General features: G+C 74.2%; 40 protein-coding genes. 12 read left to right on the top strand and 28 right to left on the bottom strand.

What is annotated here, in order from left to right; translation table 11 throughout:
• Positions 1-417: 417 nt before the first annotated feature.
• From UO65_RS18305 to UO65_RS18295, 3 genes are read right to left on the bottom strand one after another with little or no spacing between them, the layout of a single operon-like run.
• Positions 418-2,799: a [protein-PII] uridylyltransferase gene (locus tag UO65_RS18305; RefSeq protein WP_052021323.1), complete on the bottom strand. Its 2,382-nt coding sequence runs from the start codon at positions 2,797-2,799 to the stop codon at positions 418-420.
• A 3-nt stretch (positions 2,800-2,802) separates the two neighbouring features.
• A complete protein-coding gene (locus tag UO65_RS18300) occupies positions 2,803-3,141 on the bottom strand; it encodes a P-II family nitrogen regulator (protein WP_035284183.1) in 339 nt (112 codons plus the stop codon).
• A 5-nt stretch (positions 3,142-3,146) separates the two neighbouring features.
• On the bottom strand, positions 3,147-4,484 hold the full coding sequence (locus UO65_RS18295; RefSeq protein ID WP_219994687.1) for an ammonium transporter: 1,338 nt from the start codon (positions 4,482-4,484) through the stop codon (positions 3,147-3,149).
• A gap of 172 nt (positions 4,485-4,656) precedes the next feature.
• Between UO65_RS18295 and UO65_RS18290 the strand changes: the two genes are divergently transcribed.
• On the top strand, positions 4,657-5,331 hold the full coding sequence (locus UO65_RS18290; RefSeq protein ID WP_084175811.1) for a (2Fe-2S)-binding protein: 675 nt from the start codon (positions 4,657-4,659) through the stop codon (positions 5,329-5,331).
• Positions 5,332-5,338: 7 nt separating this feature from the next.
• Here the strand turns inward: UO65_RS18290 and alc are convergent, their stop codons facing one another.
• From alc to ftsY, 10 genes are all read right to left on the bottom strand, one after another.
• Entirely contained in the window at positions 5,339-6,367 is a 1,029-nt protein-coding gene (gene alc, locus UO65_RS18285) for an allantoicase (protein WP_035284180.1), read from the bottom strand.
• Positions 6,364-7,683: an allantoinase AllB gene (gene allB, locus UO65_RS18280; RefSeq protein WP_035284177.1), complete on the bottom strand. Its 1,320-nt coding sequence runs from the start codon at positions 7,681-7,683 to the stop codon at positions 6,364-6,366. The genes alc and allB overlap by 4 nt, the downstream gene beginning before the upstream one ends.
• A complete protein-coding gene (locus tag UO65_RS18275; protein ID WP_052021321.1) occupies positions 7,680-8,915 on the bottom strand; it encodes a DUF6986 family protein in 1,236 nt (411 codons plus the stop codon). The genes allB and UO65_RS18275 overlap by 4 nt, the downstream gene beginning before the upstream one ends.
• 1 nt (position 8,916) lies before the next feature.
• Positions 8,917-10,494, bottom strand: a complete 1,578-nt coding sequence (gene aceB / locus UO65_RS18270) for a malate synthase A (RefSeq protein WP_035284175.1) — start codon at positions 10,492-10,494, stop codon at positions 8,917-8,919.
• A gap of 28 nt (positions 10,495-10,522) precedes the next feature.
• Entirely contained in the window at positions 10,523-11,206 is a 684-nt protein-coding gene (locus UO65_RS18265; protein ID WP_035284173.1) for a response regulator, read from the bottom strand.
• 157 nt (positions 11,207-11,363) lie between these two features.
• Entirely contained in the window at positions 11,364-12,218 is an 855-nt protein-coding gene (locus tag UO65_RS18260; RefSeq protein ID WP_152552144.1) for a class F sortase, read from the bottom strand.
• Entirely contained in the window at positions 12,215-13,081 is an 867-nt protein-coding gene (locus UO65_RS18255) for a DUF4397 domain-containing protein (RefSeq protein ID WP_052021320.1), read from the bottom strand. The genes UO65_RS18260 and UO65_RS18255 overlap by 4 nt, the downstream gene beginning before the upstream one ends.
• Positions 13,082-13,197: 116 nt before the next feature.
• Entirely contained in the window at positions 13,198-16,047 is a 2,850-nt protein-coding gene (locus UO65_RS33425; RefSeq protein ID WP_052021319.1) for a glycosyltransferase family 2 protein, read from the bottom strand.
• A 103-nt stretch (positions 16,048-16,150) separates the two neighbouring features.
• Positions 16,151-16,834 carry a LuxR C-terminal-related transcriptional regulator gene (locus UO65_RS18235; RefSeq protein WP_035284165.1) on the bottom strand — a complete coding sequence of 228 codons (684 nt, stop codon included), beginning with the start codon at positions 16,832-16,834 and terminating at the stop codon, positions 16,151-16,153.
• A 92-nt stretch (positions 16,835-16,926) separates the two neighbouring features.
• Positions 16,927-18,345 (bottom strand): signal recognition particle-docking protein FtsY, encoded by a 1,419-nt coding sequence (ftsY, locus tag UO65_RS18230; protein ID WP_035284162.1) that lies wholly within the window; start codon positions 18,343-18,345, stop codon positions 16,927-16,929.
• Positions 18,346-18,506: 161 nt separating this feature from the next.
• Here ftsY and UO65_RS18225 point away from each other — a divergent pair, with 161 nt between their 5' ends.
• Both UO65_RS18225 and UO65_RS18220 read left to right on the top strand, forming a co-directional pair.
• Positions 18,507-19,679 carry an anhydro-N-acetylmuramic acid kinase gene (locus tag UO65_RS18225; protein ID WP_233427724.1) on the top strand — a complete coding sequence of 391 codons (1,173 nt, stop codon included), beginning with the start codon at positions 18,507-18,509 and terminating at the stop codon, positions 19,677-19,679.
• The gene (locus UO65_RS18220; RefSeq protein ID WP_035284156.1) at positions 19,666-21,204 is read left to right on the top strand and encodes a sodium:solute symporter; all 1,539 of its coding nucleotides are present in this window, start codon (positions 19,666-19,668) and stop codon (positions 21,202-21,204) included. The genes UO65_RS18225 and UO65_RS18220 overlap by 14 nt, the downstream gene beginning before the upstream one ends.
• 9 nt (positions 21,205-21,213) lie before the next feature.
• On the opposite strand, the gene UO65_RS18215 is transcribed toward UO65_RS18220, so the two are convergent.
• Complete coding sequence (locus UO65_RS18215) at positions 21,214-22,131, bottom strand: GNAT family N-acetyltransferase (protein WP_152552143.1); 918 nt, start codon at positions 22,129-22,131, stop codon at positions 21,214-21,216.
• A gap of 65 nt (positions 22,132-22,196) precedes the next feature.
• Between UO65_RS18215 and UO65_RS18210 the strand changes: the two genes are divergently transcribed.
• The 3 genes from UO65_RS18210 (at position 22,197) to UO65_RS18200 (ending at position 23,763) form a co-directional block, all read left to right on the top strand.
• The gene (locus UO65_RS18210) at positions 22,197-22,493 is read left to right on the top strand and encodes a GNAT family N-acetyltransferase (protein WP_035284151.1); all 297 of its coding nucleotides are present in this window, start codon (positions 22,197-22,199) and stop codon (positions 22,491-22,493) included.
• Positions 22,494-22,713: 220 nt separating this feature from the next.
• On the top strand, positions 22,714-23,130 hold the full coding sequence (locus UO65_RS18205) for a hypothetical protein (protein WP_035284148.1): 417 nt from the start codon (positions 22,714-22,716) through the stop codon (positions 23,128-23,130).
• 39 nt (positions 23,131-23,169) lie between these two features.
• Entirely contained in the window at positions 23,170-23,763 is a 594-nt protein-coding gene (locus UO65_RS18200; protein ID WP_035284145.1) for a DinB family protein, read from the top strand.
• Between the two features lie 16 nt (positions 23,764-23,779).
• On the opposite strand, the gene UO65_RS18195 is transcribed toward UO65_RS18200, so the two are convergent.
• Positions 23,780-24,475, bottom strand: a complete 696-nt coding sequence (locus UO65_RS18195) for a CAP domain-containing protein (RefSeq protein ID WP_052021318.1) — start codon at positions 24,473-24,475, stop codon at positions 23,780-23,782.
• Positions 24,476-24,580: 105 nt separating this feature from the next.
• The gene (locus UO65_RS37465; RefSeq protein WP_084175806.1) at positions 24,581-25,135 is read right to left on the bottom strand and encodes a hypothetical protein; all 555 of its coding nucleotides are present in this window, start codon (positions 25,133-25,135) and stop codon (positions 24,581-24,583) included.
• Positions 25,136-25,311: 176 nt separating this feature from the next.
• On the opposite strand from UO65_RS37465, the gene UO65_RS18185 reads away from it, so the two are divergent.
• The 4 genes from UO65_RS18185 to smc all read left to right on the top strand — a co-directional run bounded on the left by UO65_RS18185 (position 25,312) and on the right by smc (position 30,698).
• Positions 25,312-25,605, top strand: a complete 294-nt coding sequence (locus UO65_RS18185; protein ID WP_035284136.1) for an acylphosphatase — start codon at positions 25,312-25,314, stop codon at positions 25,603-25,605.
• Between the two features lie 23 nt (positions 25,606-25,628).
• Positions 25,629-26,153, top strand: a complete 525-nt coding sequence (locus UO65_RS18180; protein ID WP_035284133.1) for a sigma-70 family RNA polymerase sigma factor — start codon at positions 25,629-25,631, stop codon at positions 26,151-26,153.
• On the top strand, positions 26,150-26,797 hold the full coding sequence (locus UO65_RS18175) for an anti-sigma factor family protein (RefSeq protein ID WP_035284131.1): 648 nt from the start codon (positions 26,150-26,152) through the stop codon (positions 26,795-26,797). The genes UO65_RS18180 and UO65_RS18175 overlap by 4 nt, the downstream gene beginning before the upstream one ends.
• Positions 26,798-26,891: 94 nt before the next feature.
• Positions 26,892-30,698 (top strand): chromosome segregation protein SMC, encoded by a 3,807-nt coding sequence (smc, locus tag UO65_RS18170; RefSeq protein WP_084175803.1) that lies wholly within the window; start codon positions 26,892-26,894, stop codon positions 30,696-30,698.
• 189 nt (positions 30,699-30,887) lie between these two features.
• Here the strand turns inward: smc and UO65_RS18165 are convergent, their stop codons facing one another.
• The 9 genes from UO65_RS18165 to UO65_RS18125 form a co-directional block, all read right to left on the bottom strand.
• Positions 30,888-31,562 (bottom strand): response regulator, encoded by a 675-nt coding sequence (locus UO65_RS18165; RefSeq protein ID WP_035284129.1) that lies wholly within the window; start codon positions 31,560-31,562, stop codon positions 30,888-30,890.
• Between the two features lie 80 nt (positions 31,563-31,642).
• A complete protein-coding gene (locus UO65_RS18160; RefSeq protein WP_035284126.1) occupies positions 31,643-32,875 on the bottom strand; it encodes a DUF1700 domain-containing protein in 1,233 nt (410 codons plus the stop codon).
• Complete coding sequence (locus UO65_RS18155) at positions 32,872-33,201, bottom strand: PadR family transcriptional regulator (protein WP_035284123.1); 330 nt, start codon at positions 33,199-33,201, stop codon at positions 32,872-32,874. The genes UO65_RS18160 and UO65_RS18155 overlap by 4 nt, the downstream gene beginning before the upstream one ends.
• Before the next feature lie 114 nt (positions 33,202-33,315).
• Positions 33,316-34,182 carry a bifunctional DNA-formamidopyrimidine glycosylase/DNA-(apurinic or apyrimidinic site) lyase gene (mutM, locus tag UO65_RS18150; RefSeq protein ID WP_035284121.1) on the bottom strand — a complete coding sequence of 289 codons (867 nt, stop codon included), beginning with the start codon at positions 34,180-34,182 and terminating at the stop codon, positions 33,316-33,318.
• On the bottom strand, positions 34,175-34,915 hold the full coding sequence (gene rnc, locus UO65_RS18145; RefSeq protein ID WP_035284118.1) for a ribonuclease III: 741 nt from the start codon (positions 34,913-34,915) through the stop codon (positions 34,175-34,177). Before rnc ends, mutM begins: the two co-directional genes overlap by 8 nt.
• 25 nt (positions 34,916-34,940) lie before the next feature.
• Positions 34,941-35,123 carry a 50S ribosomal protein L32 gene (gene rpmF, locus UO65_RS18140; RefSeq protein ID WP_035284117.1) on the bottom strand — a complete coding sequence of 61 codons (183 nt, stop codon included), beginning with the start codon at positions 35,121-35,123 and terminating at the stop codon, positions 34,941-34,943.
• A gap of 58 nt (positions 35,124-35,181) precedes the next feature.
• Positions 35,182-35,763, bottom strand: coding sequence for a YceD family protein (locus UO65_RS18135; protein ID WP_035284115.1), 582 nt, complete (start codon positions 35,761-35,763; stop codon positions 35,182-35,184).
• 99 nt (positions 35,764-35,862) lie between these two features.
• Complete coding sequence (locus UO65_RS18130) at positions 35,863-36,615, bottom strand: DivIVA domain-containing protein (RefSeq protein ID WP_035284113.1); 753 nt, start codon at positions 36,613-36,615, stop codon at positions 35,863-35,865.
• A 115-nt stretch (positions 36,616-36,730) separates the two neighbouring features.
• The gene (locus UO65_RS18125; RefSeq protein WP_035284111.1) at positions 36,731-37,165 is read right to left on the bottom strand and encodes a guanyl-specific ribonuclease; all 435 of its coding nucleotides are present in this window, start codon (positions 37,163-37,165) and stop codon (positions 36,731-36,733) included.
• Positions 37,166-37,236: 71 nt separating this feature from the next.
• Between UO65_RS18125 and UO65_RS18120 the strand changes: the two genes are divergently transcribed.
• Complete coding sequence (locus UO65_RS18120; RefSeq protein ID WP_200873395.1) at positions 37,237-37,677, top strand: GNAT family N-acetyltransferase; 441 nt, start codon at positions 37,237-37,239, stop codon at positions 37,675-37,677.
• A 25-nt stretch (positions 37,678-37,702) separates the two neighbouring features.
• Here UO65_RS18120 and coaD read toward each other — a convergent pair whose 3' ends face one another.
• Both coaD and rsmD read right to left on the bottom strand, forming a co-directional pair.
• Positions 37,703-38,194, bottom strand: coding sequence for a pantetheine-phosphate adenylyltransferase (coaD, locus tag UO65_RS18115; protein WP_035284110.1), 492 nt, complete (start codon positions 38,192-38,194; stop codon positions 37,703-37,705).
• 60 nt (positions 38,195-38,254) lie between these two features.
• Positions 38,255-38,812 (bottom strand): 16S rRNA (guanine(966)-N(2))-methyltransferase RsmD, encoded by a 558-nt coding sequence (rsmD, locus tag UO65_RS18110; RefSeq protein WP_035284185.1) that lies wholly within the window; start codon positions 38,810-38,812, stop codon positions 38,255-38,257.
• Positions 38,813-38,974: 162 nt separating this feature from the next.
• Here rsmD and UO65_RS18105 point away from each other — a divergent pair, with 162 nt between their 5' ends.
• Positions 38,975-41,062, top strand: coding sequence for a HelD family protein (locus UO65_RS18105; RefSeq protein WP_035284108.1), 2,088 nt, complete (start codon positions 38,975-38,977; stop codon positions 41,060-41,062).
• Between the two features lie 99 nt (positions 41,063-41,161).
• On the opposite strand, the gene UO65_RS37460 is transcribed toward UO65_RS18105, so the two are convergent.
• Positions 41,162-41,335, bottom strand: a complete 174-nt coding sequence (locus UO65_RS37460) for a hypothetical protein (RefSeq protein WP_181400193.1) — start codon at positions 41,333-41,335, stop codon at positions 41,162-41,164.
• Positions 41,336-41,585 lie beyond the last annotated feature (250 nt).

The following is a 41,585-nucleotide window of genomic DNA, read 5'->3' as shown; positions in this document are numbered from 1 at the left end:
GGCGGCCGGTGCGGCGGTCCTGGGGCTGGTGGCGGTGACCGTGCTGGTCCGGTTCGCCCGGGAGGACGGGGTGGCGGTGTTCTGGCCGCTCGAGGGCGGGGCGGCGGTGGCCGCGGCGGCCCTGCTGGTGGTGGCCAGGTCCCGGCTCGCCGGGAAGGCGGCGGTGTGATCGTTCCCGGGTCCCCCGCTGGGCGGGGGACCCGGGTCGACCCACGACCGAACCGGCGCGGACCGGGCCGTCCGGGTGGGGCCCGACCCCTCGACGGGCCCCTCCCGGCATCCCGGTCGAGTGGGTTCCCCCGGCCCTCCCCGGCCGGGGTCCGCCACTCGGTGGGGACGGGAAAAGTCTGTCGTGGACGGTGGGGGCGGCCCAGCGTGAAGCCACCCGGGTGGCGCTGAGTAGGACTACCCAACCGGTCAGCGGGCGGCTTGGAGCACGGCCACCTCGACGGCGCTGCGCCAGCCCGGGGTGGTGCCCGCGGCGAAGCTGAACGAGTCGACCGCGGAGCCGCCGAGGGTGGCGACGCGGGCCCACAGGACGTCGACGCCGCAGCGCTCGAGGGCGTCGGCGACCGAGTGCAGCAGGCCGATGCGGTCGGCGCAGCGGAGTTCGACGACGACCGCCGCCGAGTCGAGGCCGCCCGCCTCGTGGTCGAACCAGAGGACCTTGGGGGCCGGGGCGTCCTCGGCGCGACCGCCGTAGTCGCGTTCCTTGGCGGCCAGCTTCTCCGCCAGGGGCAGGGAGCCGGAGACGGCCCTGGTGAACTGCTCGCGCAGGAGGGCCGGGTCGGGCATGGAGCCGAAGCGGGGGGTGACCGAGAACGCCCCGACCGCCACGCCCGCGTGCGAGCCGACCGTGGCGGCGTGCACCTCCAGGGAGTTCAGCGCCAGCACGCCCGCCGCGCGGGAGAGCACGCCGGGGAAGTCCTTGGCGACGAACGTGACCGTGGCCAGGCGGTCGACCGTGTCGACGTGGATGTCGGGTCTGCCGGACTCGGCGGCCGTCTGCGCGAGTGCCCGTTGGGCGTCGTCGAGGGGGTCCGCGGCCGGGAGGGGGGTGCCCGCCATGGCCATCCGGCAGTGGGAGACCAGTTCGGCGGTGAGGCGGGCCTTCCAGTCGGTCCACACGCCGGGGCCGGTGGCGAGGGAATCGGCCTCGGCCAGGGCGTGCAGGAGTTCGAGCAGGACCGGGTCGCCGCCGAGGGTGTCGACCACGCGGTGGACGGTGGCCTCGTCGGTGACGTCGCGGCGGGTGGCGGTGTGCGGGAGCAGGAGGTGGTGGCGGACCACCGCCGAGAGGGTGGCGACGTCCGCGGCGGGCAGGCCGAGCCGGGCGCCGACCTGGGTGGCCAGCGCGGCGCCGACGACCGAGTGGTCCTGGCCGCGGCCCTTGCCCAGGTCGTGCAGCAGCGCGCCGATGAGCAGCAGGTCGGGGCGCGAGACCGAGGTGACCAGGCGGGCGGCGTTCACCGTCGCCTGGACCAGGTGGCGGTCGACGGTCCAGACGTGCGCGGCGTCGCGCGGGGGCAGGTCGCGGACCGCGCCCCACTCCGGGAACAGCCTGGCCCACAGGCCGGTGCGGTCCAGCGCCTCGACCACGTCGGTCAGGCCCTCGCCCGCGCCGAGCAGCGCCACCAGGTCCTGGCGGACCTCCTCGGGCCACGGGGCGCGCAGTTCCGGGGCGGACTCCCCCAGCCTGCTCAGCGCGACCGGGGCGATCGGGTGCCCGGTGCGGCCCGCGGCGGCGGCGACGCGCAGCAGCAGGCCGGGGTCCTTGCCGGGGTCGGCGTCGCGGGCGAGCGCGACCTCGTTGCCGTGCAGGACGACGCCCTCGTCGAGCGGGCGGCGCTCGGGTTGGCGGCGCAGCACGCCCAGCACCTTGCGGGTGGGGGTGGTGGCGCCGGTGGAGCGCAGCGCCACGTCGAGGGCGTAGGCGATGGTGCGCCCCGCCCCGGACAGCGCCCTGGCGAGGGCGAACCGGTCGCCGAGGCCCAGGATCGCGGCGATCTCGTCGCCGTCCTGCGGGCGCAGCACGTCGCGCGGGCGGCCCGCGATGCGGCGCAGTTCGGTGCGGGTGTCGAGCAGCAGCGTGTGCGCCGCGACCACCTCGGGGCCGGGGCGGTCGATCAACTGCGCCAGCGCCAGCGCGTCCAGGATCGCCAGGTCGCGCAGGCCGCCGCGGCCGTGCTTGAGGTCCGGTTCCACCCAGTGCGCGACCTCGCCCGCGCGGGCCCAGCGCTGCCGGACGGACTCGATCAGCTCGCCGAGCCGCTTGCGCACCCCGCCGCGCCACTGGGCGCGGGCGGCGGTGGCCAGCCGGGCGGTGATCTCGGCGTCGCCCGCCATGTGCCGGGCGTCGAGCAGGCCGAGCTGGGTGCGCAGGTCGTGCGAGGCCACGTCCAGGGCCTCGCCGACGGTGCGCACCGAGTGGTCCAGGCCGACCCCGGAGTTCCACAGCGGGTACCACAGCCGCTCGGCCACCGCGTCGACCGGTTTGCGGCCGTCGTGCGCCAGGACCAGGTCGAGGTCGGAGAACGGGACCAGTTCCCGCCTGCCCAGGCCGCCGACGGCCAGCAGCGCGACGCCCCCGCCGCGCCCGCCGACCCCGGCCTGCGCGGCGTGCGCGGTCAGCCAGAACTCGTGCAGGTCGGCGAGGGCCTCGCGCAGGGCGCCGGGGTTCAGCCGGGAGCCCGACGGGCCCGCGGACCTGGTCGTCGCGCCCGCGCCGAGGAGCCGGTCGCGGGCGCGGACCAGGTCCGCCGCCGTCGGGGTCGAACTCGCGTGCTCCCCCTGTGCCATGTGCTAGATCGCGTCCGTGCCGCGCTCTCCGGTGCGGACCCGGACCACGGTCTCGACCGGCGTGACCCAGACCTTGCCGTCGCCGATCTTGCCGGTGCGGGCCGCCTCGACGACCGCCTCGACGACCTTCTCGCCCATGGTGTCGTCGACGAGGACCTCGACGCGCACCTTGGGGACGAAGTCCACCGAGTACTCCGCGCCGCGGTAGACCTCGGTGTGGCCCTTCTGCCGCCCGAAGCCCTGGACCTCGCTGACGGTCATGCCGAGCACGCCGATCTGCTCCAACGCCGCCTTCACGTCGTCGAGGGTGAACGGCTTGATGATCGCGGTGATCAGCTTCATGCCCGTCAGCCTTCCTTACCGGAGTTCGCGGCGACCCTCTTGGTCAGCACGTCGGCCGCCTTGCCCACACCCGCGCCACCGCTGCGGAGGCTGGAGAACTCGTAGGCGCTCTCCGCGTGCTCCGACTCGTCGATGCCGGTGACCTCGGCCTCCTCCGACGCCCGGAAGCCGATGGTCTTGTTGATGATGAACCCGAGGACGTAGGTCAGCACGAACGAGTAGGCCATGACCACGACCGCGGCCAGCGCCTGCTTGCCCAGCAGACCCAGGCCACCACCGTAGAACAGCCCGTTGGAGCCCGCGGAGTTCACCGAGTCGGTGGCCAGCAGGCCGATCATCAGGGTGCCGACGAGGCCGCCGACGAGGTGCACGCCGACCACGTCGAGGGAGTCGTCGAAGCCCAGCTTGTACTTGATGCTGACTGCCAGGGCGCAGAGGGCACCGGCGACGACGCCGATGACCAGCGCGCCGATCGGGTTGACGAAGCCCGCCGCCGGGGTGATGGCGACCAGGCCGGCGATCGCGCCGGAGGCGGCGCCGAGGGTGGTGGGCTTGCCGTCGCGGAACTGCTCGACGACCAGCCAGCCCAGGACCGCCGCGCCGGTGGCCACCGTGGTGGTCAGGAACGCGACCCCGGCCAGCTCGCCCGCGGTGACGGCGGACCCGGCGTTGAAGCCGTACCAGCCGAACCAGAGCAGGCCCGCGCCGAGGAGGACGAACGGCAGGTTGTGCGGGCGCATCGACTCGCGCGGCCAGCCCTTGCGCTTGCCCAGCACCAGGGCCAGCGCCAGGCCCGCGGCACCGGCGTTGATGTGGACCGCGGTGCCACCGGCGAAGTCCAGCGCGCCGAGCTTGTTGGCGATCCAGCCGCCGACGAAGTCGGTGCCGGTGGTGCCGTCGAAGTTGAACACCCAGTGCGCGACCGGGAAGTAGACGATGGTCACCCAGACCGCGATGAACAGCGTCCACGCCCAGAACTTGGCGCGGTCGGCGATGGCACCGGAGATCAGGGCGGCCGTGATGATGGCGAACATCATCTGGAACACCATGAAGACCGTCATCGGCAGGGTGCCGACGAGGGCGGTCTCACCGAGCAGGTTGGCCCCGCCCAGGAAGTCCCCGCCACCGAGCAGGCCACCGCCGACGTCGTTGCCGAAGGCCAGGCTGTAGCCGTAGAGCACCCACAGCACGCTGACCACAGCCAGGGCGATGAAGCTCATCATGAGCATGTTGAGCACGCTCTTGGCGCGCACCATGCCCCCGTAGAAGAAGGCGAGTCCCGGCGTCATCAACATGACCAGCGCCGCGCTCACCAGCACCCAGGCTGTATCTCCTGCGTTCACATCGTCCTCCCGTGAACTAATGATTGCGGGAAGCATCGGGGGGTGCTGTTTCGCCGACGGGCGCGTGAGGTTTCGCAGCGGTGAACTACCGACCGGTCCGTGTTACGGACGCGTTTCCCCATCCGGCCGCCCGACGACCGCCGCGGACCCGTGCCGGTAACGTGACCTCGCCATGCTTGACGCCCCCGCGGTCCACCGCCTACTGGCCGAGCGCCTGCCCGCGCACGCCGGTTCGTCGACATCCGGCCTGCTGGCGACCCCCGTGGCCGGGTTGCTCGACCCCGGCGCGCTGCCCGGGCGGCTGCGCGGTCTGTCCCGGTTGTACCGGACCGACGACCCGCACACGCTGGGCACGCTGTGGTGGTACTCGGCGAGTTCGGTCGTCTTGGCACCGACGGTGGAGTCACTGCTGGTGACCGGGACCGCGCTCGACCCGGGGCGGGTCACGGTGTACGCCCACCCGGATGGCCGAATGCTCGCGGCCCGCTCGGACGCGGTGTGTGCCGAGCCCGGTCCGGCGCTGGCCGGGGTGATCGGCGCGTTCGCCGACCTGCTGGGCGACGCCCTGGGCACCTCGACGCGGCCTTTCTGGGCCATCGCCGCCGATTCGCTGGCGAATCGGGTGCTGTGGGCGGGTGGCACCGGAGAAACGGCGGTGGCCCTGGCCGCCGGTGTCGGAGCGTCACTGCCGGTGCCCCGCTTTGTTTCAGTGGGGGGACAACAGGTCGTGCGCCGCGCGTCCTGCTGCCTGGTCTACCGGGCGGGGGGCGCGGCGAAATGCGTGAGCTGCCCGCGGCAATCGCCGGAGGAACGGGCCGCGCGGTTGCGCGCGGTATTCGGCGGTTGAGCGGAATTCAGTTCCCGGAGACTTCCGCGAAGCGGCGGAGGAAATCGTCGCGGCCCGCGTCGGTCATCGCCCCGTGCAGCCGCAGCCGGGCCATGCCGCCGTCGGGGTGGATGTCCATCCGCACGTGCGTGGTCTGCCGCCGCTGCGCGATCGGGAACCGGTGCACGGTGTCGGGTTGCAGGCGGGTGCGCTCCAGCAGCGGGAACCACGCGGTCGGGTCGTCCGGGTCCGCGGTCGTGCTGTCGCAACCGGACAGCGTCGCCCAGCCGGGCGCGTTGCCCTTGAAGTGCGTGGTGTCCAACTCGGCCAGGCGCAGCACACCGGCGGCGGCCAAGGCGACCACGACCCAGTCGTTGGCGCCGTCGCGGCGGCGGGCGGTCTCCCAGCCCTCCCCCATCACCTGCGCGTTCCCGGGGGCCAGCAGGTTCGCCGGGGTCGAGTAGAACATGTTGCTGCACGCCACGACCGAGCCGCCGTGCGCCAGCGCGGCCAGGTCGAGCGAGCCCAGGTCGAGCAGCGCCGGGTCGGCCACCGGGGTGCCGTGCACGCGCAGCCTGGCCACCCCGCCGTCGGGGTGGATGGTCAGCCGGACGTGGGTGAACCGGCGCGGGGAGACGACGTCGAACGGGTTGCGGGTGTCGCCGCCGAGCGGGGAGCGCGGCACGACCACCTCCCAGTCGGCGGCCAGCAGCTCCGCCGGGCTCGGGTAGCCCTCGGCGGCGAGCGCGGAGACGGTGCACTCGGGCGGGTAGTTGCCGGTGAAGAACGCGGTGTCGACGACCACGCCGCTGATCACCCCGGGCAGGCCGAGGCGCACGACCACCTCGTCGTCGCCCGGTTCCCGGCGCCTGCGGGTCTCCCAGCCGTCGTAGACCTGTCCCTTGTGGCCGAAGGTGGCGGGCCGGAACCCGGCCGGGGCGGGGGTGATCAGGTTCTCCCGCTCGGCGAAGGTCTCATCGTTGGCCCACAGCACCGAGCCGCCGACCCGGCGCGAGGCCAGGTCCGGCCGGGTCACCCAGGCGCGTTCGCCGTTCACGCGTGTCCCCTCCTCAGCAGTCGTCCGCGCGGTTCCCCGGCCACCGGGGCCCCGCGCAGCCAGGTCGAGCGGACGACACCGCGCAGGGTGGCGCCGTGGTACGGGGTCACCGGGTTGCGGTGGCGCAGCGCGGCGGCGTCGACGGTGAAGGTGTCGTCGGGGGCGAAGACCACCAGGTCGGCGTCGCAGCCGACGGCGATGCGGCCCTTGCGCGCCAGGCCGACCAGGTCGGCGGGCCCCTCGGCCATCCAGCCGACGACCTCCGACAGCTCAACCCCGCGCTCGCGCGCCCCGGTCCACACCGCGGGCAGGCCCAGTTGCAGGCTCGACACACCGCCCCAGGCCTCGCCGAAGTCGCCGGAGTCCAGCCGCTTGAGGTCCGGGGTGCACGGGGAGTGGTCGCTGACCACCACGTCGATCACGCCGTCGCGCAGGCCCTCCCAGAGCAGTTCCCGGTTGGCGGCCTCGCGGATGGGCGGGCAGCACTTGAACTCGGTGGCGCCGTCGGGCACGTCCTCGGCGGTGAGGGTGAGGTAGTGCGGGCAGGTTTCCACCGTCAGCGCCACCCCCTCGTCCTTGGCGGCGGCGATCATCGGCAACGCGTCCGAAGAGGACAGGTGCACCACGTGCGCGCGGCCCCCGGTGGCCCTGGCCGCGGCGATGATCCCGGCGATGGCGGAGTCCTCGGCGGCGCGCGGGCGGGAGGCGAGGAAGTCGGCGTAGTCGCGGCTGTTCGGCGGCGCTTCGACGATCCCGCCGTCCTCGGCGTGCGCGATGAGCAGCGCGCCCAGACCCGCGGTGACCCCGAGGTGTTCGGCGAGCTGGTCCGGGTCGAGGTGGCCGAATTCGGCGACACCGGAGTCCAGCAGGAAGCACTTGAAGCCGAACACGCCCGCCTCGTGCAGCGCGGCCAGCTCACCGGCGTTGCCCGGCACGGCCCCGCCCCAGAAGCCGACGTCGACGTGCACCCGGCCGGTCGCGGCCTCCTGCTTGACCCGCAGCGCCCGCACGTCGGTGGTGGGCGGCAGGCTGTTGAGCGGCATGTCGACGACGGTGGTGACCCCGCCCGCGGCGGCGGCCAGGGTGGCCGACGGGAAGCCCTCCCAGTCGGCCCGGCCGGGGTCGTTGACGTGCACGTGCGTGTCGACCAGACCGGGCAGCAGCACCTCGTCCCCGGCCAGCTCGACCACCTCGGCGCCGTCGGCGTCGGCGGTCAGCAGCTCGATCGCGGTGATCCGGCCGTCGACCACGCGCACCGCGGCGGGCCGCTCGGTGCCGTCGACGATCGCCCGGGGGGCGCGGAACAGGAGGGTCACGCGGTTCTCCGCTCGATGAGGGCGTTCAGGTCGTCGGTGCCCAGGCCGGAGTACGCGGTGACCTCGTCGGCGGTGAGGGCGCCGCAGTCCACGGCCCGGCGCAGGGACAGGGCGAGCGCGGCGGCGGTGGCGGGCTCGTCGAGCACGGCCGAGCCGGTGGTCCTGGCGACGTAGGCGGCCAGGCGCCCGCCGTCGGCCTCGGCGGAGGCCAGGTGGTGGGCGTACACCGCGGCGTAGCGGGTGACCAGTTGCGCCGGGTGCAGGTCCCAGCCCTGGAAGAAGCCGTGCCGCAGCGAGCGGCGGACCAGCGTGTAGTGGGTCGACCAGTTGCGGTGCACGGTCTCGCGGTCGCCGACCGGCAGCAGGTTCGACGAGCCGTCGGACAGCCGCACCCCGGTGCCCGCCGCGCCGACCTGCATGGCGTGCCGGGCGAAGTCGCAGGCCGCGTGCGCCAGGTGCTGCTCGGCGGCGCCGAGGCCGCAGGCGGCGGTGTAGTCGTAGGTGCCGAAGTGCAGGCCGCTGACCCGGCCCGCCCCGGCGGAGATGAGCCGGGGCACGGTGAAGCGGCCCTCGGCGTCGATCACCGCCTGGGTGGTCTCGATCTGGACCTCGAAGCGCAGCGCGCCCCCGGCCAGCCCGAGGTCGCGCTCCAGCAGCCCGAGGACGTCCACCAGGACCTCGACCTGCTCGGGGACGGTGACCTTGGGGAAGGTGAGGGCGAAGCCCGGCGGTGGGCCGCCCGCGGTGGTGAGCACCAGGTCGAGGGTGCGCAGGCCGCGGTCGAGCAAAGCCCTGGTGTCGAAGGACTTCATGCGGATGCCCGCGCTCGCCAGGCCCCACCGCGCCAGCAGGCCCGCGGCGCGCACGGCGTCGGCGTCCTCGTCCGCGTCGGCGCGGGTGCCGTAGCCGTCCTCGAAGTCGACCCGCAGGTCCTCGATCGGCTCGGTGGCGAGCTTGGCGCGCACCCGCTCGTGCACGGCCCCGGCCAGGGCCTGGTCGAGCCCGAGGACTTCGGCCAGCGCCGCCGCGTCGGGGGCGTGCTCGTCGAGGGCGGCCAGGGCGGCGGCGCCCCAGGCGGTGGGGGTGTCGTCGGTGACCTTGTCGGCGGGGACGTAGCAGGTGTGCACCGGCTGGCGGGTGCCCGGGTCACCGGGGTAGCGGGCGGCTCGGGCGGCGTCGGGGGCGGTCAGCCTGCTCGTGGCGGCGGCCAGCAGTCCGGGGTCGAGGGGCACGTCAGATCCGCTCGTAGGCGGGGACGGTGAGGAAGTCCGGGTAGTCCTCGGCGAGCGCGACTTCCTCGAACAGCCCGGCGGCCTCCGCGAGCCGCGGCAGGTCGGCCAGGTCCGCCCGCACCTCGGCCAGCACCGCGCGCACCAGTTCGGGGGTGACGGTGTCGCCGGTGTCGAGGACGACGCCGTTGCGCACCCACTGCCACACCTGGGACCGGGAGATCTCCGCGGTGGCCGCGTCCTCCATCAGGTTGTGGATCGCCGCCGCGCCGTTGCCGCCCAACCAGGACGACAGGTACCGAAGGCCCACGTCGACGGCCGCGCGCAGGCCCGCCGCGGTGGCCGACCCGGGCGCCGAGGCCAGGTCGAGCAGGTCCGCCGGGGTCACCGCCACCTCCGGGCGCTGCCGGTCGAGCTGGTTGGGCCGCTCGCCAAGGATGCCGTCGAAGACCTCCCGGCAGACCGGCACCAGGTCCGGGTGCGCCACCCAGGACCCGTCGAACCCGTCGCCCGCCTCCCTGCCCTTGTCCTCGCGCACCTTGGCCAGCGCGCGGGCGGTGACCCCGGGGTCGCGCCGGTCGGGGATGAACGCGGCCATGCCGCCCATGGCGAACGCGCCGCGCCGGTGGCAGGTCTTGACCAGCAGCTCGGTGTAGGCGCGCATGAACGGCGCGGTCATGGTCACGCTGTCGCGGTCGGGCAGCACGAACCCCGGCCCGGCGTCGCGGAAGTACTTGATCAGGCTGAACAGGTAGTCCCAGCGGCCCGCGTTGAGGCCCGACGCGTGCTCGCGCAGCTCGTGCAGGATCTCCTCCATCTCGAACGCGGCCGGGATGGTCTCGATCAGGACGGTGGCGCGGATCGTGCCGTGCTCGATGCCCAGCTCCGCCTGGGCGTGGGTGAACACGTCGTTCCACAGCCGCGCTTCGAGGTGGCCCTCCAGCTTCGGCAGGTAGTAGTACGGCCCGGCGCCGCGGTCGAGGGCGGCCCGCGCATTGTGGAAGAAGTGCAGCCCGAAGTCGACCAGCGCGCCGACCGCGCGCCTGCCGTCGACCAGCAGGTGCTTCTCGTCGAGGTGCCAGCCGCGCGGGCGGACCACGATCGTGGCGGGCCGCACGGCCGGGTCGAGGGCGTAGGACTTGCCCTCCGGCGAGGTGAAGGTGATCTGGCCGCGCACGGCGTCGTACAGGTTCACCTGGCCGGACACCACGTTCGCCCAGTGCGGGGTGTTCGCGTCCTCCAGGTCGGCCAGCCAGACCCGGGCGCCGGAGTTGAGCGCGTTGATAGCCATCTTGCGCTCGGTCGGGCCGGTGATCTCCACCCGCCGGTCGCGCAGCGCCTCGGGCGCCGGGGCCACCGACCACTCCGCTTCGCGCACCTCCCGCGTCTGCGGCGGGAAGTCCAGGGTGCCGGTGCGGGCCGCGTGCTCGCGGCGGACCGCGCGGGCGGCCAGCAGCTCGTCGCGCCGGGCGGCGAAGGCGGTGTGCAGACCGGCGACGAACTCCAGCGCGGCGGGGGTGAGGACCACCCCGCCGCGTTCGACGTCGCCGCCGGTGATCTCGACCGTTCCGCTGTGCGCCATGGGGACATAGTGACCCGAGAAGCCGCGTTCAGGTACCCGCCGCGCGATCGGGCTGCGGCAGCAGCAGCCGGTGGCGGACGGCGAGCGAGGCCGCTTCGAGCCGCGAGTGCACGCCCAGCTTGGTCAGCAGCGCCTGCACGTGGGTGCGCACCGTGGTGCCCGAGACGCCCAGCCGCCGCTCCATCGCGGCGGTGCTCGCACCCTCCACGAGCAGGGCCAGGCACTCGCGCTCGCGCGGGGTGAGGTGCGCGGCCAGCCGGTGCGCCGCGGCGGCGTCCGGGGAATGCCGGGGCGAGCGCCCGGCGGGCACGTCGACGACCGTCTCGCCGTCGAGAACCCGGCGCAGGGCGTGGGCGAGATCACGGACGCCCGCGGTCTTGTGCAGGTAGCCCGCGGCGCCGCCGTCGACCGCGCGGCGGACCGCGGCGGGGTCGCCGTCGGCGCTGAGCAGGACGATCCGGGTGCGCGGGGAGGCTGCGGCCAGGGTGGGCAGGGCGGCCACGCCGTCGCCGTCGGGCAGGTGCCGGTCGAGCAGCAGGATCGCCGGGGTGGCCGCGCGGACCGCGGCGAGCGCCCCGGCCAGGGTGGCGGCGGTGTCGCGGACCCGGAAGCCGTGCGCCTCCAGCACCGCGGCCAGCGCCTCGGTGAACACGGTGTGGTCGTCGCACACCACCACGTCCGCCCGGCGCGGCTCCCCGTCGGGGGCGGTCACCGGCGCGCCGGGGCGGGCGGTCCGGCGGCGGCGCGGTCGGGTGGCACTGGGCGCTCCCCCCGGTGGTCGGCTCCGATGGAGTGTTCGTCGACCGAGGGTGCCACGCCGCGGTGGGCGGCGCGGGCGGATGCCCCCGATCCGGTGGCGGGCGCCGGGATCACGGCCCGGCGAGCGTCGCCTCGACGATGATGTTGTCGCGGTAGCTGCGGGCCGAGTGGTCGAACGCGCCGCCGCAGGTGACCAGGCGCAGTTCCGGACCCGGGGTGGGCGCGTAGACCTCGGCGGTGGGGAAGTCGGCCTTGGGCGAGCGGCGCGTCCCCGTCACCGAGAACACCACCGTCGAGCCGTCCGCGCGCCCCACCTCGACCCGGTCGCCCGGCTTGAGGTCCACCAGTCGGTAGAACACACCCGGTCCGGCGTGGGAGTCGACGTGCCCGGCCAGCAGCGCCGGGCCGACCGAACCCGGGGCGGCCCCGGCGGCGAACCACCCGGCGACCGCAGCGGACTCCGGCGGGACCAGCACCCCGGTGCCGTCGACGGCCAGGTCGACCAGGTCGGTGTCCACCCCGATGGCCGGGACGCGCAGGTGCGTCGGCCGCTTCGGCGCGGGGTCCGCGGTGGACCCGCCGTCCCAGGTGGGCGGTGGGCCGTCCGCCGCGTCCTGGCCCGCGACCGGCGCCCAGGACACCGGCCCGCCCGGCGGCGGCGCGGGCTCGGCGGTGCCCCCTGCCTGGCACCCGGCGACCGCGAAGACCGTGGCCACCGCGACCAGCCGCAGCGCGGTGCCGAGCCCGCCCACGGCGCCGGGTCTGCGCGCGGTGCCGGGTCTGCGCGCGGTGCCGGGCCTGCGCGCGGTGCCGGGCCTGCGCGCGGCGCCGGGCCTGCGCGCGGCGCCGGGCCTGCGCGCAGCGCCGGAACTGCGCGCGGCGCCGGAACTGCCTGCGATGCCAGCCCCGGACTCGGCACCGGGCCTGCACGCGGCGACGGGCCTGCCCGCCGCTGGTGCGCTCATGCCCGGCGGCGCCGCGGCAGCGCGGCGGCGAACAGCCCGCCTGCGGCGCAGGCCGCGAGCAGCAGGCCCAGCGCCACCACCTCGACACCCGAGCCCTCGGTGTCAGCGCTGCCGGTGCCGGTGGCGTCCGCCGTGCCGCCGAAGCCGGTCTCCACGCCGCCCGCGGGCACCACCTCGGCGCCCTTGGCGTCCGCCTTGACCTCGGCGACGAGCCTGCCCTCGCGTTCGAGCACCAGCACCGTGTAGACGCCGCCCGGGTCGAGGGTGACCGACAGCTCGGTGGGGCCCGCGCCGATCGGGGCGACCTGGAACGCGGACGCGCCCGAGGGCACCAGCGCGTAGTCGGTGGCGGCGCCGAACACGGCCTGGCCGGTCACCGGTTGCCCGGCCCGGTCGATGGTCAGGTTGCCCGCGTTGGGCGCGGCGTTGACCACCCGCATCCGGGCCTGGCCGTTGGGCGGCAGGCTGATGTCGTCGTTGAGCACGCGCAGCGCCAGGCCGTCGAACTTGCCCAGGCCCGCGACGGTGTAGGCGTTGCCCTCGCCCGCGTCCAGGGTCGCGGAGATGACCGGGGCGCTCGCCGGGTCGGCCCCGGCGGGGCGCATGGCGATGGTGTAGGTGCCCGGCTCGATGCGCTGGTAGCCGGAGACGTCGCCGTAGCCGACGCCGCCCAGCCGCACCGACCAGTCCGGGCGGCCGAAGCTGGTGACGGTCACGTCGACGTTCGGGGTGTCCGGGGAGAGATGGGCCAGGCGCAGGTAGGTGCCGGTGGCCGCGCTCGCGGGCAGGAGGCCCGCGGTCAGTGCCATGAGGACACCGGCGACGAGCAGCGGGACCAGGGAACGCCGGAGGGTTGTGCTCATCGCGGTGGTCCTTCATCGGGTGGAACCAAAGGAAGCGGTAAGGGAAGACTGTGAAGGGAGTCGTCCTGGGGCGGAAAGTGTTATCACGCGACGGGAATCGTTGTTCCCGGAAAGTGTCACCGGGGGGCGGGGTCACCGGGGTTGGGGATGCGCCAGTCGAGCGCGGCGCGGCCGTCCCCGGTGGGGCGGACGTCGCTGGGGGCGTAGGGGCCGCGCTGGGCCTGGACCCAGGCGCGCAGGGTGTCGACGACGGCCGGGTCACCCGCGGGCCGCCCGTCCACACTCGACAGGACGACGGTCCGGTCGGGCAGGTCCGAACCGTTCTCCGCCACCGGTTTCGAGGTGTCGGCGACGACCAGGTCGTGCTGGGCGCCGATCTCGGCGAGCACGGCCATGGCGCGGAAGTCCAGGGCGCCCGCGCGCAGGACCGCCTTGACCTCCTCCGGGCTCTGGATGCGGGGGTTGTCGGCGAGCTGGGCGCCCGCCGCAGTCCGGTCGGGTCCGCCGCTGTGCACGGCGGTGCCGTCGGCGAGGCGGGCGGTGAGGCCGTCGAACCGGGCGACCACCAGGCCCGCGCCGTCGGCGGGGGACACGGTGTAGTGGGCGTAGCCGCCCTCCGGGCGCACCTGCTGCGGTGCCCGGCCGCGCAGGTCGCGGCGCAGGTCGGAGACCAGCAGCGGCGGCGCGGCGAGGGTGGCGCCGGGGGCGGCGGCGACAGTGAACCAGTCGGCGGCGCCCCGGTGGTCGACGGCGGGCGCGACCGGCAGCACGGCCGCCGCCCCCGCGCCGACGACGGCGAGCCCGGCCAGCGCGGCCACCCCGACCGCGACCCGGCGGACCGCGGACCGCTCGGTGGCGGTCCCGTCGAGCAGGGCGGCCAGCCCGAGCGCGGCCCCGGCCACCGCGGTGGCGAGCAGCACGTCCGAGTCGAGCACCGCCGAACCGGCGGCGACGGCCAGCAGCCCGGCCGACCCGGCGCGGGCCCGGCCGCGGACCAGACCGCCGACCGCGACCACGGCGACCGCCACCAGCAGCCACACCCGCTGCGCGGCGGCGATCGGCGCGGCGTCCGACACCCCCACCAGGCCCAACCCGGCCAGCAGCGCGGCGAGCGCGCCACCGGCCACCAGCACGGCGACGGCCACCACGACCCGGCGGACCTCGCGCGCCCGCTCCCGGTCGCCCACCCACCAGGCCGCGGCGGCGACGGCGACCGGGACGACCAGCGCGGGCACGGTGACGACGGCCCCGGCGACCGGGATGACCGCCGCGGGCACCGCCTTCCAGCCGACCCTGGCGGCCAGCGCCAGCGGCACGGCGGCCACGGCGAGCCAGGCGGCGGCGATCGGCCCCGGCCCGGCACCGGCGAGCACGCCGATCGCGGGCGGGCACACCGCGACCGCGGCGAGGGCGACCGCGACGGCCACCGGCCGCAGCCGCAGGACCGCCGCGGCCACCAGCAACCCGGCGGCGAAGACGGCCGCGCAGACCACCGACAGCTCGCGCACACCGGTCAGCACGGTCGCGTGCCGGTCGAACGCCCCGGTCAGCGAGGCGTACCCGGCGAGCTGGGCGGCGGCGGGCACCATGCCCTCCGGCACCGCCCCGCCGAACCCGGCGACCCGGCCGAACACGGCGTCGACCAGCCCCGGCTCGGAGGCGGTGGCGGGCAGCGTCGAGACGGCGGCGGCGACCCGCAGGGTCAGCACCACCCCGGCGGCGACCCCGACCAGCCACGCCACGGCCGCCGCAGGCCTCGAGCGCCACCACGGCCCCTCGGGCGGCGGCGGTTGCGCGGTGCGCACCGGGCTCAGCCAGGGCGCGGTCGCGGGCCGGTCGCGGAACGCGTGCGGCAGCGCGGACAGCAGGACCACCGCGTCGACGAGTCGCATCAGCGGCAGGAACAGCGCAGGCAGCAGGTACCCGGGCTGCCGCTGGCGCAGCGCGACCAGGGCGGTCAGCAGCAGGTCGGGCAGGAACACGCCCAGCAGCACCGTCCACACCGGCAGCAGCCCGAAGCCGAGCAGGAACGGCAGCGCGAGCAGTACGGCGGAGGTGAGCACGCTCTCCACCGCGAACCAGCCCAGACCCAGCACCTGCGGGCCGCGGCGCAGCCCGTTGCGGCGCACCGCCTGCCAGAAGCCGACCGCCCACTGCCGGGCCTGGCGGACGTAACCGCGCGGGGTGTCCGGGTCGCGGGTGCCGACCACCGCGCCGCGCACCACCACGACCCGACCCAGGCCCGCGCGGTAGATCTGGTTGGACACGTCGAAGTCGGCGACCGGCACGCCCTCGGGCGCGAGGTCGACCCGCTCCAGCACCGAGGTGCGGAACATCCGCGCCGGGCTGGGCAGGACGCGGGCGGCCTCGGCGTTGGGGCGGGTGCGGATGATCGTCAGCAGCAACTGCGCGAGCGCGTAGGCCCGGCCCCGGTGGGCGGTGACCAGCCTGCCCAGGGGGCCGCGGCGGGCGGTGGTCCAGTCGGTGCGGGCGAACCCGGCCACCGCGACCACGTCCGGGTCGTCGAAGATCGGCAGCGTGCGGTCGAGGAACGCCGGGTGCGGCCGGTGGTCGACGTCGAGGACCAGCACGTACCGGTAGTCCTGCGGCACCCGGAACCCGGTGAGCCCGGCGACGACCGCGCCGGAGCGGCCCAGCGGCGACACCGTCTCCACGACGTTGACCCCGTGCTCCCTGCCGATCTCGGCGGTGCGGTCGGTGGAGGCGTCCGAGACCAGGAAGACGTCGCCGCGCGCGACCAGCCGGGTGGCGGCGGCGAGCGCCTCGGCGACCTCGGACTCGGCGTCGTGCGCGGCGATGACCACGGCGACCTCGCCGAGGACCTTCTTCTCGCGCACACCGCCGACGAGCGAGCCGCGTTCGCGGTCGCGGCGCAGCACGCCGAGGACCACGTTCACCAGCGGACCGATGCCCACCACCAGCAGGGCCAGGAGCCAAGGAATCACGTGCGGAACCCCATTGCCACCCCGTTGTCGACAACCCCCGACTGTTGTCACAGAGCGTAGGCGGGCGTCCTCCTCATGGGGTCAGCCCAGAGGATGAGATTTCTTACGTTGTCTGGTGGGGATCACGTCGTGTCGGTAGTAGTCCGGCCGCGCGGGCCGTGCTGACCGCCGCCAAGCGGGAGTGGACGCCGAGCTTGCGGTAGAGGGAGTGCGTGTGTGTACGCACCGTGTTCGCCGAGAGCCCCAACTCGGCCGCGATCTCGGTGCCGCGCAGCCCGTCGACCATGCTGACCAGCACCTGCCGCTCGCGGCCGGTCAGCGCGGCGAGCGGCCCGCCGCCCTCGCGGTAGCGGCTGACCTCCTCGCGCAGGCCGCGCAGCACGGCCCCGAGGTGCCGCGGCGGGAACCACCCCTCGCCCCGGCAGACCCCGCGCAGCACCTGCACCAGGTCCGCGACCCCGGACTCCTTGGGCACCCAGGCGTCGGCGCCGAGCCGGGCCGCCGCCACGACCCGGTCGGCGTCGTCGAGGCCGGACAGCACCACCAGCCGGGCGCCGGGGGCGGCCAGCCGCAGCGAGGTGAACAGCTCGACCTCGTCGACCCCGGCCGAGTCCGGGTCGACGGTGATCACGTTCGGCCGCCCCCGCTCGACCCTGGCGAGCAGGTTCGGGTCGTCGGTGGCGCAGCGTCCGAGCACCCACAGGTCGGTGAACGCGCCGAGGCGGACCGACAGCGCCTCGGTCACCAGCTCGTGGTCGTCGACGAGCCACAGGCGCACCGGGTCCATCCCCCCACGGTGCCCCATCGACCCATGCCCCATCGACCAGTGCCCCGTCGACGGCGGCGCTGTCCCGGGCACGGGTCGGGCGCCCGGCCGGGTCAGCCGAGCAGGGCATCGACGAAGGCCACCGGCTCGAACGGGGCCAGGTCGTCGGGGCCCTCGCCGAGGCCGACGAGCTTGACCGGGACGCCCAGCTCGCGCTGCACCTGGAAGACGATGCCGCCCTTGGCGGTGCCGTCGAGCTTGGTCAGCACGATGCCGGTCACCTCCACGACCTCGCCGAAGACCCTGGCCTGGGTGAGGCCGTTCTGCCCGGTGGTGGCGTCGAGCACCAGCAGGACCTCGTCCACCTCGGCCTGCTTCTCCACCACCCGCTTGACCTTGCCCAGCTCGTCCATCAGGCCGACCTTGGTGTGCAGGCGGCCCGCGGTGTCGACCAGCACCGCGTCGACGGCGGCGGCGCGACCGCGCTTGACCGCGTCGAAGGCGACCGCCGCCGGGTCGGCCCCCTCCTTGCCGCGCACGACCTCGGCGCCGACCCGGTCGGCCCAGGTCTGCAACTGGTCGGCGGCGGCGGCGCGGAAGGTGTCGGCCGCGCCGAGCACGACCGTGCGGCCGTCGGCGACCAGGACGCGGGCGAGCTTGCCGGTGGTGGTGGTCTTGCCGGTGCCGTTGACGCCGACGACCAGCACCACGGCGGGCTGCTTGGCGTCGCCGTCGCCGTGCGGCAGGGCGCGCACGGCGCGGTCGAGGTCGGGGCGCAGCGCGTCGACCAGGACCTCGCGCAGCAGGGCGCGGGCGCCGTCGGCGGTGCGCACGCCCCGGGAGACCAGTTCGGCGCGCAGCCGCTCGACGACCTCCGCGGTGGTGCGCGCGCCGAGGTCGGCCAGCAGCAGGGTGTCCTCGACCTCGGTCCAGGAGTCCTCGTCGAGGTCACCGGCGCCGAGCAGGCCGAGCAGGCCCTGGCCGAGGGTGGACCGGGAGCGGGAGAGCCGTCCGCGCAGCCGCTCCAGGCGACCTGCGGTGGGCTCGATCTCGTCCTGCGCGGGGAACTGCTCGGTCAGCGGTTCGCCTTGGACGGGCAGTTGCTCGGTGACCGGTTCGGCCTGCACCGGGAGCTTGTCCGTGGGCAGGGAGGAGACCGGGGCGGGCTCGACGGGCGCGGTGCCGGTCGGGGGCGTGCCGGTGGTGGTCGCGTCCGGGAGCGCGATGTCGACGATGCCGCGCTTCTCGGAGTCGCGCGGCACCGAGGCGTCGTCGCCGACGCCGGGCTGGCCGTCGACCTCCGTGCGCTCACCGGCCGGGTGCGCGGGCGGGGCGAGCGGGGCGTCCTTCGGCTTGGCCGGGGCGAGGCTGATGCCCGCCCCCGCCTGGTAGCCGCCGCCCTTCGGCTTCTCGACGGCCTCGGGCTTGTCCAGGGTGATCCGCCGCCTGCGCGCCAGCACGACCCCGGTGACCAGGGCGGCGAGCAGCACGACAGCGACGACGACCAGGATGATGATCACGGTGCTCGACACCGGGCCATCCTCGCATCCCGGCCGGTGGGCGGCCGGGATGCCACCCCCGGTGGGATAAGAACCGATTTAGCGTCAATTTGGTCAATCACCAACCAAACCCTTGCGCGCGCTCGGGGTGTGCAATAGACCACAGGGTCATGGGTTGGCGGCGGGTGCTCGGGATGATCTCCGGAACGTCGGTGGACGGCATCGACGTGGCCGTGGCCGACCTGCGGCTGCGCTCGGGGGTGGTGGAGCTGTCCCCGGTCCGGCACGCCGAGGTCCCCCACCCGGAGGCGTTGCGCGCCGACCTGCTCGCCGCGCTGCCCCCGAACCCGTGCGACGCGCGGACCCTCTGCCGCCTCGACACCGGCGTCGGCCAGGCCTTCGGCGCCGCCGCCGCGCGGTTCACCGGCGGTGGCGACAGCGGCGTCGACCTCGGTGTCGACCTCGTGGCCTCCCTGGGGCAGACCCTCTACCACTGGGTCGACGGCGGTGACTGCCTCGGCACGCTGCAACTGGGGCAGCCCGCGTGGATCGCCGAGGCCACCGGGCTGCCGGTGGTGTCGGACCTGCGCGCCCGCGACGTCGCCGCGGGCGGGCACGGGGCGCCGCTGGCGGGCGTCCTCGACCGGCTGCTGCTCGCGGCCGAGCCGGGCACCGCCGCGCTGAACCTCGGCGGCATCGCCAACATCACCACTGACAGCACCGCGGGCGGCCTGGCCTTCGACACCGGCCCGGCGAACGCGCTGCTCGACGCGGCGGCGCTGGCCCGCACCGGCACCCCGTGCGACACCGACGGCGCCCTCGCCGCCCGCGGCACCGTCCGCCGCGACCTGCTCGACGTGCTGCTCGCCGACCCGTACTACGCCGCGCCCGCGCCCAAGTCGACCGGCAAGGAGCACTTCCACGGCGGCTACCTGGACGCGGCGCTCGCCCGGGTGCCCGCGGTCGCCGACGCCGACCTGCTGGCCACCCTCGTCGCGCTGACCGCGATCACCGTCGCCCGGGCGTGCGCCCCGCACCGGCCGAGGCGGGTGCTCGCCTCCGGCGGCGGGGTGCGCAACCCGGCGCTGATGACCGCCCTGGCCGCCGCGCTCGCCCCGACCGAGCTGACCACCACCGACGCGCTGGGCCTGCCCGCCGAGGCCAAGGAGGCGTACCTGGCCGCCCTGTTGGGTTTCCTGACCTGGCACGGTGTCCCGGTCGACGCGGGCACCGGCGGCGGCGCCCGGGTGCTCGGCAGCGTCACCCCCGGCCGCGACCCGGCCCGCTGGCCGGAACCGCTCGACGGCACCGCCGAGTCCCTGCACCTGTCCCCGCAGCCCCCTGGAGGCCCCCGTGCGCGCCCTTGACCTCGCGATCATCGCGGTCTTCCTGGTCGGCATGCCCCTGCTGGGCATCAAGATCGCCGGGCGGCAGCGCTCCGGCGCGGACTACTTCGTCGGCGAGGGCCGGATCTCCTGGTGGGTCGCCTGCCTGTCGGTGGTGTCGGCGGAGACTTCCACGCTGACGGTGCTCAGCGTGCCGACGGTCGCCTACCTGGGGGCGTTCACCTACCTGCAACTGGCGATCGGCTACGTCCTGGGGCGGGTCGTGGTGTCGTTCGTGCTGCTGCCCCGGTACGTGGCGGGCAACATGACCACGGCCTACAACTTCCTCGGCAGGCGCTTCGGCGCCGGGTTGCAGGGCACGGCGTCTGTGACGTTCCTGTTCACCCGCCTGCTGGCCGACGGGGTGCGGCTGTTCGCCACCGCGATCCCGATCAAGGTGGTGCTCGCCGCCTACGGCCTCGACGCCTCCTACCTGCTCATCGTGGCGGCGCTGGGCGTGGCGATGGTCGTCTACACGTTCTTCGGCGGCGTGCGCGCGGTGATCTGGGTCGACGCCATCCAGATGCTCTGGTACGTCCTGGGCGGGCTCGCGGTGATCCTGGTGCTGATGGGCAAACTGCCCGACGGCTGGTTCTCCTCGGCCTTCGACGCGGGCAAGTTCTCCCTGCTGGACTTCGCCTCCAGCCCGCTGTCCAACCCGTACTCGTTCGTCACCGCCGTCCTCGGCGGCGCGGTCCTGTCCATGGCCAGCCACGGCGCCGACCAGCTCATCGTGCAGCGGCTGATGGCCTGCAACGACGTGCGCGCCAGTCAGAAGGCGCTCGTCGCCAGCGGGGTCGTGGTGTTCTTCCAGTTCGCGCTGTTCCTGTTCATCGGCACGATGCTGTGGTCGTTCTACCGAGGCGTCGACCCGGTCGGCGACCTCGGCCTGGGCACCAACGACGAGCTGTTCGCCCACTTCATCGTCACCGAGCTGCCCAGCGGCCTGTCCGGCTTCGTGATCGCGGGCATCCTGGCGGCCGCGCTCAGCTCCTCCCTGGGCGCGCTGGCCTCCTCCACGGTGACCGACGTGTACCAGAAGGTGGTGCGCCGCACGCTGTCCGACGCGGAACTGCTCAAGCAGGGGCGCATCTGGACCATCGTCTGGGCGGGCGCCCTGATCGTCTTCGCGTCCCTGTTCACCACCACCAAGAACCCGATCGTGGAAACCGCGCTGGCGATCACCGGCTACACCTACGGCGCGCTGCTGGGCGCGTTCCTGCTGGGGCTGTGGGTGCGCAAGACCCGCCAGGCCGACGCGATCGCGGCGTTCGTGGTGACGGTCGCGGTGATGGCGTTCGTGATCCTGGGCCTGAAGTTCAGCCGCTCCGGCGCCTTCCTGGGGGTGGACTTCGCCAAGGCCACCAAGGAGTCGGTGGCCCTGGCGTTCCCCTGGTACACCCCGCTGGGGGTGCTGGTGACCCTGGTGGTGGGCGGCCTGCTGTCCCTGCGCCACCGGGAACCCGCCCGGTGGGCCGAGGAGGAGCACCCCGCCACGCCCACCTGACCGGGTGGGCTACTTGCGCCGGTAGCTCACCAGTTCCAGGTGCAGGTCGAACCCGAGTGCGGTGAACATGCGCTCGGAGGCGTCGTTGCCGAGCGCGATCACCGCCGCCGCCCGCGGGCGGGCACCGTGCTCGGCGGCGAGGGCGCGCAGCAGGGCACCGACCAGCGCCCGGCCGGTGCCGACCCCGCGCACCTCCGGGTCCACCGCCACATAGTCGATGTAGAGCTCGTCCTCCTGCGCGAAGCCCGCCGCGTAGCCCAGGACGCCGTCGACCCCGGTCTGCACGACCACGGTGTGCCCGCGGTCGCCGTGCACGAGCTGGCGGCCGGTGACGGTGCGGTTGGGGAAGCAACGCTCGTGCAGGGCGGCGACGCCGTCGACAGTCGTCTGGTCGCCGCCGAGCAGCCGGGGCTCGCCGCCGTCGGGCACCGCGCACACCAGTACCGAGCGCAGTGCCTGGCCGGTGAGGGTGAACACGCGGCTGGCGCCCATGGGGTCGAAGCCGTGCCGGGCGGCGAGGTCGGCCAGCCGCCGGTGCTTGCGGTGCCCGTAGAGCTCCAGGTCGACCACCCCGGTCAGCCGGGGCAGCGCCAGGGCTGCGTCCACGAGGTCGTCGGCGGTGTTGTGCCAGGCCTGGCGCTCGGCCGGGTGGCCCTCGGGGAGGTCGACGAACGGGCCGAGCAGCCAGGCCCGGCCCACCTCGGGGTCGGCGTCGACGCTGAGCACCCCGCGGACGCCGCCGTGGTCGTCGACGGCCACGACCGCCCCCGACGACCAGTCCGGGCGCAGGCCCGCGAGTTCGTCGGCGACCTCCGCCGCCGTGGTGCCGTGGTAGCCGATGAGCTGTTCCGGATCGCCCTGCAACCTGGTGACCAGGTCGACCACCGCGGCTTCATCGGCGGGAACCGCGAGACGGATGACATACATACCGGAATCGTGAACGCTGGCGGTGTCGGAAAGCGAGCAAATTAACCCGAGGGGCAGGAACGGCAGTGGCGGACAAGATCGACCTGGAGCTGCGCGAGGACACCGGCGGCCACCGCTTCGAGGGCGTGGCCGACGGCGAGGTGGCCGGGTACGTCCAGTACCACCGGCTCGACGACGCCATCGTGCTCATGCACACCCAGGTGTCCGACGGCTTCGCGGGCCGGGGCGTGGGCGGCGCGCTGGCCAGGGCGGTGCTCGACCACCTCCGAGCGGAGGGCACACCCGCCCGCCTGTACTGCCCGTTCCTCCGCGGCTGGGTCGACAAGCACCCGGAGTACGCGGACCTCGTCGTGGACGCCTGAGCACCGACACCGAGTCGACACCGTGCGACCGGCCCCCCGCGGAGGGTGACCGGTGGGGCCGGTCGCGCCGGTTCCGTCGCCCATCCGGGCACACCCACGGGTCCGAGACGGTCTTGTGACTTGATTGTCGGCCGATCGGCCCGATACTTGTGCGACCTCAGACAGTCCCATCCGGACGGACGCCGATCCGACCCCGGTCGTGCCCAAGGAAGGCCTCCACATGGCCAGTTTCGACCCCAAGAACGTCACCCCCGTCGAGTGGATGGGGATCGGCGCGGGCGCCGCCGCCTTCATCTTCAGCTTCCTGCCCTGGGTCTCGATCTCCGCCTTCTTCAGCGCGAGCGCGTGGAACTCCGGGCTCCTCGCCTGGCTGCCGGTGCTGCTGCTGGTGGTCGCGGCCGGGCTGCTGCTCGCCACGCACTTCGGCACCGCGGTCAAGAACCTGCCACTGATCTGGCTGGTGCTGGCGGGCGTGTCCGTGCTGTTCATCCTGCTGCGCTGGGTCACCCTGAGCGACGACGACTACATGGGCGTGGTGAGCGCCGGGGTCGGGCTGTTCCTGGGCCTGGTCGCCGCGATCGTGTCGACGGTCGGCGCGGTGCTGACCTTCCAGGCCACCCGCAGGCACGTCGCCTGACGGTTGCCCGAACGGGATCGCCCCGGCCATGCTGCGTGCGTGGACGGGGCGATTCTGCGTTCGGCGGTCGAGTGCTGCCGCGACTTCCTGGCCGGGCACACCGGCGGCGACTGGGCTCGGCCCGGCGAGGCGGTGGAGCTGTCGACCGGGCAACTGGTGGCGCACGTCGGCGAGACGCTGCTCTGGTACTCGGCGGACTTCCTGGCGGGGGCGGCGGAACTGTCCGTCGCGCAGGTCAAGCTGCCCCCGGACGGCCCGCCCGGTGAGTTGCTGCGGGCGCTGGACACCTACGGCCGGATGCTCGCCCTGCTGGTCGACGCGGCGCCGCCGGGCCTGCGCGGCTTCCACCCGTTCGGTTCCGCCGACGCCTCCGGCTTCGCGGCCATGGCGGGGGACGAACTCCTGGTGCACACCGGGGACGCCGCCGCGGCCCTGGGTGTGGACTTCGCTCCGCCCGCCGAACTGGTCACGCCGGTCCTGGAGCGGATCTTCCCGTGGGCGCCCACCGGCGCCGACCCGTGGCGGACGCTGCTGTGGGCCAACGGCCGCACCGCGCTGCCCGGGCACCCGAGGCTCGACCGGTGGCGCTGGCACTGCGCGCCGCTCGACGAGTGGGACGGGACGATGCCGTAGGGCAGCCCGGCCGGGCTCAGCGGCCGAAGTCCTGCACCCAGTAGTGGCCCTCGGCGGTGAAGCCGACGCCGAGGGTCTTGAGGTCGCAGTCGAGGATGTTGGCGCGGTGGCCCGGTGAGTCCATCCACGCCCGCATGACGTCCTCGGCCGTGCGCTGCCCCTTGGCGATGTTCTCCGCCGCCGGGTCGGGGTGCCCCGTGGCCCTCGACCGGTCGACGAACGAGCGGCCGTCCTGGCTGACGTGGGAGAAGTAGTCGTTGGCCGACATGTCGACCGCGTGCGCCTGCGCGGCGGCGGTGAGCCGGTCGTCGGGTGCCAGCGGGTCGCAGCCCGCCGTGGCGCGCTCGTCGTTGACCAGGGCCAGCACCCGGGCGTCCGCCTTGGCGGCGCGGGTCGTGGGCGGGGCCTCGGTCGTGGTGGTGACGGGCGGTGGGTCCGAACTGGGCGGGGTCTCGGGTGGCGGCGCGGTGGTGGAACTGGGCGCCGGGGAACCCGTTCCGGGGTTCTCCGGCCTGTCCGGTGGGCCGCTGCCGTTGCCCGAGGGGGCGTCGACCGGGGTGGAGGCGTCCTGCGGGGGGATCACGATGCGCTGGGCGGAGAGGCCGAGGGCGACCTCGTCACTCCGGTCCGCGCCCGCACCGGCGCCGGGCGCGAGGCCCAGCACCGTGGTCACCCCGGCCGTGCCCGCCCCCACCGCGAGGGCCACGAGCACGGCCGGGAGTAAGGCGGATCGTCCCCGACGTTGTGTCACGGTTTGGCAACGTACCACTTTCGAGTGACGCCACCGCTACGCCGAGTGGCGCAACCGGACTGGTGCTCAGCCCCCGCCGGGAGGCGGCGTGGTGGGTTCGACGGGCGGGTTGGTCGTCGGTGGGTTGGTCGTAGGCGGGTTGGTCGTCGGTGGATTGGTCGGCGGCTTGGGCGTACTCGGTGGCGTGGTCGGAGATGTGCCGCCGCCTCCTCCCCCGCCACCGCCTCCTGCACCACCGCCACCGCCGCCACCGCCGCCCGCCGGGGGCGGGGTCTGGCCGGGGCTGCTCTTGCGGGTGGTGGTCGTGGTGGTGCCGGTGGTCGACGCGCCCGCCTCGGTGGTGGTCGTGCCGGAGGTCGGCGCGCTGGTCTCGGTGGCCGCGGTGGTGCTGCTCGCGGCGGTCGGCGTCGAACCGGTGGTGCGCGACGTGCCGACCTGGACCTCCTCGTTCACCCGCGTGGGGACCGACTGGCCGCCCTCGCCGTTGGCGAACGCGGCCACGGCGGCGAACACGGTGGAGAGCACCACACCGGAGACGCCGAGGATGGCGTAGGACGAGCGGCGCAGGCCGGGCCGGTCCTCGGGCGGGGCCACCTCGGCCCGGTCGATCGGATCAGACATGAACCGTTAACCCTTCCTGGACTTCCGGTGCAGGCTCCCAGCCCCACCCCGCGGCCCGGCGGTGCGCCGGATCGCGGTCGGGACGCACGTCACGACGCGGTAACGTATCACCCGACGACAAAACTCCCCTCCCGGGCGCGGGCGGGCGACGGGTCTGTGCACGGCACGATAGCGGGGTGTCCGAGGTGGCCGGGGAACCGGATGTGCGGGTGACGGCGTGGGTGCGCGGCACCGTGCAGGGCGTCGGCTTCCGGTGGTGGACCCGGTCCCGCGCGCTGGAGCTGGGGTTGGTCGGCTGGGCCCGCAACACCGCCGACGGCAGGGTCGAGGTGGTGGCCGAGGGCACCCGGGCGCGCTGCGACGAGCTGCTGGCCGCGCTGCGATCGGGCCGGTCGCCGGGGTCGGTCGAGGTGGTGGTGGAGCAGTGGGGCGCGGTCAAGGGCGACCTGGTCGGTTTCGTCGAGCGGTGAACCGGGGGGCGGCGGACGGCGTAATGCCGGACGTGCCCACCCCCGAGGAGGACGACGTCTTCGTCCGCGAGCTCTACGACCGCTACCGGCGGCCGCTGCTGGGCTACGCGCTGCGCGCGGTGGGCGGCGACCACCAGCGCGCCGAGGACGTGGTGCAGGAGACGCTGCTGCGCGCCTGGCGCAACGCCGGGACGCTGGAGGCCGACAAGGCCGGGCCGTGGCTCTACACGGTGGCCCGGAACCTGGTGATCACCGGCTACCGCAGGCAGCGGGCCCGGGTCGCCGAGGTGCCGATCGAGGACAAGGACTGGCCGCGCGCCGGGGACGAGTTCGAGCAGGTCCTGCAGGGCTGGCAGGTGGCCGAGGCGATGCGGGCGCTCTCGCGCGACCACCGCAACGTCATCGCCGAGCTGTTCTACCGGCGGCGGACCGTGGCGGAGGCGGCGAAGGTGCTGGGGGTGCCGCAGGGCACGGTCAAGTCGAGGTCGTTCTACGCGTTGCGCGCCCTGCGCGACGCCCTGGAGGAGCGGGGGGTGACGGAGCTGTGACCTGTACGAAGACGATGTCCCTCGGCGCCTACCTGCTCGGCGCGCTGGACCCGGCCGAGCGCGCCGACTTCGAGGCGCACCTGCACCGGTGCGACTCCTGCCGCGGCGAGCTGGTGCGGCTCTCGCCGCTGCCGGGCCTGCTGCACCGGGTGCGCGTGGAGGACTTCGAGGACGCCGTGGAGCCCACCGAGGCCGACCTGCTGGTCGTCCCGGAGCCGGAGCCGCGCCGCGGGGTCTGGGCGAAGCGGAAGGTGCTGCTCAGCGCGGCCGCGGCGGTGGTCGTGCTGGCCGCCGCCGGGGTCGTGGGCTTCGAGGTGCTGCGCCCGGAACCGACGTCGACCCCGCCGTCGGTGAGCTGGTCGGCGACCGATTCGGCCAGCGGGGTCCGCGCGGACGTGCGGCTCATCGACCGCTCCTGGGGCACCGAGGTCAAGATCAAGTTGCACGACGTGCCGCCGGGCAAGCCGTGCAAGCTGGTGGTGCGCGGCCGCGACGGCAACCGCGAGGTGGCGGGCTGGTGGGGCAGCGGCGGGCAGGACGAGGAGATCCCGGGCAGCACCTCCATCGGCCGGTCCAGCATCAGCCGGGTCGAGGTGGTGACCGACGACGACATCGTGCTGGTCGACGTGCCCGCGCCCGCCTGACCGCGCGGGCCCCCACCTGGGGGACCGCGCCCCGGGGCCCGGGTAGTCTCATCCGGATCGCGGCAGCAGTCGGTAACCTGGAGGGTCCCGCCCAGTGCACCTCAAGAGCCTGACGCTGAAGGGGTTCAAGTCCTTCGCCTCGGCGACGACGCTGAAGTTCGAGCCGGGGATCACCTGCGTCGTCGGCCCCAACGGGTCCGGCAAGTCCAACGTGCTCGACGCGCTGCGCTGGGTGATGGGCGAGGGCAGCGCCAAGGGCCTGCGCGGCGGCAAGATGGAGGACGTCATCTTCGCGGGCACCGCGGGCCGCGCCCCGCTTGGCCGCGCCGAGGTGACGCTGACCATCGACAACGCCGACGGCGCGCTGCCGATCGAGTTCGCCGAGGTGTCCATCACCCGCCGGATGTTCCGCGACGGCGCCAGCGAGTACGAGATCAACGGCAACGGCTGCCGGTTGATGGACGTGCAGGAACTGCTCAGCGACTCCGGCATCGGCCGGGAGATGCACGTCATCGTCGGGCAGGGCCAGCTCAGCGCCATCCTGGAGTCCAAGCCCGAGGAGCGCCGCGCGTTCATCGAGGAGGCCGCGGGCGTCCTCAAGCACCGCAAGCGCAAAGAGAAGGCCATCCGCAAGCTCGACGCGATGCAGGCCAACCTCACCCGGCTCACCGACCTCACCGCCGAGCTGCGCCGCCAGCTCAAGCCGCTGGGCAAGCAGGCCGAGATCGCCCGCAAGGCCCAGTCGGTGCAGTCGGAGCTGCGCGACGCCCGGCTGCGCCTGCACGCCGACGACCTGGTCACCCAGCGCGCCGACATCGCCCGCGACGAGGCCGACGAGGCCACCGCCCGGCGCAAGCGCGCCGAGGTCGAGCAGGCCCTGGAGATCGGCCACGCCCGGCAGGCCGAGCTGGAGGAGCACCTGGCGGTCGACGCGCCGAAGCTCGCCGCCGCCCAGGAGACCTGGTACCGGCTCTCCGCGCTGGAGGAGCGGCTGCGCGGCACGGTCCGCCTGGCCGTCGAGCGCGCCCGGCACCTGTCGGCGGCGGGCGAGGCCCCGCGCGGCGGGCGCGACCCGGAGGAGCTGGAGGAGGAGGCCGAGCACACGGCCATGCGCGAGGCCGAGCTGTTCGAGGCCGTCGCCGAGGCCCGCTACACCCTGGCCGAGTCCACCGAGCGCCGCGCCGAGCTGGAGCGGATGGTGCAGGCGGCGGAGAAGGCGCACCTGGCCGCGGTCCGCGCGATCGCCGACCGGCGCGAGGGCCTGGCCCGGCTGTCCGGTCAGGTGGAGGCGTTGCGCAGCAAGGCGAACGCGACCGGCGAGGAGATCGAGCGGCTGTCGGTGGCCCTCGGCGAGGCCCGCGAGCGCGCGGAGGTCGCCGCCGAGGAACTGGCCGAGGAGCAGGCGGGCACCGAGGTCGAGGACACCGACGACGCCGGGCTCGCCGAGCGCCACCAGCGCGCGGTCGAAGCGGGTGACGCCGCCAGGGCCAGGGTGGACGAGCTGGTCCGGGCCGAGCGGCAGGCCGAGCGCGACATCGCCTCGTGGAGGGCCAGGGTCGACGCGCTGTCGCTGGGGTTGGCCCGCAAGGACGGCGCGGGCGCGCTGCTCGCCGCCGCCGACCGCCTGCCCGGGCTGCTCGGGTCGGTGGCCGCGCTGCTGACCGTGGAACCGGGGTCGGAGGCCGCCCTGGCCGCCGCCCTGGGCCCGGTGGCCGACGCGGTCGCCGTCGCCGACCCGGACGGGGCGGTGGAGGCGCTGCGGATGCTGCGCGCCGGGGACGCGGGCCGGGCCGGTCTGCTCGTCGGCGGCGCGTTCACCGTCGACCGGTCCGGGTGGCCGGTGCTGCCCCCGGGGGCGCGCTGGGCGGTCGACCTGGTCCAGGCGCCCGAGGCGCTGCTGCCCGCGGTGCACCGGGCGCTGGACCTGGTGGCCGTGGTGGAGGCGCTGCCGTCGGCGCGGGCCCTGGTCGCCGAGCACCCGCAGGTGCGGGCGGTGACCGGCGAGGGCGACCTGCTGGGCGCGCACTGGGCGATCGGCGGTTCGGAGCGGGCGCAGAGCGTCATCGAGGTGCAGGCCGCGGTGGACGAGGCCAACGGCAAGCTGGCCGCTGCGGAACGGTCGCTGGAGCACTCGGCGGCGGCGCTGGAGGGCGCCCGCGCCGAGCAGCAGGCCCGCCGCGAGGACGTGAACGCGGTCAAGGAGCTGATGAACGACGCGAAGGTCCGCGCGGCCCGGTCGTCGGAGCGGCTCAACCGGCTGCGCCAGGTCGTCCGCTCGGCCGAAGCCGAGGTGGAGCGGGCCCTGACCCAGCGCGGCAAGGTCGAGGCCACCCGGGAGGACGCGCTGGCCAAGCTCGCCGACCTGGAGGAACGCCTCGCGGTCGCGCAGGACGAGCAGGTCGACGACGAACCGGACTCCGCCGAGCGCGACGAGTACGCGGGCGCGCTGGCCTCGTCGCGGCAGGAGGAGATGGAGGCGCGGCTGACGCTGCGCACCGCCGAGGAGCGCCACCGCGCCCTGCAGGGCAAGGCCGACCAGCTCCGCCGCGCCGCCCGCGCCGAACGCGAGGCCAGGGAGCGCGCCGCCCGCGCGATGGCCGCCCGGCAGCGCGGCGCGACCGTGGCGCAGGCCGTGGTCGACGGCGGCGAACTGGCCCTGGAGCGCATCGCGCTGTCGCTGGCCCGCGCCGCCGAGGAGCGCGACGTGGTGCAGGCGCAGCGGGCCGAGCGCGAACGGGTCCTCACCGACGTCCGGGCCAAGGTCCGCGAACTGTCGTCGGAACTGGAGAAGCTCGTCGACGCCGTGCACCGCGACGAGGTCCTGCGCGCCGAGCAGCGCCTGCGCCTGGAGCAGCTTGAGGTCAAGATCGCGGAGACGTTCGGCATCGGCCTCGACGACCTGGTCGCCGAGTACGGCCCGGACGTCGCGGTCCCGCCGTCGCCCGCCGAACTGGCCGAGTACGAGGCGGCCCGCGAACGCGGCGAGGAGGTCTCCACCCCACCGTCCACACCGTACGACCGCGACACCCAGGCCCGCCGCGCCAAGCGCGCCGAGCGCGACCTGACCCTGCTGGGCAAGGTCAACCCGCTGGCCCTGGAGGAGTTCGCCGCCCTGGAGGAGCGCTACCGGTTCCTCTCCACCCAGCTCGAAGACCTCAAGGCCACCCGCCGCGACCTCCTCACCGTCATCAAGGAGGTCGACGACAAGATCCTGGAGGTCTTCACCTCCGCCTACTTCGACGTCGCCAGGGAATTCGAAACGGTCTTCGACGTCCTGTTCCCCGGCGGCGAGGGGCGCATGATCCTCACCGAACCGGACGACATGCTCGCCACCGGCGTCGACGTCGAGGCCCGCCCACCCGGCAAGAAGGTCAAGCGCCTGTCCCTGCTCTCCGGCGGCGAGAAGTCCCTGGTGGCCGTGGCCATGCTGGTCGCCATCTTCCGCGCCCGCCCCTCACCGTTCTACGTGATGGACGAGGTCGAGGCCGCCCTGGACGACACCAACATGCGCCGCCTCATCGGCCTCCTGGAACAACTGCGCGCCAGCAGCCAGCTCATCATCATCACCCACCAGAAACCCACCATGGAAATCGCCGACGCCCTCTACGGCGTCAGCATGCGCGGCGACGGCATCACCCAGGTCATCTCCCAGCGCCTCAACGAATCCCGCCCCGCCCCCGCCCACATCACCGCCGCCAAGGCGAAGGCGGAACAGGCAGCGGCGGACGCGGCCCAGGCAGCAGCCGGGGCGGCCGAAACCCCCGAGCCGGAGATCCCGGGCCCAGAGGCGCCCCCGGCCGAGGCGGTCACCGCCCCAGCCCCGGAAGCCGCGAGTCCCGCCGCCCCGACCGACCCGAGCGACTCGGCCACCGGAGCACCGAGCACAACCGATCCGGCGTAGCCCCGGGGCAACCACCCGATCGAGCACAACCCAAGCAGGGCAAGCCCGCCGACCCAGGCGCCGATCGACCCACCACGCGGCACCAGCACAACAGCGAGCCGAACCCGCAGCCCGATCTGAGCAGCCCCCGAATCAATCCCACCACACGGCACCGACACGAAACCCTGTCGAGCCGGGGGTTGCCCACAGCTAGACCTCCAGCCGGTAGCCCATCCCCGCCTCGGTGATCAGGTGTCGGGGTGCGCCGGGGTCGTCCTCCAGCTTGCGCCGCAGTTGGGCCAGGTACACGCGCAGGTAGTGCGTTTCCGACTCGTACCCCGGGCCCCAGACCTCGCGCAGCAGTTGGCGCTGCGGGACCAGTTTGCCCCGGTTGCGGGCCAGCAGTTCCAGCAGACCCCACTCCGTCGGTGTCAGGTGGACCTCCGCGCCTGCCCGTGACACCTTCCGGGCCGCCAGGTCCACCGTGAACGACGCGGTGCGCACCACCGGTTCGTCCGCCACCGGGGCCGCGCGCCGCACAGCGGCGCGCAGGCGGGCCAGGAGTTCGTCCATCCCGAACGGCTTGGTGACGTAGTCGTCGGCGCCCGCGTCCAGGGCGGCGACCTTGTCGCCGCTGTCGACCCTGGCTGACAGGACGAGGATGGGGACGGTGGTCCAGCCGCGCAGGCCCTCGATGACCTCCACCCCGTCGAGGTCGGGCAGGCCCAGGTCGAGGACCACCACGTCGGGGTGGCGTTCGGCGGCGGCGCGCAGGGCGGCGGCGCCGTCGGCCGCGGTGACGACCTCGTACCCGTGGGCGGTGAGGTTGATGCGCAGTGCCCGCACGATCTGCGGTTCGTCGTCCACCACCAGCACTCGGGTCACGTAGACACGGTAGACGCAGGAGCGGGAGCGGGCCCCCGACGCCCGCTCCCGCTCCCGGCCCCCCTGCCGCCGGGTCTCCCCTACCCGGTGGTCGGTGGTGTCGGCGGCTGCGCGGCGGGCGCCGACGGGGTGGTGGTCGCGGGTGGTGGGGTGGTGGTCGGCGCGGCGGACGGCGGCAGGGTCGGCGCCGTGGACACCGACGGGGCGGTCGGCCCGGTCGGCGCGGTGGGTGTGGGGCTCGGGCCCGCGACCGGGGGCAGGGGCACGAACGGCATAGTCGTGCTCTCGACGCAGCCGTACTGGCCGTAGTCGACCTCGGGCTGCGGGTACCGGTTGGTCATGTCCTCGGAGTGCAGGCCGCCCTGGGGGTTGCAGGTCGAGCTGTACGAGCGGAGCGGGGTGCCGTCCTGGTCGTAGAGGTAGAACACCGGGATGGGCTTGCCCTGGGCGTCCACCGCGTACAGGTTGGCGACCGAGCTGCCGTCGTAGGTGAGGCCGGAGGCGGAGTAGCCCGCGTACCCGTACCGGTACGGGTTGGACGAGGCTTCCGCGTCGGAGAAGACCGACAGGGCGAGGGCGATGGCGACGCCCACGGTGAACGCGTTGGCGGCCAGGACGACCGGCAGCCAGCGGCGGTCGTGGCGCACGCGCGGACCCGCCCACAGCAGGATCGCCACGACGACGCCGAGCAGGACGAAGCCACCGGAGCGGATCATCAGGGCCGCCACCAGCGCCACGGCGAGCAGCACGATGCGCACCAGCCACCACGCGGGTTGCAGGCCGCGCAGGTACGCCGTGATGTGCGCGGGCACCGCCTCGACGGCGGAGCGGCCCGCCCGGCGCGCGGCCTGGTACTCGGCCAGCGCCTCGACGTCCGCGCGGCCCACCCGCCGGGAGTGCAGCAGCCACAGCGCCGGGAGCAGCGCGAGGACGACGACGAACAGCACGGCGAACCGCTCCGGTTCGTAGCGGTTCTCCACCGCGATCCCGGTGATCAGGGCCACCACGAGGGTCAGCCCGGTGATCCACAGGACGTACCTGGCCAGGAAGGCGCGGCCCGTCCCGCGCGGGGCCGGTGCCGGGGGCGGCGGGTAGTCGCCCGCCGCGCGCAGCTCGTCGGCGTAGGACTGCGGGGTGCCCAGGCGGGCGGTGAGCGCCGGGAGGGAACCGGTTTCGCCGTAGACCTCGTAGACGTTGGGTTCGACGTCCTCCATGATCTCGGCGACCTCGTCGGCGGGGAGGTCGGACAGCGCCGACCGCACCTCGGTGAGGTAGTCCTCCAGTCCCGGGCGGGTGTCGATCTCGCCGTTCACGCCGCCGCCCCCTTCCGCAGAATCGCGTCCAACGTCTCCTGGAAGGCGCGCCACGCCTTCTCCGACTCGACCAGGCGCGACCGGCCCGCGTCGTTCATCCCGTAGTACTTGCGGTGCGGTCCCTCGTCGCTGGGCACCACGTAGGACGTGAGCAGGCCCGCCTTGTAGAGCCGCCGCAGCGTCCCGTAGACGGAGGCGTCGCCCACCTCCCCCATGCCGCCGCCGCGCAGCCTGCGCAGCACGTCGTACCCGTAGCCGTCCTCGTCCTGGAGCACGGCGAGCACAGCGAGGTCCAGCACCCCCTTGAGCAACTGGCTCGTGTCCATCGATCCCCTCCCCGGTATCGCGCTAGGAACACTATTGCGCAAAGCGCACTACCGCGCAAGGCGCGGAACAGCGGATGCGGCGAAGTGCAGCTCAGGGTGCGGAAACCGGATGGGTCAGAGCTGGAAGCCCGGCGGGTGCGGCTGGCACCGAGGGCAGGAGAACGAGGAGCGGTTCATGAACGGCTCGCGGCGGATGGGCCTGCCGCAGCGGGGGCACGGCTCCCCCTCCTGGCCGTAGGCGTTCAGCGACCGGTCGAAGTAACCGGACTGGCCGTTGACGTTGACGTACAGGGCGTCGAACGAGGTGCCGCCCGCCCGGAGGGCCTGGTCCATCACGTCGGTGGCGGCGGTCAGCAGTTCCGCCGCCTTGGCCCTGCTCAGCCCGTCGGCGGGGCGGGCCCAGTGCAGCCGGGCCAGCCAGAGCGCCTCGTCGGCGTAGATGTTGCCGATGCCGGAGACCACGGTCTGGTCCAGCAGGGCGCGCTTGACCTCGGTCCGCCTGCGCCGCAGCGCGGCGACCGCCGCCACCGGGTCGAAGTCGGGGTCCATCGGGTCGCGGGCGATGTGGGCGACCGGGGTGGGCAGGGACACGCCGTCGACCTCGGTGACCCCCTCCACGGACAGGCCGCCGAAGGTGCGCTGGTCGACGAAGCGCAGCTCGGGGCCGTCGTCGGCGAAGGAGACGCGCACCCGCAGGTGCTTCTCGTCGGGGGCGCCCACGGGCTGGACCAGCATCTGGCCGCTCATCCCCAGGTGGGCCAGCACCGCCTCGCCCGAGCTGAGGTCGACCCACAGGTACTTGCCGCGCCTTCGGGCCTCGGTGAACGAGTGCCCGACCAGCCGGGCGGCGAAGTCGACCGCGCCGGGGACGTGCCTGCGGATGGCGCGCGGGTGGAAGACGTCCACCTCCGCGATGTGCCTGCCCACGACGTGGTCGCGCAGGCCGCGGCGGACGACCTCGACCTCGGGGAGCTCAGGCACCGTCCCCGGCCGAGGAGATCTTCTCGGTCAGCTCGCGCCAGGCCGCCTCGGCGGCCTTCTGCTCGGCTTCCTTCTTGGTGCGGCCGTCGCCGTTGCCGTAGCCCTGGCCGTTCACCACGACGATGGCGGTGAACTCCTTGCGGTGGTCCGGGCCCTCTTCGCGCACCCGGTACTCCGGGACGCCCAGGCCCGCCGACGCCGTCAGCTCCTGCAGGCTGGTCTTCCAGTCCAGACCGGCGCCGCGCAGCGGGGCCTCGGCCAGCAGCGGGTCGAAGTGCTTGTGCACGACCTGGCGGGCGGTGTCGATCCCGTGCTCCAGGTACACCGCGCCGATGACCGCCTCCATGCCGTCGGCGAGGATGCTCGCCTTGTCCCGGCCGCCGGTCAGCTCCTCGCCCTTGCCCAGCAGCAGGTGCGCGCCGAGGCCGCCGGGGCCGAGGCCGCGGGCGACCCCGGCCAGCGCGTGCATGTTGACCACGCTGGCCCGCAGCTTCGCCAACTGGCCCTCGGGGAGGTCCGGGTGGGTGCGGTAGAGGTGGTCGGTCACCACCAGGCCGAGCACCGCGTCACCCAGGAACTCCAACCGCTCGTTCGGGGGCAGGCCCCCGTTCTCGTACGCGTACGAGCGGTGGGTCAGGGCGAGCACGAGCAGCTCGGCGTCCAGTTGGACGCCGAGCGCGTCGAGCAGCGTCTCAGGCTCCGCGGTGGGCCCGCGGGACGCCTTGGCCCCCATGCCTGGTTCTACTTCCGCCGGAGGGTCACGCGGGCTGGACGACCTGGCGACCGTCGTACTGGCCGCAGGTCGGGCAGGCGATGTGCTGCGGCTTGAGCTCGCGGCACGCCTTGTTCGAGCAGTTCACCAGGTGCACGGCACTGGCTTTCCACTGCGAACGGCGCGAGCGGGTGTTGGAACGCGACATCTTCCGCTTGGGGACGGCCACGACTGAATCTCCTCTGACGAGCTGTTTGTGCAGGACTCGGGCGGTGAAGCTGAGCGGACTACTGACCCGACCCCTGTTGGAACCGCTCCTGCAGCGCGGCCCACCGAGGGTCAATGGTCTCATGCCGGTGATCGGGCCCGACCTCGGCCCACTTGCCGCCGCACTCGGCGCACAGGCCCGCGCAGTCCGGCTCGCACAGCGGCACGTGCGGCACGGCCAGCACGACCGCGTCGCGGACCACCGGTTCCAGGTCGACCAGGTCGTCGACGAGCCTGCTGACCTCGTCGTCGTCGGTGGTCTCGTCGGTCGTGCTGTCCGGGTAGGCGAACAGCTCGGTGATGTCGACGTCGACCTCGGAGGTGATCGGGTCCAGGCACCGGGAGCACTCGCCCTCCAGGGTCCCGACCGCGGTCCCGGAGACCAGCACGCCCTCGACCACCGACTCCAGCAGCAGGTCCAGCTCGACCTCGGCACCGGCCGGGACGGCGATGACGCCCTCCAGCCCGATGGCGTGGTTGGCCTGCGCCGTGCGGCGGACGGGTCGGCTCGACCCCGGCCGCCTGCCCAGCTCGCGGGTGTCGATGACCCAGGAACTGGTCAGGACCGGTCGGTCCTGCTGGCTCTTGCGGGAAGAGGACATGGCTCGCTCGTCAGCACCTTCTGCGGGGGTTCGTCCGACCACGCGGTCAACCAGGTCAGGGTACGCGAATCGGCGTCCCCGGCGAAATCCGGATGCGGCTCAGGCGCCGTCGTAGTCGAACGGGGCGCCGTGGCCGTCGAAGGCGGGGGCGGCGACCCCGGCGGGCACCGCGCCCATCCCGCCGCGCAGGTGCACCCGGCCCTTGCCGACGGTGCGCAGGGTGTGCGAGAGCAGCTCCTCGAACTCGCCGAGCTTGCCGTCGACGTAGGCGTCGCACTCGGCGCGCTGGCGGGCGGCCTCCTCGGCGGTGGCGTCGAGGATGCGCGCGGACTCGGTCCGCGCGGCCTGCACGACCTCGGTCTGCGACACCAGCCTGCCCTGCTCGAAGCGGCCCTCCTCGACGGCGCGCTCGTAGGACTCGCGGCCCGCCTGGGTCATCCGGTCGGCCTCGTCGCGGGAGCGCCCGACCAGGTCCTCGTACTCGGCGCGGCCCGCGGCGGCGACCCGGTCGGCCTCGTCCTGGGCGTCGGCGACGAGCCGGTCGGCGTGCGCGGCGGCCTCGGCGACCAGGCGATCGGCCTCGGCGCGGGCGTCGGCGACCATGGTCTCGGCGTCCAGCCTGGCCTTGCTGAGCATGGACTCGGCGGCGTGCTCGGCGGCGCCGATGATCTCGTCCTTGCGGTCGAGCACGTCCTGGGCGTCGTCCACCTCGGTGGGCAGCGCGTCGCGGACCTCGTCGAGCAGTTCCAGGACGTCACCGCGGGGCACCACGCACCCCGACGTCATGGGAACGCCCCTGGCCTCCTCCAGGATCGTCACCAGTTCGTCGATCGCCTCGAAGACCTTGTACACAGCTCCACCTCCACCACGGCTCCCGCACCGATTCTGCCGCAGGTGGCGCGACGGGGCGGGACGCAGGCCCCGGGCGTGTCCCCGCCCGGCGCCCGCGCCCCGGGGCGAGCGGGAATCAGACGTCGATCAGGGAGAAGCTGCCGTAGTGGTCGCCGGTGTAGAAGTACTCGCCACCGCCGCCGGTGACGATGCGGCGGGCGCCGCGGTCGCCGGAGCCCGGGGTGATGACCGTGTATTCGTGGTAGTAGCCGGCCGCGCAGGCGGGCAGGACGCCCTCCCGGTTCTGGAACACGGTGCCGTCCTGGGTGAACGGGAACGGGCCGCCGGTCTGGATCAGCTCGTAGGTGTCGGTGGCCTGCGCGGGCAGGGCGGACAGCCGGACGAGGTCGTAGCTCGACGTGTTGCCGCACGCGGGCTGGGCGAGCGCGGTGGCGGCCGGGTCGGGCAGGGCCGGGGCGGCCGCGGCCGGTCCCGCGAGGCCGAGCAGGGCGAGGGTTGCGAACACCAGCGCGAGGAGGGGCTTCACCATCTTCAGTGTGATGTTGCTCATTAACCAACAGTAACCCGATGTGGTGAGCACTCCAATACGGAGAGGTGAACCCGCTGTGGCAGTCTGATCACGTGGAGATCCGACCAGCCCGAGCCGAGGACGTTCCCGCGATCGTCGCGATGCTGGCCGAGGACCCGCTGGGCGCGAGCCGCGAACTGCCCGGCTCCCCCCGCTACGACGAGGCCTTCCGGGCCATCGACGCCGATCCCCACCAGGTCCTGGTCGTCGCCGAGGAGGCGGGCGAGGTCGTCGGCACGCTCCAGCTCACCCTCACCCCCGGGCTGTCCCGCATGGGCGCCACCCGGGCGACCATCGAGGGCGTGCGGGTGCGCGCGGACCACCGCGGCGCCCGGCTCGGTGAACGGCTGTTCGAGTGGGCGATCGACACCGCCCGCGAGCGCGGCGCGGTCCTGGTGCAGCTCACCACCGACGCCTCCCGCAAGGACGCGCAGCGCTTCTACCAGCGGCTCGGGTTCGTGGCCAGCCACGTCGGGATGAAGCTGCCGCTGTAGCGGAGACCAGGACCGCGGTGGGTTCCTAGCCCTTGTCCCGCTGCTCGGCCAGCCGGACCAGCAGGCGCTTGTGGACCTCGGGGGGCAGCATGTCGACGACCTCGCCGCCGAACGCCGCGACCTCCTTGACCAGCGAGCTCGACAGGTGGCTGTACCCGGGCCGGGTCGGCACGAACAGCGTCTCCACCCCGGTGAGCTGCTGGTTCATCTGCGCCATCGGCAGCTCGTAGTCGAAGTCGGTGGCCGTGCGCAGGCCCTTGACGATCGCCTGCACGCCGTGCTCGGCGCAGTAGTCGACCGTCAGGCCGTACCAGGAGTCGACCCGCACGTTGCCCAGGTGCCCGACCGCGCTCGCCAGCAGCTCGATGCGCTCCTCGACGGTGAACAGGCCCTTCTTGCTCTTGTTCACCCCGACGAGCACCACCACCTCCTCGAACAGGCGCGAGGCCCGTTCGAAGACGTCGAGGTGACCGTTGGTCGGCGGGTCGTACGAACCGGGGCAGACGACTCGGGTCATGCCCGGAAACTACCGGAGTCGGCCCCGGCGTCCAGCCCTGTTCACCGACGTGTCACCTGCTCAGCCCCGGTGCGTCGCCCAGAACAGCTCGGTGTCGCCGTAGCGGCGGGACCGGTCCGGGGCCAGCTCCGGCGGCCAGCCGGGTTCCCCGGCCCGCGCCGCCCGCTCGACCACGACGGTGCTGCCCGGCGCGGTCCACCCCCGCTCGACCAGGGCGGCGAGCGCGGCGGCCAGCTCGGTGTCGGCGATGGCGTACGGCGGGTCGGCGAAGACCACGTCGTAGGGCGCGTCCGGGGGTGTGGCCAGGACGGTGGCGACCTTGCCCGCGCGGACGTCGGCGCCGGGCAGCCCGACCGCGCCCGCGTTGCGGCGCAGCACACCCACCGCGTCGCGGTGGTGCTCGACCAGGGTGGCCAGCGCCGCGCCGCGCGACAGCGCCTCCAACCCCAGCGCGCCCGACCCGGCGTACAGGTCGAGCACCCGGGCGCCGCGCAGGCCCACCGACGCCTCCAGCGCGCTGAACAGCGCCTCCCGCACCCGGTCCGACGTCGGCCGGGTGCCCTTCGCGGGCACCCCCAGCCTGCGCCCGCCCGCGGTCCCGGCCACGATCCTGGTCACCACCACATCGTGCCCGATCCCGGGTCGCCGACCGCACCGCGGGGACCCGCGGGGGCGGGGCACGGGGGTGAGGCGGAGCACATAGACCCGGCGGCCGATTACCGGCCGGGACAAAGCGCGTAATCTCGCTTTTCCCGTCCGAACGAACCGTGGGAGCGCTGGGTGTCGGAAACCTCGGTGAGAGAGGCCGAGATCGCGGTCGAGCAGAAGCACGTCGACGTCGTCTACACGCGGGTCGCCGAGATGCGCGGCGAGGCGGAGGCCATGCGCGACCGCGGCGACGAACTCGCCCACGGCGCGCGCAACGAGGCCGTCTTCGAGCAGGCGGCGATGCTCTTCGAGCGCGACGTGATGGTGCGGCACGCGAACCAGATCCTGCGCTCGCTCGACGCCGAGCACGAGGGCCTGGTGTTCGGGCGGCTGGACACCACCGACACCGAGACGATGTACGTCGGCCGCCTCGGGGTGCGCGACAGCGAGTTCGACAACCTGGTGACCGACTGGCGCGCCCCCGCGGCGGCGCCGTTCTACCAGGCGACCGCCGAGCAGCCGATGGGCGTGATCCGGCGCCGGGTGATCCGCTCCACCGGCCAGTCCGTGGTCGACATCGACGACGACCTGCTGATGCCCGAGGCGCGGCAGGAGACCATGCCGGTGGTCGGCGAGGGCGCGCTGATCGCCAGCCTGACCCGGGCGCGCGGCGAGAACATGCGCGACATCGTGGCCACCATCCAGAAGGAGCAGGACGAGGCGATCCGGGCGCCGTGGCGCGGGGTCACCGAGATCACCGGCGGCCCGGGCACCGGCAAGACCGCGGTCGCCCTGCACCGGGTGGCGTACCTGCTCTACCGGGACCGGCGGCGGATGGGCGGCGCGGGCGTGCTCGTGGTCGGCCCGTCGCCCGCGTTCACCTCCTACATCTCCCGGGTGCTGCCCTCGATGGGCGAGGACACCGTGGAGCTGCGCTCGCTGAGCGACCTGCTCGACGGGGTCAAGGCCACCCGCACCGACCCCGGCCCGGTCGCGGCGGTCAAGGGTTCGCTGCGGATGCGCCGGGTGCTGAAGAAGGCCATCCGCGAGGCCCCCGCCGACGCCCCGACCGAACTGCGCATCGTCTACCACGGCGAGGTCCTCAAGCTCGACGCGCGCGAACTGGCGCGGGTCCGGGCCTCGGTGCACAACGGGCGGCGCCCACCGAACCAGTCCCGGGTCGACGCGGCCGAGGCGCTGCTGGAGGCGCTGTGGCGCAAGGCGGAGTCCTACGAGGACTTCCCGGTCAAGCGCGCGGAGCTGATCACCGAACTGGGCGAGCGGATCGACTTCCACCGGTTCGTCGTCGTGTGGTGGCAGCTACTGACCCCCGGCGAGGTGCTGCGCGGCCTGTCCGACCGCCGCAGGCTGGCCAGGACGGCCGGGCGCGGCCTCACCCGCGCCGAGGTCGACCTCCTGGCCGACTCCTGGGCCGACCCGGAGGCGGGCTTCACCGTCGCCGACGTCGCCCTGCTCGACGAACTGCGGGTCCTGCTGGGCCGCCCCCCGAGGCGGCGGCACCGCAGCCGCGACAACCAGCTCCCGCCCCCGCGCGAGGACTACGACGAGTACTCCCACATCGTGGTCGACGAGGCCCAGGACCTCTCCCCCATGCAGTGGCGCATGGTCGGCAGGCGGGGCAAGTACGCGAGCTGGACCGTCGTCGGCGACCCGGTCCAGTCCTCCTGGCCGGACCCGGCGGAGGCCCGCCAGGCCCAGGAGGCCGCGTTCGGCGGACCGCGCACCCAGCACCGGCGGTTCGCGCTGCGCACCAACTACCGCAACTCGGCGGAGATCTTCGCCCTGGCGGGCCGGGTCGTCACCCACGTCGCCACCCCCGACCAGCTCCCGCACGCGGTCCGCAGCACCGGCGTCGATCCCCTGGTCCAGGTGTGCGTGGAGGACGAACTGGACACCACCGCCCTCAAGGCCGCCGCCGACCTGCTGTCCGAGGTGGACGGCACGGTCGGCATCATCACCGCCTCGTCCAGGCTCCCCGGACTCCGCACCGCCGCCGAGGGCCTCGGCGAGGACCGCCTGCGCGTGGTCGACGGCCTGGAGTCCAAGGGCCTGGAGTACGACGCGGTGGTCCTGGTCGAACCCGGCGAACTGGTCGCCGAGTCCACCACGGGCCCGCGCACCCTGTACGTGGCCCTGACCCGCGCCACCCAACGCCTCACGGTCCTCACCACGGATGAGACGTGGCCTGACGGGCGCTGACCAGATCCCAGGAACAGCACGAGGGCCGCGCTCCCACCAGGAGCGCGGCCCTCGTCGTCGGGGTGGGTGATCAGCCCGGCACGGGTTCGCGGGAGCGGGTCACCGCGATGCCGACCGGCGGTACACGGTCAACTGAACGCGCTCGTCGACGTGCCGGGTGGGCACGCCGAGGAACACAGTCGGCAGCGCGTTGCGGCGGGCAGCCGCAACGCCACTGCGCGACTCCTTCGTCCACCACGTCCGCACCCACTGCACCACCACGTCCACCGCCACAGCATCCCACCCGACACCACCGAGGTGGGCGGTGTCGGGGGGGTCAGGAAACAGGGCAAGCCGACCACCCCACAAACCGCCAGCCCGGCGAGCCAACTGCCCGGGTGGGTGGAGGTGCTTGGTCAGCCAATCACCCCGAGAACCGGCGGCCCGGCGAGCCAACTGCCCGGGTGGGTGGAGGTGCTTGGCCAACCGACCACCCCGAGAACCGCCGGCCCGGCTACGGCCCTGCCCGGGTGGGTGGATGTGT

The sequence above is a fragment of the Actinokineospora spheciospongiae genome (assembly GCF_000564855.1).
Classification (GTDB): Bacteria; Actinomycetota; Actinomycetes; order Mycobacteriales; family Pseudonocardiaceae; genus Actinokineospora; species Actinokineospora spheciospongiae.
This window is presented reverse-complemented; position numbering and strand designations above follow the sequence as displayed.

Coding starts and splice junctions, on each gene's coding strand:
- coaD (WP_035284110.1), bottom strand. CDS start 38,194: ATGACCCGAGTCGTCTGCCCCGGTTCGTACGACCCGCCGACCAACGGT.
- UO65_RS18300 (WP_035284183.1), bottom strand. CDS start 3,141: ATGAAGCTGATCACCGCGATCATCAAGCCGTTCACCCTCGACGACGTG.
- UO65_RS18235 (WP_035284165.1), bottom strand. CDS start 16,834: ATGGACCCGGTGCGCCTGTGGCTCGTCGACGACCACGAGCTGGTGACC.
- UO65_RS18255 (WP_052021320.1), bottom strand. CDS start 13,081: ATGAGCACAACCCTCCGGCGTTCCCTGGTCCCGCTGCTCGTCGCCGGT.
- UO65_RS18125 (WP_035284111.1), bottom strand. CDS start 37,165: ATGAGCAACATCACACTGAAGATGGTGAAGCCCCTCCTCGCGCTGGTG.
- UO65_RS18155 (WP_035284123.1), bottom strand. CDS start 33,201: ATGGACACGAGCCAGTTGCTCAAGGGGGTGCTGGACCTCGCTGTGCTC.
- aceB (WP_035284175.1), bottom strand. CDS start 10,494: ATGGCGCACAGCGGAACGGTCGAGATCACCGGCGGCGACGTCGAACGC.
- UO65_RS18180 (WP_035284133.1), top strand. CDS start 25,629: ATGCCGGACGTGCCCACCCCCGAGGAGGACGACGTCTTCGTCCGCGAG.
- UO65_RS18290 (WP_084175811.1), top strand. CDS start 4,657: ATGCTTGACGCCCCCGCGGTCCACCGCCTACTGGCCGAGCGCCTGCCC.
- UO65_RS18215 (WP_152552143.1), bottom strand. CDS start 22,131: ATGTATGTCATCCGTCTCGCGGTTCCCGCCGATGAAGCCGCGGTGGTC.
- UO65_RS18305 (WP_052021323.1), bottom strand. CDS start 2,799: ATGGCACAGGGGGAGCACGCGAGTTCGACCCCGACGGCGGCGGACCTG.
- UO65_RS18225 (WP_233427724.1), top strand. CDS start 18,507: ATGATCTCCGGAACGTCGGTGGACGGCATCGACGTGGCCGTGGCCGAC.
- rnc (WP_035284118.1), bottom strand. CDS start 34,915: ATGGGGGCCAAGGCGTCCCGCGGGCCCACCGCGGAGCCTGAGACGCTG.
- UO65_RS18205 (WP_035284148.1), top strand. CDS start 22,714: ATGGCCAGTTTCGACCCCAAGAACGTCACCCCCGTCGAGTGGATGGGG.
- UO65_RS18260 (WP_152552144.1), bottom strand. CDS start 12,218: ATGAGCGCACCAGCGGCGGGCAGGCCCGTCGCCGCGTGCAGGCCCGGT.
- UO65_RS37465 (WP_084175806.1), bottom strand. CDS start 25,135: ATGTCTGATCCGATCGACCGGGCCGAGGTGGCCCCGCCCGAGGACCGG.
- UO65_RS18135 (WP_035284115.1), bottom strand. CDS start 35,763: ATGTCCTCTTCCCGCAAGAGCCAGCAGGACCGACCGGTCCTGACCAGT.